The 55,955-nt window shown below is 66.9% G+C and carries 56 protein-coding genes (1 of these 56 running past the window's edge); 24 read left to right on the top strand and 32 right to left on the bottom strand.

All coding sequences use genetic code 11. From position 1 onward, the window contains the following. The 6 genes from AUL30_RS15155 to AUL30_RS15130 all read left to right on the top strand — a co-directional run. Positions 1-1,430: the 3' portion of a sugar ABC transporter ATP-binding protein gene (locus AUL30_RS15155; RefSeq protein ID WP_062228741.1), read on the top strand. It extends 79 nt beyond the left edge of the window; only the last 1,430 of its 1,509 coding nucleotides appear in the window; its start codon lies beyond the left edge, outside the window; the stop codon is at positions 1,428-1,430. Beyond that, positions 1,427-2,380, top strand: coding sequence for an ABC transporter permease (locus AUL30_RS15150; protein WP_062228740.1), 954 nt, complete (start codon positions 1,427-1,429; stop codon positions 2,378-2,380). Before AUL30_RS15155 ends, AUL30_RS15150 begins: the two co-directional genes overlap by 4 nt. A gap of 11 nt (positions 2,381-2,391) precedes the next feature. Next, on the top strand, positions 2,392-3,339 hold the full coding sequence (locus AUL30_RS15145; protein WP_062228739.1) for an ABC transporter permease: 948 nt from the start codon (positions 2,392-2,394) through the stop codon (positions 3,337-3,339). Between the two features lie 65 nt (positions 3,340-3,404). Continuing rightward, positions 3,405-4,508 carry an autoinducer 2 ABC transporter substrate-binding protein gene (locus tag AUL30_RS15140; protein ID WP_062228738.1) on the top strand — a complete coding sequence of 368 codons (1,104 nt, stop codon included), beginning with the start codon at positions 3,405-3,407 and terminating at the stop codon, positions 4,506-4,508. Positions 4,509-4,653: 145 nt separating this feature from the next. Further along, a complete protein-coding gene (locus AUL30_RS15135) occupies positions 4,654-4,932 on the top strand; it encodes a type II toxin-antitoxin system RelE/ParE family toxin (RefSeq protein WP_062228737.1) in 279 nt (92 codons plus the stop codon). A 49-nt stretch (positions 4,933-4,981) separates the two neighbouring features. Then, on the top strand, positions 4,982-5,314 hold the full coding sequence (locus AUL30_RS15130) for a HigA family addiction module antitoxin (RefSeq protein WP_407638287.1): 333 nt from the start codon (positions 4,982-4,984) through the stop codon (positions 5,312-5,314). Between the two features lie 140 nt (positions 5,315-5,454). On the opposite strand, the gene AUL30_RS15125 is transcribed toward AUL30_RS15130, so the two are convergent. Both AUL30_RS15125 and AUL30_RS15120 read right to left on the bottom strand, forming a co-directional pair. After that, the gene (locus tag AUL30_RS15125; RefSeq protein ID WP_062228735.1) at positions 5,455-6,348 is read right to left on the bottom strand and encodes a sugar phosphate isomerase/epimerase family protein; all 894 of its coding nucleotides are present in this window, start codon (positions 6,346-6,348) and stop codon (positions 5,455-5,457) included. A 147-nt stretch (positions 6,349-6,495) separates the two neighbouring features. After that, positions 6,496-7,134 (bottom strand): hypothetical protein, encoded by a 639-nt coding sequence (locus tag AUL30_RS15120; RefSeq protein WP_062228734.1) that lies wholly within the window; start codon positions 7,132-7,134, stop codon positions 6,496-6,498. 134 nt (positions 7,135-7,268) lie between these two features. Here AUL30_RS15120 and AUL30_RS15115 point away from each other — a divergent pair, with 134 nt between their 5' ends. Beyond that, positions 7,269-8,486, top strand: coding sequence for an aminotransferase class V-fold PLP-dependent enzyme (locus tag AUL30_RS15115; RefSeq protein WP_244490854.1), 1,218 nt, complete (start codon positions 7,269-7,271; stop codon positions 8,484-8,486). Positions 8,487-8,499: 13 nt separating this feature from the next. On the opposite strand, the gene rfbD is transcribed toward AUL30_RS15115, so the two are convergent. The 3 genes from rfbD to rfbC are packed head-to-tail and all read right to left on the bottom strand — an operon-like array spanning position 8,500 to position 11,024. Continuing rightward, entirely contained in the window at positions 8,500-9,387 is an 888-nt protein-coding gene (rfbD, locus tag AUL30_RS15110) for a dTDP-4-dehydrorhamnose reductase (protein WP_062228906.1), read from the bottom strand. Positions 9,388-9,389: 2 nt separating this feature from the next. Further along, a complete protein-coding gene (gene rfbB, locus AUL30_RS15105; protein WP_062228733.1) occupies positions 9,390-10,454 on the bottom strand; it encodes a dTDP-glucose 4,6-dehydratase in 1,065 nt (354 codons plus the stop codon). A 3-nt stretch (positions 10,455-10,457) separates the two neighbouring features. Further along, on the bottom strand, positions 10,458-11,024 hold the full coding sequence (rfbC, locus tag AUL30_RS15100) for a dTDP-4-dehydrorhamnose 3,5-epimerase (RefSeq protein WP_062228732.1): 567 nt from the start codon (positions 11,022-11,024) through the stop codon (positions 10,458-10,460). Between the two features lie 185 nt (positions 11,025-11,209). On the opposite strand from rfbC, the gene rfbA reads away from it, so the two are divergent. After that, on the top strand, positions 11,210-12,097 hold the full coding sequence (gene rfbA, locus AUL30_RS15095; protein ID WP_062228731.1) for a glucose-1-phosphate thymidylyltransferase RfbA: 888 nt from the start codon (positions 11,210-11,212) through the stop codon (positions 12,095-12,097). Positions 12,098-12,099: 2 nt separating this feature from the next. On the opposite strand, the gene AUL30_RS15090 is transcribed toward rfbA, so the two are convergent. Then, a complete protein-coding gene (locus AUL30_RS15090) occupies positions 12,100-12,792 on the bottom strand; it encodes an RES family NAD+ phosphorylase (protein WP_062228730.1) in 693 nt (230 codons plus the stop codon). Next, positions 12,789-13,187 carry an antitoxin Xre-like helix-turn-helix domain-containing protein gene (locus AUL30_RS20140; protein ID WP_157070206.1) on the bottom strand — a complete coding sequence of 133 codons (399 nt, stop codon included), beginning with the start codon at positions 13,185-13,187 and terminating at the stop codon, positions 12,789-12,791. Before AUL30_RS20140 ends, AUL30_RS15090 begins: the two co-directional genes overlap by 4 nt. A 189-nt stretch (positions 13,188-13,376) precedes the next feature. Here AUL30_RS20140 and AUL30_RS15080 point away from each other — a divergent pair, with 189 nt between their 5' ends. The 3 genes from AUL30_RS15080 to AUL30_RS15070 all read left to right on the top strand — a co-directional run bounded on the left by AUL30_RS15080 (position 13,377) and on the right by AUL30_RS15070 (position 16,076). After that, the gene (locus AUL30_RS15080; protein ID WP_062228905.1) at positions 13,377-14,219 is read left to right on the top strand and encodes a DUF2243 domain-containing protein; all 843 of its coding nucleotides are present in this window, start codon (positions 13,377-13,379) and stop codon (positions 14,217-14,219) included. After that, complete coding sequence (locus tag AUL30_RS15075) at positions 14,216-14,956, top strand: DUF4336 domain-containing protein (RefSeq protein WP_244490853.1); 741 nt, start codon at positions 14,216-14,218, stop codon at positions 14,954-14,956. The genes AUL30_RS15080 and AUL30_RS15075 overlap by 4 nt, the downstream gene beginning before the upstream one ends. A 109-nt stretch (positions 14,957-15,065) precedes the next feature. Beyond that, positions 15,066-16,076, top strand: coding sequence for an SDR family oxidoreductase (locus AUL30_RS15070; protein ID WP_062228727.1), 1,011 nt, complete (start codon positions 15,066-15,068; stop codon positions 16,074-16,076). Between the two features lie 36 nt (positions 16,077-16,112). Here the strand turns inward: AUL30_RS15070 and AUL30_RS15065 are convergent, their stop codons facing one another. The 5 genes from AUL30_RS15065 to AUL30_RS15045 form a co-directional block, all read right to left on the bottom strand. Then, positions 16,113-18,104, bottom strand: coding sequence for a CocE/NonD family hydrolase (locus tag AUL30_RS15065; protein ID WP_062228726.1), 1,992 nt, complete (start codon positions 18,102-18,104; stop codon positions 16,113-16,115). Between the two features lie 73 nt (positions 18,105-18,177). Further along, positions 18,178-19,785, bottom strand: coding sequence for an ABC transporter ATP-binding protein (locus AUL30_RS15060; RefSeq protein ID WP_062228725.1), 1,608 nt, complete (start codon positions 19,783-19,785; stop codon positions 18,178-18,180). Continuing rightward, positions 19,778-20,605: an ABC transporter permease gene (locus AUL30_RS15055; RefSeq protein ID WP_062228724.1), complete on the bottom strand. Its 828-nt coding sequence runs from the start codon at positions 20,603-20,605 to the stop codon at positions 19,778-19,780. Before AUL30_RS15055 ends, AUL30_RS15060 begins: the two co-directional genes overlap by 8 nt. After that, positions 20,602-21,549: an ABC transporter permease gene (locus AUL30_RS15050; RefSeq protein ID WP_062228723.1), complete on the bottom strand. Its 948-nt coding sequence runs from the start codon at positions 21,547-21,549 to the stop codon at positions 20,602-20,604. Before AUL30_RS15050 ends, AUL30_RS15055 begins: the two co-directional genes overlap by 4 nt. After that, positions 21,549-23,132, bottom strand: coding sequence for an ABC transporter substrate-binding protein (locus tag AUL30_RS15045; protein WP_062228722.1), 1,584 nt, complete (start codon positions 23,130-23,132; stop codon positions 21,549-21,551). The genes AUL30_RS15050 and AUL30_RS15045 overlap by 1 nt, the downstream gene beginning before the upstream one ends. Positions 23,133-23,242: 110 nt before the next feature. Between AUL30_RS15045 and AUL30_RS15040 the strand changes: the two genes are divergently transcribed. Next, positions 23,243-24,043 (top strand): helix-turn-helix domain-containing protein, encoded by an 801-nt coding sequence (locus AUL30_RS15040; RefSeq protein ID WP_062228721.1) that lies wholly within the window; start codon positions 23,243-23,245, stop codon positions 24,041-24,043. A gap of 108 nt (positions 24,044-24,151) precedes the next feature. Here AUL30_RS15040 and AUL30_RS15035 read toward each other — a convergent pair whose 3' ends face one another. The 12 genes from AUL30_RS15035 to AUL30_RS14980 all read right to left on the bottom strand — a co-directional run bounded on the left by AUL30_RS15035 (position 24,152) and on the right by AUL30_RS14980 (position 37,124). Then, the gene (locus tag AUL30_RS15035) at positions 24,152-25,690 is read right to left on the bottom strand and encodes an aldehyde dehydrogenase family protein (RefSeq protein ID WP_062228904.1); all 1,539 of its coding nucleotides are present in this window, start codon (positions 25,688-25,690) and stop codon (positions 24,152-24,154) included. A gap of 5 nt (positions 25,691-25,695) precedes the next feature. Next, positions 25,696-26,667 (bottom strand): NAD(P)-dependent oxidoreductase, encoded by a 972-nt coding sequence (locus AUL30_RS15030; protein WP_083507965.1) that lies wholly within the window; start codon positions 26,665-26,667, stop codon positions 25,696-25,698. A 59-nt stretch (positions 26,668-26,726) separates the two neighbouring features. Next, positions 26,727-27,632 (bottom strand): LysR family transcriptional regulator, encoded by a 906-nt coding sequence (locus tag AUL30_RS15025; protein ID WP_062228902.1) that lies wholly within the window; start codon positions 27,630-27,632, stop codon positions 26,727-26,729. A gap of 4 nt (positions 27,633-27,636) precedes the next feature. Continuing rightward, positions 27,637-28,797 carry a M20 aminoacylase family protein gene (locus AUL30_RS15020; RefSeq protein WP_062228720.1) on the bottom strand — a complete coding sequence of 387 codons (1,161 nt, stop codon included), beginning with the start codon at positions 28,795-28,797 and terminating at the stop codon, positions 27,637-27,639. A 37-nt stretch (positions 28,798-28,834) separates the two neighbouring features. Further along, positions 28,835-29,347: a hypothetical protein gene (locus tag AUL30_RS15015; protein WP_062228719.1), complete on the bottom strand. Its 513-nt coding sequence runs from the start codon at positions 29,345-29,347 to the stop codon at positions 28,835-28,837. 10 nt (positions 29,348-29,357) lie between these two features. After that, entirely contained in the window at positions 29,358-30,182 is an 825-nt protein-coding gene (locus AUL30_RS15010) for a DUF3100 domain-containing protein (RefSeq protein WP_202814518.1), read from the bottom strand. A gap of 128 nt (positions 30,183-30,310) precedes the next feature. Next, positions 30,311-31,387: an AI-2E family transporter gene (locus AUL30_RS15005; RefSeq protein ID WP_062228717.1), complete on the bottom strand. Its 1,077-nt coding sequence runs from the start codon at positions 31,385-31,387 to the stop codon at positions 30,311-30,313. A gap of 68 nt (positions 31,388-31,455) precedes the next feature. Beyond that, positions 31,456-32,286, bottom strand: coding sequence for an ATP-binding cassette domain-containing protein (locus tag AUL30_RS15000; protein ID WP_062228716.1), 831 nt, complete (start codon positions 32,284-32,286; stop codon positions 31,456-31,458). Further along, a complete protein-coding gene (locus AUL30_RS14995) occupies positions 32,283-34,049 on the bottom strand; it encodes a dipeptide/oligopeptide/nickel ABC transporter permease/ATP-binding protein (RefSeq protein WP_062228715.1) in 1,767 nt (588 codons plus the stop codon). The genes AUL30_RS15000 and AUL30_RS14995 overlap by 4 nt, the downstream gene beginning before the upstream one ends. Next, positions 34,046-34,993, bottom strand: coding sequence for an ABC transporter permease (locus tag AUL30_RS14990; protein WP_062228714.1), 948 nt, complete (start codon positions 34,991-34,993; stop codon positions 34,046-34,048). The genes AUL30_RS14995 and AUL30_RS14990 overlap by 4 nt, the downstream gene beginning before the upstream one ends. Positions 34,994-35,003: 10 nt before the next feature. Continuing rightward, entirely contained in the window at positions 35,004-36,566 is a 1,563-nt protein-coding gene (locus AUL30_RS14985; RefSeq protein WP_062228713.1) for an ABC transporter substrate-binding protein, read from the bottom strand. A gap of 96 nt (positions 36,567-36,662) precedes the next feature. Continuing rightward, positions 36,663-37,124 (bottom strand): hypothetical protein, encoded by a 462-nt coding sequence (locus tag AUL30_RS14980; protein ID WP_157070204.1) that lies wholly within the window; start codon positions 37,122-37,124, stop codon positions 36,663-36,665. A 190-nt stretch (positions 37,125-37,314) separates the two neighbouring features. Between AUL30_RS14980 and AUL30_RS14975 the strand changes: the two genes are divergently transcribed. From AUL30_RS14975 to AUL30_RS20305, 8 genes are all read left to right on the top strand, one after another. Further along, positions 37,315-38,493 (top strand): acyl-CoA dehydrogenase, encoded by a 1,179-nt coding sequence (locus tag AUL30_RS14975; protein WP_157070232.1) that lies wholly within the window; start codon positions 37,315-37,317, stop codon positions 38,491-38,493. 48 nt (positions 38,494-38,541) lie between these two features. Beyond that, positions 38,542-39,384 carry an aldo/keto reductase gene (locus tag AUL30_RS14970; RefSeq protein ID WP_202814517.1) on the top strand — a complete coding sequence of 281 codons (843 nt, stop codon included), beginning with the start codon at positions 38,542-38,544 and terminating at the stop codon, positions 39,382-39,384. Between the two features lie 50 nt (positions 39,385-39,434). After that, positions 39,435-39,857 (top strand): hypothetical protein, encoded by a 423-nt coding sequence (locus AUL30_RS14965; protein ID WP_157070203.1) that lies wholly within the window; start codon positions 39,435-39,437, stop codon positions 39,855-39,857. Positions 39,858-39,922: 65 nt separating this feature from the next. Continuing rightward, the gene (locus AUL30_RS14960; RefSeq protein WP_062228710.1) at positions 39,923-40,408 is read left to right on the top strand and encodes a copper chaperone PCu(A)C; all 486 of its coding nucleotides are present in this window, start codon (positions 39,923-39,925) and stop codon (positions 40,406-40,408) included. Beyond that, positions 40,408-41,016: an SCO family protein gene (locus AUL30_RS14955; protein ID WP_062228709.1), complete on the top strand. Its 609-nt coding sequence runs from the start codon at positions 40,408-40,410 to the stop codon at positions 41,014-41,016. The genes AUL30_RS14960 and AUL30_RS14955 overlap by 1 nt, the downstream gene beginning before the upstream one ends. A gap of 23 nt (positions 41,017-41,039) precedes the next feature. Next, a complete protein-coding gene (locus AUL30_RS14950; protein ID WP_062228708.1) occupies positions 41,040-42,425 on the top strand; it encodes a PepSY-associated TM helix domain-containing protein in 1,386 nt (461 codons plus the stop codon). A gap of 163 nt (positions 42,426-42,588) precedes the next feature. After that, the gene (locus AUL30_RS14945) at positions 42,589-42,825 is read left to right on the top strand and encodes an HNH endonuclease (protein WP_244490852.1); all 237 of its coding nucleotides are present in this window, start codon (positions 42,589-42,591) and stop codon (positions 42,823-42,825) included. Between the two features lie 137 nt (positions 42,826-42,962). Next, a complete protein-coding gene (locus tag AUL30_RS20305; protein ID WP_407638284.1) occupies positions 42,963-43,223 on the top strand; it encodes a helix-turn-helix domain-containing transcriptional regulator in 261 nt (86 codons plus the stop codon). A 35-nt stretch (positions 43,224-43,258) separates the two neighbouring features. On the opposite strand, the gene phoB is transcribed toward AUL30_RS20305, so the two are convergent. The 8 genes from phoB to AUL30_RS14905 form a co-directional block, all read right to left on the bottom strand. Then, the gene (gene phoB / locus AUL30_RS14940) at positions 43,259-43,972 is read right to left on the bottom strand and encodes a phosphate regulon transcriptional regulator PhoB (RefSeq protein WP_062228706.1); all 714 of its coding nucleotides are present in this window, start codon (positions 43,970-43,972) and stop codon (positions 43,259-43,261) included. Positions 43,973-43,986: 14 nt separating this feature from the next. Continuing rightward, positions 43,987-44,712, bottom strand: a complete 726-nt coding sequence (gene phoU / locus AUL30_RS14935; RefSeq protein ID WP_157070201.1) for a phosphate signaling complex protein PhoU — start codon at positions 44,710-44,712, stop codon at positions 43,987-43,989. 20 nt (positions 44,713-44,732) lie between these two features. Next, on the bottom strand, positions 44,733-45,542 hold the full coding sequence (gene pstB, locus AUL30_RS14930; protein ID WP_407638286.1) for a phosphate ABC transporter ATP-binding protein PstB: 810 nt from the start codon (positions 45,540-45,542) through the stop codon (positions 44,733-44,735). Positions 45,543-45,562: 20 nt separating this feature from the next. Beyond that, positions 45,563-46,882, bottom strand: coding sequence for a phosphate ABC transporter permease PstA (gene pstA, locus AUL30_RS14925; protein WP_062228705.1), 1,320 nt, complete (start codon positions 46,880-46,882; stop codon positions 45,563-45,565). Beyond that, the gene (gene pstC / locus AUL30_RS14920; protein WP_062228704.1) at positions 46,882-48,360 is read right to left on the bottom strand and encodes a phosphate ABC transporter permease subunit PstC; all 1,479 of its coding nucleotides are present in this window, start codon (positions 48,358-48,360) and stop codon (positions 46,882-46,884) included. Before pstC ends, pstA begins: the two co-directional genes overlap by 1 nt. 86 nt (positions 48,361-48,446) lie before the next feature. Further along, positions 48,447-49,445, bottom strand: coding sequence for a PstS family phosphate ABC transporter substrate-binding protein (locus AUL30_RS14915; protein WP_062228897.1), 999 nt, complete (start codon positions 49,443-49,445; stop codon positions 48,447-48,449). Between the two features lie 232 nt (positions 49,446-49,677). Further along, positions 49,678-50,820 (bottom strand): ATP-binding protein, encoded by a 1,143-nt coding sequence (locus AUL30_RS14910; protein ID WP_062228703.1) that lies wholly within the window; start codon positions 50,818-50,820, stop codon positions 49,678-49,680. 12 nt (positions 50,821-50,832) lie between these two features. Further along, positions 50,833-51,780 carry a hypothetical protein gene (locus tag AUL30_RS14905; RefSeq protein ID WP_157070199.1) on the bottom strand — a complete coding sequence of 316 codons (948 nt, stop codon included), beginning with the start codon at positions 51,778-51,780 and terminating at the stop codon, positions 50,833-50,835. A gap of 262 nt (positions 51,781-52,042) precedes the next feature. Between AUL30_RS14905 and AUL30_RS14900 the strand changes: the two genes are divergently transcribed. The 4 genes from AUL30_RS14900 (at position 52,043) to AUL30_RS14885 (ending at position 55,741) form a co-directional block, all read left to right on the top strand. Continuing rightward, positions 52,043-53,905 (top strand): glycoside hydrolase family 15 protein, encoded by a 1,863-nt coding sequence (locus AUL30_RS14900; protein ID WP_083507964.1) that lies wholly within the window; start codon positions 52,043-52,045, stop codon positions 53,903-53,905. Continuing rightward, positions 53,892-54,707 (top strand): SDR family oxidoreductase, encoded by an 816-nt coding sequence (locus tag AUL30_RS14895; protein WP_062228701.1) that lies wholly within the window; start codon positions 53,892-53,894, stop codon positions 54,705-54,707. Before AUL30_RS14900 ends, AUL30_RS14895 begins: the two co-directional genes overlap by 14 nt. A gap of 433 nt (positions 54,708-55,140) precedes the next feature. Next, on the top strand, positions 55,141-55,383 hold the full coding sequence (locus tag AUL30_RS14890; RefSeq protein ID WP_062228700.1) for a hypothetical protein: 243 nt from the start codon (positions 55,141-55,143) through the stop codon (positions 55,381-55,383). Positions 55,384-55,432: 49 nt separating this feature from the next. Beyond that, complete coding sequence (locus tag AUL30_RS14885) at positions 55,433-55,741, top strand: hypothetical protein (RefSeq protein WP_157070197.1); 309 nt, start codon at positions 55,433-55,435, stop codon at positions 55,739-55,741. The last annotated feature ends 214 nt before the right edge of the window (positions 55,742-55,955 follow it).

Below are 55,955 nucleotides of genomic sequence, written 5' to 3'. Positions count from 1 at the left end.
TCGAGTTCGACCTGCGCGCGGGCGAAGTCCACGCCCTGATGGGCGAGAACGGGGCCGGCAAATCGACCATGATCCGGCTGATGTCCGGCGCCCACCAGCCCAATGGCGGCACGATCGAAATCGACGGCGAGCCGACGCGTCTCAGCGGCCCTTCGGCGGCGACATCGGCGGGCATCGCCGTCGTCCATCAGGAGCTCCTGCTCTTTCCGGCGATGACGGTCGCCGAGAACATCTTCCTCGGCCATGCGCCGCGCAAGGCCGGCGGCCTGATCGACTGGAACGAGATGCGCGCCCGCGCCCGCGCCGTCCTGGACCGCCTCGACTGCCCCGAACTCGACGTGGACGAGAAGGTCTCGCGCCTATCCGTCGCCAACCGACAGCGCGTGGAGATCGCCCGCGCTTTGTCGCGCGATGCACGGGTGCTGATCCTCGACGAACCGACGGCAGCCCTGGGCGAGGCCGATGTGCAGCGCCTTCTGGATGTGCTGCGTTCGCTGCGCCGGGAAGGCGTCGGCATCGTCTATGTCAGCCACCGCATGAACGAGATCTTCCAGATCTCCGACCGGATCACCGTCTTGCGGGACGGGCGCACCATCGACACGCGCGCCGCCAACGATGTCACAAGCGACGCGCTCGTCTCCATGATGGTCGGCCGCGAGATCGGGCAGATGTTCCCCAAGGAAGTGATCCCGCTCGGCGATACGGTGTTGGAGGTCGAGAACCTGTCGCATGCCGGCAAGGTGCGCGATGTCAGCTTTTCCGTGCGGGCCGGCGAGATCCTCGGCATTGCGGGCCTGGTCGGTTCCGGCCGCACCGAGCTGGCCCAGACGATTTTCGGCGTGACGCCCGCCACCTCCGGCCAGATCCGCATCGACGGCCGTCCCGTCACCGTCGGCACGGTGCGCGAGGCCATTGGCCACGGCATCGCCTATGTCCCGGAAGACCGGGCGCAGCATGGGCTCGTGCGTCCGCAGACGATCCGCGAAAATGTCTCCATGGCGATCCTGAACCGGCTCACCCGCTGGGGTGTCGTCGACACCGCGCGGGAGACGGCCGCCGCCGCCAGGGCCATCGAGCGCTTCGCCATCCGCGCGCGGGGGCCGGGACAGGTCGTCGCCCAGCTTTCCGGCGGCAATCAGCAGAAGGTCGTCATCGCCAAATGGCTGGCGACCGATCCGCGCATCCTGATCCTCGATGAACCGACCCGTGGCGTCGATGTCGGCGCCAAGGCAGAAATCCACAGATTGATGAACCAGTTGGCGGCGCAGGGCCTGGCGATCGTGATGATCTCCTCCGAGCTCCCGGAAGTGCTCGGCATGAGCGACCGCGTCCTGGTCATGAACGGAGGCCGCATGTCTGCCATCCTCGATCGCAGCGCCGCGACGCCCGAAGCCGTCGGCGCCGCCATGATGTCGGAGCACGCGGCATGAAGGGTCCGACGCTCTCACGCCGCCTGTCGGGCTCGGGCCAGGAACTTCTGCTCCTGGCGGCCATCGTGCTTCTCTTCGCCGTCGTTGGGTGGATCAATCCGCGCTTCGTGTCGCCCAACAACCTGACGTCGATCTTCGTCGGCAACGCCTATATCGCCGTTGCGGCCATCGGCATGTCGATGGTGATCATTTCTGGCCATATCGACGTGTCGGTGGGCGCGCTCATCGGTGTCCTCGCCACCATATCCGGGCTTCTCGTGACCAATGGCTACCCGGTCTGGGTGGCCTGGCTCCTGCCCGTGCTCATCGGCGGGCTTTGGAATGCGGGGCTCGGCGCCATCGTCGCCTATCTGAAAGTGCCCTCCATCATCGCGACGCTGGCCATGCTCTCCATCCTGCGCGGCGGGCTCATCACGGCGACGGGCGGCCAATGGATTTCCGGCCTGCCGCCGGAATATCAGCTCGCCCAATTCCGCCTCTTCGGCGTTCCCTCGCCGGTCTGGTTCATGATCGGCATGACGATCCTCGCCGCCTTTCTCCTGCGCTACACGGCCTTCGGCCGGTCGATCTACGCGGTCGGCGGCAATGCCGAGGCTGCGGAGGCCGAAGGCATCCACTACAACCGGACCATCGTCGCCGTCTTCGCCATACATGGGCTGATCGCCGGCATCGCGGCCATTCTCTTCGCCACGCAGTTGCAGGTCATCCAGTCGACGGTCCCGGTCGGGCTCGAACTCGTCATCATCACCGCATCGGTCGTGGGCGGCGTGTCGATCCTCGGCGGCATTGGCACGGTGACGGGGTCGACCCTCGCGGCCATCCTCTTTGCCGCGATCGGTTCCTCGCTCATCTTTCTCAATGTATCGGCCTATTGGCTGCGTGCCGTTCAAGGCATCCTGATCCTCGGCACCGTGTTAATCGACATGGTGCGTCGCGGTCGAACGGGCTGAGGAGGCGCGTCATGATCACCCATCGCTCGCTTCTGCGCCACGAAGCCCTGCTCGCGCTCATCCTGGCCGTCGCCCTGGCCGTGCTGGCCTTCAACAACGACCGCTTCTTCACGGCCGCCAACCTGTTGAACCAGGGCCGGCTCATGACGGAGGTCGGGCTGATCGCCGTGCCCATGACCTTTGTCATCGTGACCGGCGGCATCGACCTGTCGGTCGGCTCCATCATGGGGCTCTGCGCCATCCTGGTTGGCGTCTTCTGGCAATGGGTCGGCATTCCGCTGCCGCTCGCCATGGCGCTGTGCCTCATCGTCGGAACGCTGGCGGGCCTCGTCAACGGCATCATCATCACGCGCTTCCGCGTGCCCCCGCTCATCGCCACGCTGGCGACGCTCGCCCTCTATCGCGGCCTTGCGGAAGGCATCAGCCAGGCCCAGTCGGTGCGCGGCTACCCGGACTGGTTCTTCGTCCTTGGCCAGGGCAACGTGCTCGGCATACCGACGCAGCTCTGGCTCTTCGTCGTGGTGGCTGCGATCGGCTTCTTCGTGCTGCAGTTCACCGCCTTCGGCCGGGCCGTCTACGCCATCGGCAACAACGAGGCGGGCGCCGAGTTCTCCGGCATCGACGTGGTGCGGACCAAGGTCCTGATCTATGCGGCGTCGGGCTTCGTCTCCGCGCTGGCGGCGCTGGTCTTCGTCTCCCGCGTGTCCACGACACGCTCGGACATGGGGTCCGGGATCGAGCTCGACGTCATCACCGCCGTCGTCCTGGGTGGCACCTCGATCTTCGGCGGCCGCGGGCTCATCGTCGGAACGCTGCTCGGCCTGTGCCTCGTCCAGGTATTGAAGAACGGCCTGGCCTTGTCCGGCGTGCGCGGCGATGGAACCATCGTCATCATCGGCTTCGTCCTGATCGCCGCCGTCCTGATCTCCAATCTCCTCCGTCGCTATTCCGAAGACTGAGGACCAATACCCGGTGGCCCCTGAAGGGGCGCCGGCTCATGCGAACGCTCTGGGAGGAAACGAGAATGCGCTCCATCATCAGCATGCTTCTGGCCGCAAGCGTCCTGTCGACGCCGGCCATGGCGCAAGGCGCCTGGACGGGCGGCGACGGTGCCCCGACCAATCCGCTCGCCTGCGACGGCGCAGCGGCGGCCGCCTCGCCGGGCGAATACAATGGCGGCACGCCGACCGGCGCGCCCGACCGGGCGAACAAGCCCATCACCGTGGTCGACATTCCGAAGCTCGTTGGCGCGGGCTACTTCGCATCCACGGCCCAGGGCATCGCCGAAGCGGCCAAGGAAACCGGCAACATGACCGTCACCACCGACGGTCCGACGCAGGCCAATATCGACCAGCAGATCACCTTCATCGACAATTACGTCACCTCCGGCGTGGACGGCATCCTCTTTGCCGCGAACGATCCGGTGGCCATCGCCCCGGTCCTCAAACGCGCCCTGGAGGCCGGCATCAACGTGGTCGGCTACGATGCCGATGCCGAGCCCGACGCACGCCAGTGGTTCGTCAACCAGGCGGAGCCGAACGGCGTCGCCAAGTCGATGCTCGACCAGCTCGCCTCCGAGATCGGAGAGGAAGGCTCGTTTGCCATCGTCACCTCCACCTTCACGACGCCCAACCAGGCGCGGTGGATTTCGGAGATGCAGGCCTATGCCGAAAAGTGCCATCCCAAGCTGAAGTTCCTGGAAACCGTCGAAGCGCAGGAAGACAACATCCTGTCCTTCAACCAGGCCCAGACCTTGATCAACAAGTATGGCGACGAGTTGAAGGGCATTCTCGGCATGACCTCGGTGGCGACGCCGGCGGCCTCCGAGGCCGTGCAGCAGAACAATCTCTGCGGCAAGGTCGCCGTGGTCGGCCTCGCCCTTCCCAATGCGATGAAGCCCTATGTGAACAACGACTGCATCAAGTCGACCATCCTCTGGTCGACGGTCGATCTCGGCTATGCCGCAGGCCTCGTCATGCGCGCCGTGGCCGACGGTACGCTGAAGCCCGGCGATACGACCTTCAAGGCAGGCCGCCTCGGCGAGCTGCAGGTCGTCAACCAGAGCCAGATCCTCCTGGGTGCGCCGAAGGTCTTCACCAAGGCCGACATCAACGACTTCGACTTCTGATAGCCTCCCGGCGCCCCTCAAAAGGGGGCGCCGGTCCCGTCTGGGCCGTCTTCGGACAGCGGCGCCTAGCCTGTTTCCGCGAACGATAAAATCTGTAAGCCGTCAGTTGCCAAATGTCAGCTATCCGCTTACATTCGAGCCAGCAATGATTACGACTTTCAGATCCAAGCCCCTTGCCGAACTCTGGGAGACTGGGAAGACGGCCAAGATCGATGCGAAAATGCAGAAACGCGTCCTACGCCGCCTCGATGCGTTGGATGTCGCCACCAAGCCCGAGGACATGAGAATCCCTGGGTTTGATTTCCACCCCCTCAAGGGCTTCGATCCCACCCGGTACTCTATTCACGTCAACGGGCCCTGGTGCATTACATTCGAGATGGACAACGGAGATGCCCACGCCGTCGATTTCGAGCAGTATCATTGATGCGGGCACATGGTGCCCCCATTCTTTCGAGATAGAGATAAGAATGAACATGCCTCTCATTCCCGCATGGCGGGCCGCAGACCGTCGTCCCACGCATCCTGGAGAGATCCTGCGTGAGGATAGCATCCCGGCGGTGTACAGGAGCAAGTCTGAGATTGCGCGTTTGCTCGGCATCTCGCGTCAGCAGCTATATGACATCATGGATGAGAAGAAGCCGGTATCGCCGATGATGGCCGTTCGTCTTGGCAAGCTTTTCGGGAACGGTCCAGCGGTCTGGATTCGTATGCAGGCTGCTTACGATACGTGGCAAGCTGAACGTGAAATCGATCTGTCGTCCATCCCCACGCTTGAACTGAAACCTGGACCTGTCAGCTCGCTCTGATGTCCTGGCCGTTGGCGACGGCCACCAATGTAGCCCCACTCGCACGTGCTATGGCGCCGAAAACCTGTCCGTCAGGCCGAGGGACTGGCGGCGCATCGCCGCCGCCATCCTGTTTCGGATAGAATCCACGGGTCCTGGCGTCAGACGCTTTCGGCAGAACGCAGCGTATTGCGGCGGATGACCGCCTGCTGCCAGTTCATTTCGATGAAGCGGCGTGCCTGTTCGGCCAGCGGGCCGTTATCGTCCCAGGTGTCGCGCCAGATGCCGCAGGCCAGGCACAGGGCTTCGTCGACGATGCGGCGCGAGAAGCTTTCGAAGACGATGTCGCCGGCATAGCCGGTTTCGACCAGGGCATCGAAGATCGCCGGAAAGCCGATCGTGCCCGTGCCCAAAGCGCCCCGGTAATTCTCGTTGAAATGAAAATAGCCGAGCTTGTCCCCGGCCAGCCGGATCGCGCCCGCCGGATCCGGTTCCTCGATGTTCATGTGGAACGTATCGAGGTGCAGGAGCACGTCGTCGCGCCCCGTCTCGCGGATGAAGGCCAATCCCTGCGCCGTCGTGTTGATGAGGTTGGATTCGAAGCGATTGACGACTTCCAGGACGATCTGGACATTGCCGGCGGCGGCCAGCTCCGCCGTCTTGGCGACGGCCTCGGCGGCGCGCATCCAGCCATCGCGCGTCGGCATGGTGTCGTATTTGCCGTGCTTGGAAAACAGGATGCCGCCAAGGCGCAGGGCGCCGAGGTCCTGCGTGATGCGCACGGCATCGTCCAGCACCGCGCGTCCGCGTGCCGCCACGGCAGGGTCCGCGCTGGATACGTCCGCATCCTGCGGCAGGCCCATCGTGACGGCGATGTCGAGCCCGAGCTGCGATGCCTTGCGGCCGAGTGCCTTCAGATCGAAGGTTTCGGGACGCAGATAGGACAGTTCGATCAGGCCATAGCCATGTTCGGCCGACCGTTCGATGGCACGTTCCAGATCCGCCTGGCTGGCCCCGTTCGTCCAGACGAAGGAATGGATACCGATCTTGCGCATGAAGTTCCTCCCAAAGACACGGCGGGGCTGGTCAGCGCCCGCGTGAGCGCCGGCGGCGATGGTGATCGGCCCCGTCCGTCCTTGTGCCAGATGTCGCACATGCCGAGAAGGCCGTCACCTTCATGGCGGCGACTGAGTGCCTGCGCATCAGCGCAGGAAGCCTTCGGCATCGAAATCGTCCCAGCCCGACATGTCCTGTGCGTCCGGACCCGCGGGGCCAGACCTGTCCGCCGCCCTAGCCACGGGACGGCGCCCGTCGCGCCGCCGCTGGGCGGCCTTGGCGGCGCCGCGTTTACGGTTCTCGGCCGCCGCGACCCTGTCCTCCTCGCGCCACAGCGTCGGAAGGTCCCGGTCCAGTATATCCTCGATGCTGCGTGCCTCGAAGACATGGAAGGTCACCGCCTTGGCGCGGCCCCGCAACCGTACGGTCCGCGTCCCGGCGCTCGGCAACCGGCCATCCTTCAACCAGCGCAGCCGCTCCGAGGGTTTGATGCCGAGAATGTCCTCCACCTCGCGCGGGATGATGGGCACGTCGTCGAGCTTCGCGATCACCCGTGCGACAGCGGGCTCGACGCGCGACAGGACCTGGCCGCCATCGCCATCGTCCGGTGCGTAAAGAAGCACCGCACCTGGCCCCGGCTCGACCAGCCGCCGAAGCGGCCCGGGGAGCTTTGAGCGGATCTGCAGCACGATCCCGCGGATACGCACGGCCGAGCCGAGCGTCGCGGCGGCCGGAAGCGGCCATTCATGAAGGATGTCGGTTCCGTGCGCGGGTCGCTTCGCCATGCGGCGGAGATAGTCGAACCCGGACGATCCGCAAGCAGCAGCGACGGCCCTTCCGGCCCATTTTCAGCTTGCGGGCCAATTGGACCCCGAGCACGATAGAGGCTCGGGGGCCGATGCAAAGGGCGGCTTGAGGCATGGGGCGTGACGGCATGGCGGACAGTGTGGATATACGTGAGGCTCTGGGTCTGCGGCCCGTCATCAACTGCGCCGGCACCATGACGTCGCTCGGCGCCAGCATTGCCGTTCCGGACGCGATCGACGCGGTCACTCGCATCCTGCCGCAATGGACGGAGATGGCCGATCTGCAGCGCTGCGCCAGCCGTGTCATTGCACAGGTGACCGGAGCGCAGGCGGGCTTCGTCACCGCCTCCACCTCGGCGGGGCTAACCCTGTCCGTCGCGGCGGCCATGACCGGGTGCGACCTTGCTGCCGTGGAGCGTCTGCCGGACACGACGGGCCTAGCCAACGAGGTGCTCCTCCTAGCCGGGCACAATGTCAGCTACGGCGCGCCGGTCACCCAGGCCATCGCGCTGGCCGGCGCGCGCCCCGTCCTTGTCGGGCAGGCCACGAGCGCAAGCGCCTATCAGCTCGAAGGCGCCATCACGGACAGGACGTCATCCGTCCTGTTCGTCGTGTCGCATCACGTGGTCCATTACGGGCAGATTCCCCTCCAGACGGTGTGCGAGATCGCCCATGCACGCGCCATCCCCGTCATCGTGGATGCCGCTTCGGAATATGATCTGACGGGGTTCATCAAGGGCGGAGCGGATCTCGTCCTCTATTCGGGGCACAAGTTCCTGGGTGGGCCCACCAGCGGCATCATTGCCGGCCGCAAGGATCTGATCGCCGCCTGCTACCAGCAGAACCGGGGGATCGGACGCGGCTTGAAGGTCGGCAAAGAGGGCATTGCCGGTGTCATTGCCGCGCTGCACGCCTGGCAGCGGCGCGACCATGCGGCGATCCGGGCGCGGGAATCGGCCATCCTTGCGGTGTGGCAGGATCGTCTGGCCGGCTTTGCCGGCGTGGAGGCGCGCAGATCGCCGGACCCGACCGGCAATCCGCTCGACCGTCTGACCGTCACCATCGATCCCAATGTCGCGCGCGTCACCGCCTGGGACCTCGCCGACCGCCTCGCCGCCGGGGCGCCGCCCGTCATGGTGCGCGACGACGAAATCGACCTCGGCTATTTCCAGCTCGATCCCTGCAACCTGCACCACGGCGAAGAGGTGATCGTCGCCGATCGGATCGCCGCGGAGCTGGAGGCTGCGCGCGGCGACAACGCGCCGAGCCCGATGTGCTTTGCTGAATGGTCCCTGCGGCGCGAACGCGCCGCACTGGCATGGCCGGATTGATGAAACGCCCGGCCTATCGCTCCGCCGGGGCTTCGTTCAGCGCGGCAAGGCAGCGCGTGACGCCGGTTTCCCAGGCTGGCAGGCGATGGTCGAACCGCGTTGCAAACCGCGTCGTATCCAGCCGCGAGTTGGCGGGACGGCGGGCGGGGGTCGGATAATCCACCGTGCCGATGGGCTCGACCGCGGCGGCCGGGCCCCCGGCCAGACGTGACTGGCGGAAGATTTCCTGCGCAAAGCCGGCCCAGTTCGTATGCCCTTCGGCGACCATGTGGAAGATGCCGGAATGCTCCGCCGGGGCGCGCACCAGGCGCTCCGCCACGGCCAGGATGCCGGCCGCGATATCGGGCGCGTAGGTTGGGGTTCCGACCTGGTCCGCCACCACGCGCAGCGTGTCGCGCGTTTGCGCCAGGCGCAGCATCGTCTTCAGGAAGTTGTTGCCATAGGGACCGAAGACCCAGGCCGTCCGCAGGATGGCATGGGCCGGATTTGCCGCCGCGACGGCGGCTTCCCCTGCAAGCTTGCTGCGGCCATAGGCGCCCTGCGGCCCGGTGGCATCGGTCTCACGGTAGGCTTCCACCTTGTCGCCGGCAAAGACATAGTCCGTGGACAGTTGGATGATGGGGATACCCGCCTGCGCCGCAGCCGCAGCGACATGCCCCGCCCCTTGCGCATTGACGGCGAAGGCCGCCGCCTCGTCCTCTTCCGCCTTGTCCACGGCGGTATAGGCGGCGGCATTCACGACGATGTCGGGCTTGTAGGTGTCGATGGCGTGACGGATGGTCTGCGGGTCCGTCAGGTCCAGCACCGGCCGCCCCAGGGCGGTTACCTGGACGTCGCCGCCCCCGAGCGACAGGAGCGCCTGCGCCACCTGCCCCTCGCGGCCCGTCACTAGGAGCCGCAGCGTCATGCGGGCACCGACTGACCGAGCCGCTGGCCGCCATACCGCTTCTCCCGCAAGGGGCGCCACCAGGCTTCGTTGTCGAGGTACCAGCGCACAGTCTTTTCCAGCCCGCTGTCGAAGTTTTCCCTGGCCTTCCAGCCGAGCTCCTCTTCGATGCGCGAAGCGTCGATCGCATAGCGCAGATCATGCCCCGGCCGATCGGTCACAAAGCGGATAAGCCCGCGGCGGCTCTCGCCGCTGGCGAGCGGACGCAGCCGGTCCAGCGTGTCGCAGATCGCCTCAACCACTGCCAGATTGGAGCGTTCGTTGCGCCCGCCAATATTGTAGGAGCGCCCGGGCACGCCCTTGGTGCAGACCATGACGAGCGCGCGCGCGTGATCTTCGACGAAGAGCCAGTCACGCACATTCTCGCCCTTGCCATAGACCGGCAATTCGCGCCCCTCCAACCCGTTCAGGATGACGAGCGGGATCAGCTTTTCCGGGAAGTGGAAGGGCCCGTAATTGTTGGAGCAGTTCGATAGGACGACCGGCATATGGTAGGTGTGATGCCAGGCCATGGCCAGATGGTCCGAGGCGGCCTTCGACGCCGAATAGGGCGATGACGGGGCGTAGGGCGTTTCCTCGGTGAACAGGCCGCCATCCAGCGCGAGCTGGCCGTAGACCTCGTCGGTGGAAATGTGGTGGAAGCGGAAAGCATCCCTGGCACCGGCCGGCAGCCGTGACCAGTAGCTGCGCGCCGCCTCCAGCAGCTGGTAGGTGCCGACGATGTTCGTCTCGATGAAATCGCCCGGCCCGTCGATGGACCGGTCGACATGGCTTTCCGCCGCCAGATGCATGATGGCGTCCGGCTGGGTTTCTTCCAGGATGCGGTCGATCCGGGCCCGGTCGCAAATGTCGGCCTGCACGAAGCTGTAACGGGAATCGCCCTCCAGCTCGGCAACGGAGCCGAGCGTCGCCGCATAGGTCAGCTTGTCGAGGTTGACGACCGCATGGTCGGTATCGTGAATCAAGTGGCGGCAGACGGCCGAGCCGATGAAGCCGGCCCCGCCGGTGACGAGGATCTTCATCGCTTATGCCTCCGAGCGGAAGGGTGTTTCGATGTCGCGCAGGAGCGGCGCTTCCGCATCCTTGGCGGACAAGACGGGGGTGCGCCCGTCGAGCGGCCAGGCCACGCCGATATCGGGGTCGTCATAGCGGATACTGCGGTCGTGCGCCGGGCTGTAATGGGCCGAAACCTTGTAGAAGACTTCGGTATCGGGCTCGAGGGTCAGGAACCCATGCGCAAAGCCCGCCGGAACGAGGATCTGGTTGAAGTCCCTCGCACTCAGTTCCAGCGCGACCCACCGGCCGAAGCTCGGTGAGCCGGCCCGGATATCGACGGCGACGTCCAAGATGCGGCCGCGCAGCACGCGCACGAGCTTGTCCTGGGCAAAGGGCGGTTCCTGGTAGTGCAGCCCGCGCAATGTATATGCCTCGGCCGAGAAGGACTGGTTGTCCTGCACCCACTGCGTGTCGATCCCGTGATCCGCCAGGCGCTGGCGATGGAAGGTTTCCGAAAAGAAGCCGCGATCGTCGCCGAACTTGCGGGGCTTGAGTTCCAGAACGTCCGGCAAAGCCAGCTTGCTGATCTCGAGCATTCTGTCTCCATACAATAGCCGCACGGGCGCAACGTGCGTGGATGCATAACCGTCTTCAAGGCTCCTAGACCATATGACACGAAAGGAAAACCTATTCCTTCCGCCGGCCCGACCCAGCCGCACCTTCCACTCTGGCCAAACATTCGGTACAAGCCAGTCAATCATTTTTGGAGTGGAATAGGCCTATGAAGGGGATAATCCTCGCCGGCGGGAGTGGAACACGGCTTCACCCTATGACGCTGGTTGCATCCAAACAGTTGCTGCCTGTCTACGACAAGCCGATGATCTACTATCCGCTCGCTGCGCTGATGCTCGCCGGCATCAACGAAATCCTGATTATCTCCACTCCGCACGATCTGCCCCGTTTCCAGGCGCTGCTCGGTTCCGGCGAACGCTTCGGGATTCATCTCTCCTATGCCGAGCAGCCGAGCCCGGACGGGCTCGCCCAGGCCTATCTGATCGGCGAGGAGTTCGTCGGGGGCGCGCCGTCGGCGCTGATTCTGGGCGACAACCTCTTCTACGGACACGGCCTGCCCGAACACCTGGCCAACGCATCGCGGATCGATCACGGCGCGACGGTCTTCGCCTATCATGTGAGCGATCCTGAGCGCTACGGCGTGGTCGAGTTCTCGAAGGACGGAAGGGCCGTCTCCATCGAGGAGAAACCCACCCAGCCCCGGTCCAACTGGGCGATCACCGGCCTCTACTTCTATGACGGCCGCGCCGCGCAATTTGCCCGCAGCCTCAAGCCCTCGCCGCGCGGCGAGCTCGAGATCACCGATCTCAACAAGCTCTATCTGGAAGAAGGCACCCTGTCGGTCGTACCGATGGGGCGCGGCTTCGCCTGGCTGGATACGGGCACGCCCGACTCCCTCCTGCAGGCTGCCGAGTTCGTCCGCACCCTGGAGCAGCGCCAGGGATTCAAGGTCTGCTGCCCGGAGGAAATCGCCTTCGTCCAGGGTTTCATCGACGCCGATCAGCTGCGCGCCCTCGGGCGGGACTTACGCAAGAGCGCCTACGGGCAGTATCTCCTGCGCCTGGCAGACGAAGGTCTGCCTCAGAGCTTCGGCTAAAGTCACGCGGCGGCCAGCACCCTCCGGCTGATGGCCTGCCCGTCCCATTCCATCAGGACCATATCGCCCTGGCGCACGTTCTGGATGACGGAGGGGCGCAGGACCGCCACGCACTCCCCGCCCGTCCGCCGGACGGAGGGGTAGAGAATGCCGTTGCCGCCCTGTGCCCGCACCTGGCGGGCCAACGCCTGGCCGACCGGGTAGCCGGATGCCGGCTCCGGGGCGAGCGCGGGATGGTCAGGCTCGCGCCGCAGATCGTGCATCGGGCAGGCGAAGGAGGACAGGATCTGCCGGTAGGCGACCAGTTCCTCCACCGCACCGGCGTCCTTCAGCGCGACTGCAATATGGTATGAGACCTCGGCCTCGGCAGTGTCCGCCGCGCCCTCTCCGAAGGCTGCATACCATGCGCCGCGATGCTCGTCGTTGAACCGGTTGCCGGGTGGCCGGGCATGGCAGAAGGCGGCGTTGACGAGGGTCCATCCATAGCCGTAGCTTTCGTGCAGCAGCTCTTCTGCCGTCACGCCATCGGGCAGGGCGAGCGAGCCGCGCCGGGCGGAGGTCAGCCCCTCCAGCTCGTTCAGGACGGCTTCCTCCTCCCACGTGTCGAAGAGCGGTGCCATGGCCGGCTCCTCGATATAGGCGGTGGAGATCAGCCGCACCGCGCAGCGTTCCTCGAACTGCGTCTGCGCGATCATAGGCCGCCCCGGACGCCGTCCAGGTAACGGCGCGTCCGCAGCATGGCCGGAATGCCGCCCTCGATCATGTAATCCACGGGCGTGCGGCCCTGGAAGACGGGCCCGGCATTCTGGGCCGTCGGCCAGGCCGTGACCATGGAGCGGTTGAACAGAAGCCGCAACGCCTTGAAAATGCCGACGATCAGGCTGGCCCGGGTGAGCTTGTCGACATCGAGCCGCCCGCTGAAGGCGCCCGCCTTCATCCGCCCCCAGGTTGCCGGTGGCACGTCGAAGAGCAGCGCGGACTGGCGGTTCGTCAAACCCCAGGATTCCGTCGCCCGCACCACCGCCTTGACGATGGTCGCCGTCTTTCCGGCAGGCGGCGCATGAACTGAAACGGCGACAGGCTCCCGCATAGTTATACCCTTTGATACAACAATGCGTATCATATGATACGAATGTCCGTCGTTGTCAATGCGTGCGGAGTTTGGCGTGCAGGCGAAAGGAGGTCCGGCCAACGAAATTGCATGGCGCCCGGCATGGCCACAGGGAGCGCAGCCCTTATCCTTCCGGGTGACAAACGGGACCGGATCGGAGCTGGCCGCATGAAGCAAAGCCTCGAAAAGACGGCGCCGGGTGGGCTGGCGGCACCGGCCGTCGCTCTCGGCATCGCGCTGGGCGGCTTCTTCGACGGCATTCTCCTCCACCAGATCCTGCAGTGGCATCATCTTCTGTCGGGGCTGGACAGTGGACGCCTGAGCGATGTGCGGATGCAGATCCTCGCGGATGGCCTGTTTCATGCGGTCCTGTATGTGATTGCCGCGGGAGGCCTGGTCCTGCTTCTGCGGCGCCGCTCGTCACTCGCCGCTCCGGGCACGGGGCGGCAGATTCTGGCCTCGGCGCTGATCGGTTTCGGCCTTTGGCATTGTCTCGACGCCGTCCTGTCGCACTGGATCCTCGGTATTCACCGGATCCGCATGGATTCCGAAACGCCGCTCGTCTGGGACCTGGTCTGGTTCGCCGTCTTCGGCGTCGGTGCCATGGCTGCGGGCTTGTGGCTCGGACGCCGGCCCGGCTCGCCCGGTGGCAGCGCGCGGGCCGGTGCGCCGACACTGGCGGCGCTGGTTCTCGTGGCCGGCACGCTGGCCTTGATGCCGCCCTTTGTCGGCGCCGACACGGCCACACTGGTGGTCTTTCGTCCGGGCACGACGCCGGCGCAGGCCATGAGCGCGGTGCTGGCGGCCGATGGTCGGCTCGTCTGGGCTGACAATACGGATTCGGTCTTTGCGATCGAACTGCCACCCGGCGCAAGCCGCATGGCCCTCTATCGCGGCGGGGCGCTTCTCGTCAGCGATACGATCGGTCTTGCCGGTTGCCTCGACTGGTTCGAACGCCCCGGCATATCGGCCCGCGCGCCAACCCTTCCTCTGCCACCGGAGACTGCATGATGGGCACCGACGTCACCTACCCGCCGCTCGACCTTCTGAAGCCGGTCGCCGACGGCATTTGGATCGTCGATAGCGGCCCCATGCGGGCATTCGGCATTCCGCTGCCGGTTCGCATGACGGTGCTGCGCCTGTCGGACGGATCGCTGATCCTGCATTCCCCGACACGCCTGACCGTTCCGCTGAAGGAAAGCCTGGCCGGGATCGGCACCGTCCGCCACCTCATCGCGCCCAATGTGGCCCATTGGACATTCCTGGCGCAATGGCAGGCGCAGTTCCCCGACGCCACGACATGGGCCGCGCCGGGACTGCGCCAACGCGGCCCGGTGCGCCGGAGCAATCTGCGGCTGGATCACGATCTGGGACGCCTCGCGCCGGATGCCTGGTCGCAGGAGATCGAGCATATTCTGGTGCGCGGCGCCGGCGGCTTTTGCGAAGTGGCGCTCTTTCATGTGGGAAGCCGGACCCTGGTGTTGACGGATCTTGTGCAGAACATCGAACCGGCGCGGCTTCCTGCGCTGCTTCGGCCGGCCGCGCATCTGGCGGGCGTCACCGCCCCGCGCGGCCGCGCCCCGGTCTATCTGCGCGCCATCGTCCGGCTGAAGGGCGGCAGTGCGCGGGAGGCGGCCCGTATCATGGTTGGCCTTGCGCCCGAACGCGTCATCTTTTCCCATGGCCGCTGGTTCGACCGCGACGGTACGGCGCAGCTCCGCCGGTCCCTGGCCTGGCTGCTCGACTGACCCATTCTCTGCGCGCACCGTCGCTTAGCCGCCTCCGCAAAGGCCGAAGGCGCTGCAGCAACTGCAGCTTCATGACGGGATTAGCCTGACGAACCATCGGAGGCTTTCCATGCATGTGCGACTGAAACCGCTGAACCGCCAGACCATCGTCATCACCGGGGCGACATCGGGGATCGGGCTCGCGACGGCCCGCGCCGCCGCAGCCGCCGGTGCGCGCCTGATCCTTGTTGCCCGCAATGCGGATGCGCTCCGGCAGGTCGAGGATGAGATCCGTGCCAAAGGCGGCAATGCCGTCCATGTCGTTGCGGATGTGGCCGATGCCGAGGCTTTTGCAAAGGTTTCGACCGTCGCGCAGGATGCCTTCGGCGGCTTCGATACCTTCGTCAACAATGCCGGCGTCGGGGTTTACTGCGAGTTGATGGACCTGCCGCTCGACGAGCACCGCCGGCTCTTCGAAACCAATTACTGGGGCGTCGTCCACGGGTCCCGGCTTGCCGTCGAGCATTTCCGCAAGCGGCCGGGCGGCGGGGCGCTGATCAATATCGGCTCGATCAATTCCGAGCTGCCGATCCCGCTCCTCAGCGCCTATTCCGCCACCAAACACGCGGTGAAAGGATTCACCGAAGCTCTGCGCATGGAGCTGTGGAAGGAAGGCGCGCCGGTGGCCGTGACGCTCGTCAAGCCGTCGGGCATCGGCACCCCCTTCCCCCAGCATGCCCGGAACCACCTCGACAGCGAACCGACGGTCGCGCCGCCAATCTATGCGCCCGAGATCGTCGCCCGGGCCATCCTCCACGCTGCCTGCCACCCGGTCAGGGACGTGACGGTGGGGGGAGCCGGCCGGCTGATGATCCAGGCCTACCGCGCCACGCCGTCCCTGATGGACCGTTTTCTTGGACTGACCATGCCGGTGGTCCAGCGCACCGGCAAGCCATCGACGCGCTCCGACAATCTGTTCGAGCCGGCAGAAGATGGTGCGGCCCACTCGCCCAATGGCGGGGGCCGCCCCTTCAGCAGCTACACCTTCGCCCAGCGGCACCCCGTTCAGGCTCTCGCCCTGGTGGCGCTCGGCGCAGCAGTGACCTGCGCCCTGTCCGCGCAGGCCGGCCGCCGGCGCTAGAGCCACGATGACCGACCGGCGCGCCGCGCCGGTCGATCACATGTGATCGCGGGGCAGCGTGCGGTCGAACCGCTTTTCGAACACGAGGACGCCGTTCTCGTAGGCCTGCATATCCGCATGGATGACATAGCTCTCTGCAGTACAGGCGAGCGTTGCCACACAGTTCGTGCGCGTTTCCCACCCGTCCCGTGCGATGACGCAGGTCCATTCGGAGCGTCCCGTGGCCGAAAGCGGGTCGCCCTCCCGGATGGACCAGACCTCGTCGCGCACATCGCGGGAGGCGAGCATGTTGCCGGGGTGCCGGCTGAGGCCGGTATCCTCGAAAATGCGGTAATGCACCGTCCCGGTCATGAGGTCGCGTTCGACGCTGCGGCGCGTGGCGCCGGGCTCCAGCTCTTCGTAATGGGGGAGCGGATCGGGATCGGCCGGCTCGGGAATGGCGATACGCTCATGCGCCCCGAGAAGTGGCAGCCGCAGTTCGAACCGCGCCAGATCGAAGGTCAGCGTGGCATCGAAGGGCGGCGGCAGGATCATCGGCCAGTAGGCCGTCGACAGGGACAGCCGAAGCCGGTGACCGGGGGCCAGGCGGTAGCCGCAGGCATCGAGCAGGAGGCGGATGGTGTCCGCGCGGCCAGGCACCATGGGTTGCGGCTCGGCATTCCCACCACGATGGGCCAGGTTCAGGACGCCGAAGCTGATGCGCGTTGCCGTGCCGTCCGGATGCACATCGACGAGCCGCGCGCACAGATTGGCGAGCGGCGCATCGCTCGCCACCGAAACGGTCAGTTCCGGCAGGCCCAGAAGCACCATCTCCGCATCGAGCGGCGCGGTTTCGAAGGTGAGCGATCCGGCATCGTCCACCCGCTGGTCGCCGGCCATCTCGGCATCCGGCTTGAGGGTGAACCATTCGCCGGCCGCCGTTCCCGTGGCGAGCGGCGAGCGCAGCGCCACCGTCCCCGCATCGGCCGGCGCCCGGGACGTCAAGCCGCCCGCGCCGTCGGGATAGAGGGCGAGCGTCTGCGGTGCGATCCAGTCCGGCTTGGACACCCAATAGCCCGGCTCGTGCTCGCGCCGGAGCGCCGGCCGCGGGCCATCCTGGATGAAAGCACGCAGACGCGGGGTCGTCTCGGCGCCGTTGGGCGCGTCGCGCAGCCAGTGGTTCCACCAGGCAATGGCCTCGGCATGGAAATCCGCCCGCGGGCGCGGCCAGGCGAAATGAGGGTATTTGTGGATCCAGGGGCCGATCAGCGCATGGATGCGGTCCGGCATGCCGGCCAGGGCCTTGAAGGGCGTGTTGCGGTAGCCATCGGCCCAGCCGGCAATGACCAGAGCGGGCACGTCGAAGCCGGCGAAATCCTCGCAGATCGAACCGTGTTCCCAGAAGGCGTCACGCCGCTGGTGTTCCAGCCAGCTTTCCATGAAGAAGGGTTCGCCTTCCAGCCGCTCCAGCCACAGGCGCCGCCAGTCGTCCCCGACGATTTCCCGGTCCGGGGAGCGCGACTGATAGGCCAGCATCGTCGCGGCCCAGGAGAGCTGCGCCGACAGGTGGGTTCCGTTCTTGTAATGGATATCGTCATTGTAGCGATCGACCGTGGAGGCGATGCTGATGACGGCCTTCAGGGCCGGCGGTTTGAGTGCCGCCACCTGCAGGCAGTTGAAGCCGCCCCAGGAAATGCCCATCATGCCGACCCGGCCATTGGACCAATCCTGTGCGGCGATCCAGGCGATGACCTCGCAGGCATCGCTCAGCTCCCGCTCGGTATATTCCCCGTCGATGACCCCGTCCGATTCTCCCGAGCCGCGAATATCGACCCGCACCCCGGCAATGCCGGCTGCGGCGAAGACGGGGTAGGTGGATTCGTCGCGCGGGGCCGTGCCGTTGCGCTTGCGATAGGGCAGGAATTCGAGAACCGCCGGCACGGGGGATGTCACGCTGTCGTCCGGCAGGAAGATGCGGGCCGCAAGGCGCGTTCCGTCCTTCAGGGTGATCCACTGGTTCTCGATCACCGTATGGGGTCTGGCATTCATGTCATGGTCTCTGTGGTTTGCTTGCCAAGGCCGGCCGCCCGTCCGGCAGCCGGTCCGGTGGACGCATCAAGCGTCAGGCGCGGCCTGCGGCGGCGATCGCCTCGTCGAGCCAGCCGACGCGCATGTCCGGCACGGAGTTCATCAGCCGGGCGGTATAGTCGTCGAAAGGCGGGTTCAGTGCCTGCGAGCGCGGACCGGACCGCACGATCCGGCCGCGATGCATGACCGCCACCGCGTCCGCTATGGCGCGCACGGTGGCGATGTCATGGGTGATGAACAGGTAGGACGTGCCCCGTTCGCGCTGGATGCGGCGCAGGAGCTTGAGGATCCCCTGCGCCACGAGCGGGTCGAGCGCCGATGTCGGCTCGTCGCAGATGACGAGGTCGGGTTGCGCCGCCAGCGCCCGCGCAATGGCGACACGCTGCTTCTGGCCGCCCGAAAGCTCCGCCGGGTAACGCCCGGCAAGCGCCTGCGGGATTTCGATTTCGTCGAGCAGCGCCGCCACCCGTGCCGCCCGCGCGCGTCCGCGCAGCCCTTCATAAAAGGTGAGCGGCCGGCCGACGATGTCGGCCACCGTCTGGCGCGGGTTCAGGGCGGTATCGGCCATCTGGTAGATCAGCTGGATGCGGCGCCGATCGGCCTTGGAGCGCCCGCCAAGGGCAGGTGAAAGATCGCGCCCCTCGAGCTGCACCCTGCCCTGCGCCGGCGGCAGGAGCCCGGTGATGACCCGCGCGAGGGTGGACTTGCCGGACCCGCTCTCTCCCACGACGGCCACGGTTCGGCCGCGCGGGACCGACAGGGACACGTCGTCGAGCACCGTGCCGCCCGAGCCGTAGCGCGCCGTGACATGATCGATAGTCAAGAGGCGCTCGCCCTCCCCTTCGGCCTCCACGCCCGTTTCGTGCCGGACGGAGACGAGCGCGCGCGTATAATCCTGCCGGGGCGCATCGACGATCTGGCGCGCGGTGCCGGTTTCGACCATGCGGCCGTGGCGCAGCACCATGATGTCGTCGGCGATCTGGGCCACCACGGCCAGATCGTGGGTGATGTAGATGGCGGCCGTGCCCGTCTCTCGAATGGCGCGGCGGATCGCGGCCAGGACGCCGATCTGCGTGGTCACGTCGAGCGCGGTGGTCGGTTCGTCGAAGACGATGAGCTCCGGCCCGGCGCACAGGGCCATGGCCGTCATGGCCCGCTGCAACTGGCCGCCGGACACCTGGTGGGGGAACCGGTTTCCGAACGTATCGGGGTCCGGAAGGCCGAGCGTGGCGAACAAGGCGCGTGCGCGGGCCATGGCCGCGTCGCGGCGCATCGTGCCGTGCCGCAGCGCGGCCTCGATCACCTGCGTGCCGATCCGATGCGCCGGGTTGAAGGCGGCGGCGGCCGACTGGGCCACATAGGCCACGCGCCTGCCGCGCAACTGGCGGATGCTTCGGGCGGACAGCGTGGTGAGATCCTGCCCGTCCAGCAGGATCTCGCCGCCCGAAATGCGGACCGCGCCGCGGCCATAAGCCATGGAAGCCAAGCCGATGGTCGACTTTCCGGCGCCGGATTCGCCGATCAGGCCGAGCACCTTGCCGCGCTCCAGCCGGAAGGAGACGTCATCGACGATGACCGCTTCGCCGCCGGCGCCGTCCGGCGCAACGATACGAAGGTTGCGGATGTCGAGAAGCTCAGCCATCGCCGCGCCCTCCCTTCAGCGATGTGGTGCGGCGCAGGAGCCAGTCCACCACAAGGTTGACGCAGATGGCGAAGACGGCCAGCGTCGCGCCCGGAACGAGCGCGGCCGACACGCCGAAGATGATGCCGTCCTTGTTGTCCTTGACCATGCCGCCCCAGTCGGCGGCCGGCGGCTGGATGCCGAGACCCAGGAACGACAGCGTCGACAGGAACAGCGTGGCGAAGGCAAAGCGCAGGCCGAATTCGGCCAGGAGCGGCGACAGCGTGTTGGGCAGGATCTCCCGCAGGATAATCCAGGATGTGCGCTCGCCGCGCAGGCGGGCGGCCTCCACGAACTCCATGACCGCCACGTCGAGCGCCACGGCGCGGCCGAGCCGGTACACGCGTGTCGAATCCAGAACCGCCATGACCAGGATCAGGATCCAGATATCCTGCGGCAGCACCGCCAGGACGACCAGGGCGAAGATCAGCGTGGGTATGGCCATCAAAAGATCGTTCAGCCGCGACAGGCCCTGATCGACCGCCCCGCCGGTGACGGCCGCCACGAAGCTCAGGAAAACGCCGATGGAAAAGGACAGGATCGTGGCGGCCAGCGCGACGCCGAGCGTCGTGCGGGTGCCATAAATCAGCCGCGACAGGATATCGCGCCCCAGATTGTCGGTTCCGAGCGGAAAGGCGGTGCTGATCGGCTCCCAGACGCTGCCGACGATTTCCGTTTCGCCATAGGGGGCGAGGAGCGGCGCAAACAGTGCGCAGGCCAGCGCAATTGCAATGCCGAAAAGGCCGATCCAGGCGCTTGCGGGAATGTCGCGCGCCTTCATCGTGGGTGCCTCAGCCGCGGATTGGCGATGATGGCCAGAATATCCGCGATCATGTTGATGGTGATGTAGAAGGCGGCGAAGACGAGGCCGCAGGCCTGCACGACCGGAAGGTCCCGCACCGTCACGGCATCCACCATATATTGCCCCATTCCCGGATAGACGAAGACCACTTCGACCACGACGACGCCGACCACCAGATAGGCCAGGTTCAGCGCCACCACGTTGATGATCGGCGCCAGGGCGTTGGGTGCGGCATGGCGCAGGATGACCCGGAACCTGGAGAGCCCCTTCAGCTCCGCCGTTTCCACGTAGGGCGCCGCCATCACGTTCAGGATCGCGGCCCGCGTCATGCGCATCATATGGGCCAGCACCACGATGACCAGCGTCGCCGCCGGCAGGACGATCGCCGACAGGCGCTCGAAAAAGCCCATCCCGGCAAAGACCGTGGCGGGAAAGGTGGCCACGCCGAAATTGACGGCAAAGACGAGGATCAGGAGGTAGCCGACGAAGAACTCCGGAAGCGATACGGCCGCCAGCGATACGATGTTGATCGTACGGTCCTGCCAGCGGTCGCGGAACATCACCGCCACGAGCCCTAGCCCAACGGCCAGCGGCACTGCCACCACGGCCGCCGCGCCGGCCAGGAAGAGCGAATTGCCGAGCCGTTCGGCGATCTGCCCGCCGACCGGCATTCCGCTGGCCCAGCTGTTGCCGAAATCGCCCGTGGCGATGCCGCCCAGCCAGGCGAGGTAGCGGGTCGAGGCTGGCGCGTCGAGGCCGAGCTGCGCGCGAATGTTGGCGATGGCTTGGGGCGTGGCCGACTGCCCCAGATAGGTGGTGGCGAAATCTCCCGGCAGCGCCTCGATGCCCCAGAAGATCAGGACGGACACGGCAACCAACAGTACGAGGCCGATGCCGAGCCGTCGCAGGATCAGTCCGGCCATCACGCCTCCAGCCAGATCCGGCTGGCCAGGCGCCCATTGGAAAGATCGTTGCCGATATCGTCCACCCAGCCGCGCATCGTCTTGGAGGCGGCGTTCAGGTAATCGTTGAAGACCGGCAGGATCAGCCCGCCCTCGTCCCGCACCATGATGGCCATGTCGCGGTACATCGTCCGGCGCTTGGCCTCGTCCAGTTCGCCGCGGGCCTTGACCAGGAGCGCGTCGAAATCCTCACGCTTGAAGCGCGTATCGTTCCATTCGGCGCTGGACAGGTAGGAGGTCGTGTAGCGCAGGTCCTGCGTCGGCCGGCCGCCCCAGTAGGAGGCGGAGAATGGCTGCACGTTCCATACATTGGTCCAGTAGCCGTCGGCCGGCTCCCGCCGCACGTCGAGCGTGATGCCGGCCGCGCGGGCGCTTTGCTGGAACAGGACGGCAGCGTCCACCGCTCCGGGGAAGGCGGCATCCGACGTGCGCAGGAGGATCGGCCCCTCATGGCCCGCCTGCTTGTAGTGGAAGGCCGCCTTGTCGGGATCGTAGGCCCGCTGCTCGATCCCCTCCGGCGCGAGCAGGTAGTTTTCATTCACGGGGTAGTCGTTGCCGAGCGTGCCGAAGCCGCCGATGGCCCGCTGCAGGATCGCCTCGCGGTCGATGGCGTATTTCAGCGCCAGGCGCAGGTCGTTATTGTCGAAGGGCGCCGTGTCGCAGTGCATCAGGAAGCTGTAAAAGCCCTTGCCGGAGGTCTGGATCACCTCGACATTGGGCGCGCGGCCCAGAAGGTTGACCGTCTTCGGATCCACCGTGTTGATGAACTGGACCTGCCCGGACGACAGGGCCGCCATGCGCGCGGTGGAATCGTTCATCACGATCAGCTCGACGCTGTCGACGAAGCCGCGGTCGTCGCGCCAGTCGTCCGCGTTGCGCTCGAAGGTGGTACGCACGCCGGCCTGGTGGCTCGCCAGCTTGTAGGGGCCGGTGCCGATCGCCGCGGTCGGATTGTCGACGCCGCCCTTCGGCTGGATCTGCAGGTGGTAGTCCGTCATGGTCAGCGGCAGGTCCGCATCGCCCTCGCGCAGCGTGACGACGAGGTCCCCGCCCGTGTTCTCGATGGCCGTCACGCCGCCCAGAAGACCCAGCGCACCGGATTTGGAATTCTCGTCCGTATGTCGCTTGAGCGTGGCGACGACATCGTCCACCGTCATGGCGGAGCCGTCATGGAAACGCACCCCGTCCCGGATCTTGAACGTCCAGACCTTCGCATCGGGCGATGGCGACCACGAGGTGGCGAGCGAGGGCAAGGGCTCACCCGTCTTCGGATCGGACTCCACCAGCGTATCGCCCCAGCAATGGCAGGCGACGAAGGCCACCGTGCCGCTGGCAAGCGCAGGATCCAGGCTGTCTGTCGTAGCGCCGCCGCTCAGGCCCATGCGGAAATTGCCGCCCCGCTGCGGCGTCTGCGCCATGGCCGATCCGGTGCCGATCAAAGGAACCGCCGCTGCCGCCGCACCTGCGAGGGCCGTCGTCTGGAGGAATCGGCGACGGCTGAACTGTGCGTTCAGGAGGGACATGCGGTTCCGAAAATCGGACATGGGCGTTCCTTCGACAAATGTGCACGGAAATTCGCCCGGATCATCGGCCTGTTCAAAATGGATGCAATTTCGCGACTTGACGCAGGCTTACGCTGCTTTACGCTACCATCATGACGGATTGGACGAATTACGCGCGCAACCTGCAGTCCGCTTGCGCGACCCGGCGGTCGATCTCGGAAATCTGCCGCGAGGTCGGGATCAATCGACAGCAGTTCAATCGCTACATCCACGGGCAGACCCTGCCCTCGGCCCACAATCGGCAGCGCATCGCCCAGCGCTTCGGCCTGACCGCACAGGATTTTGCCCTGCCGCAGCAAGCCTTTGCGCAGGCGCTCAACGCACCGCGCACCGAGCGGCATGTGGGCGCGGTGCTCAAGGACGGCTTCCCGGGCGATCTTGCGGCATTGCAGCCCTATCTCGGCTTCTACCAGACCTACCACCTGTCCATGTCCTGGCCGGGCAAGGTGGTCTGCTCCTGCGCCGTCATGCGGGCGGAGGATGACGGCACCGTCTCGCTCAAGACGCTGGAGCGCATCGCCGATGCGGACAATGCCATCCGCCAATTGTCGAAATATGTGGGAACCGTCGCCTGGTCGCGGAACCGGATCTTCATCGTCGAGCGCAGCCTGGGGCGTGACGTGATGATCTCGCAGACGACGCTCGTCCCCTTCGAAACCCACCAGCGGACCTATCTGCGCGGCATCACCATGGGTGTGGCCTGGCGGTGCGAGAACACGCCCTATGCCTCCCGCATGATGTTCCGGCACATGGGAGCGACCACCGACCTGCGCGCCCTGGTATCGCGATGCGGGGTACACAATCCGTCCGACCGCTGGCTCCCCGAACCCGTTCGACGATTCCTGGACCCGGCCGATCCGAAGATCGTCAGCATTCCGGGTCTTTCGGGTTAATGTGGCCAGTCTTGAGTACGATCCACGACCTTGGTGTCGGCGGCACAACCGATATGCGCGCCGCCACCACCTCCCGCCCCAGGCGTCGCCGATGTGTGAAGGGCTGCCTCAGCCCGAATAACCGAAGGCGACGGGTGGGTTTTCGGCCGTCTCGACCCAGACGCTCTTTGGCTGGGTATAGGCGTGCATCGCCTCGAGCCCGCTGGAGCGCCCGTAGCCGCTCTTGCCGAAACCGCCGAAGGGCGACATGACGTTGATCGTCTTGTAGCCGTTGATCCAGAAGGTTCCGGCCCGAACCCCGGCAGCCACGCGGTGGGCGCGGGCGACGTTCTGGGTCCAGACGGCGCCGGCCAGCCCATAGGGCGTGGCATTGGCCAGGGCCACGGCCTCCTCCTCCGTCTCGAAGGTCATGACCGCGACAACGGGGCCGAACACCTCCTCGCGGGCGATCTCCATCTGCGGCAAGACCCCGTCGAGGATCGTCGGTGCGTAGAAGAAGCCGCCGCTCTGGCCGAGCGCGCCGCCGGCACGCCCGCCACCGGCCAGCCTTGCGCCCTCGCTCACGCCGCGCGCCACCATGGCATCGATCTTTTCGAACTGGCGGCGGTTGTTGATCGGCCCGATCTGCGTCATCGGCTCGGCCGGGTGGCCGAAGGGAATGCGCCCGGCCGCCTGCGCATAGCGCTCGACGAACTGCGCATGCACCGAACGATGCACCAGCAGGCGGGACCCCGCGACGCAGCTTTGCCCGGCGCCCCCGAAGATGGCCGATTGCGCGCCCAGCACCGCGCGGTCCAGATCGGCATCCGGAAAGACGATGTTGGCCGACTTGCCGCCGAGCTCCAGGATACAGGGGATGAGATTGCGTGCGGCCGCCTCGGCAACGGCCATGCCGCCGCCGGACGAACCGACAAAGACCACCAGCGCTGTCGCCGCATGGCCGACGGCCGCGGCCCCGGTCGTCGAACCCTGCCCTGCCAGCACGTTGACCAGCCCGCGCGGCGCGCCGGCCTTTTCGCACAAAATGCCCAGGATAATGGTCGACAAGGGCGTGAGTTCGGACGGCTTGATCACGACGCCGTTGCCGGCCGCGATGGCCGGCGCGATCTGCCAGCCGCCCGTAAAGAGCGGCGCGTTCCACGGCGTGATCTGCGTGACGACGCCCAGCGGCTCGCGGCGCGTATAGTTCAGATGGCTCGACGGCACGGGGATGACCTCGCCATGCAGCTTGTCGCACCAGCCGGCGTAGTACTCGAACATCTCTGCCACGCGCTGGGCCTCACCCCGCATGTCGCGGATGGGACGGCCGGCCGCACGGCACTCCAGCTCGGCGATCGCCTCGGCATTCTGCCGGACGAGCCGTCCGATCTCATAGAGGACGCGGCCGCGCGCCGATGCCGTCATGGCGGCCCAGGCGCGCTGGGCCAGGGTCGCGCTCGCCATGGCCGCGTCCACGACCGCATCGCCCGCATCGTTGAAGTTCGCGAAGGCGGTGCCGTTGGTCGGGTCGATCAGCTCCAGCGCCGCGCCGGTCCCCTCCAGTATGGCGCCATCGACCAGGCTGCCGATGCGCTTGCCCGGCACGAAGCCGGCCCACAGTTCCAGGATGCGTGCGCTCTGGTCCGGCGCCGTCTCGAGATGATCCATCATCGTCATGCCTTCTCTTTGCGCGCGGTTGGAAACGCTGCCTGGTAATCGCCCATGCGGGTGAAGTCGTCGCGGTCGGACAGGCGCTCCGCGCTCTCGGCCCACAGCGTGCGGACCTGGTTGCACAAAGGCAGGTCCACATCGAAAGCATCGGCCATCTCGCCGGCCAGCCGCACATCCTTGCGCATCAGCCCCATGGAGAAGCCGCTGTCGAAGCGTCCGGACATGACCCAGTTGGGAAAATGCACCTCGCTCAAGGCGCTGCGGCCCGTCGCCGCGTTAAGGACGCGCAGCACGGATTGCGGGTCCACGCCCGCGCCGGCGGCCAGGCTCAGGGCTTCGCGCGTGGTGAGCATATGCGCCGCGACGAGAAGGTTGTTGACCAGCTTGGCGACATTGCCGGCCCCGCTCGGCCCCACATGCAGGATCTTGGCGGCCATGGCTTCCACGACCGGCCGTGCCAGCGCCAGATCGCCTTCGTCGCCGCCGATCATCATGGTGAGCTGGCCGTTCGCCGCACCGGCCGGCCCGCCGCTGACGGGCGCGTCGAGAAAGCCGTGGCCGAGCGTGTCGAGGCGGGCCGCCAGCGCCCGGCTGACATCCGGCTCCGAGGTCGAGGTGTCGATGACGACGACCCGCCCTGCGGCATGCCGGCCGATGGCGTTCGCATGCGCCTCCACGATGCCGGCGACATCCTGCGCCGTCGGCAGGGAAAAGACGATATGCGTGGCCGTCGCAAGCGCCGCCTCCGGCTCTTTGGCAAAGGCGAAGCCTGCCTCCTGCGCCGCGCTCGCCTTGGCGGGGTCGAGATCGTAGCCCGTCACGGCAAAGCCCGCTTGTGCCAGGGTCGCGGCCATGCCGAAGCCCATGGCGCCAAGGCCGATCACGCCCACGCTCGCCTGCTTCACATCATCCTGCGTCATGCGCCGCGGCTCCTTTTCTTTGTTGTCGGACGCATCCTGTGCCGCCGGGCGCATGAGAGGTAGCCGCCTTGCGCGGAACGAAGCGTTGCTTGCCGCGCAACCGTGATGGCGGACTACAGGCGAAACGCCGCCATATGCTGCGCCAGATGGCTCGCCAGCTGCTCGACCGAGGCCGGCAGCCGCCGATGCGCCCGCACGATCAGATGGGCGCTGGCCTGGCGCGCCAGCGGATGATCGATCTCCTGCGCGGTGAGCGCATGGCCGGCCGCCACGTCGTCCGCCACGGCGAAATGCGGCAGGAAGCTCGCGCCGGCTCCGCAGATGGCGAACCGGCGCAGCGCTTCGATCGACGGGGTTTCCAGCACCGGCTGCAGGGCCAGCCCGGCATCGGCCGCCATCCGGGCCACGAGCTGGCGGATGCCGTGCCCCTTGGTCAAAAGCGCCACGGGCTGGCGCAGGCAGGCTGCCAGATCGGCCGGCCCCGGCGCGAACAGGCCCGCACAGGCCACGATGCAGAGCGGCTGGCGCTTGATGGCGATGGAGCGCATGCGCGTGTCCACGGGCGGGTTGTAGACGATGCCGATATCGGCCTCGCCATTGGCGATGGCTTCCAGGATCGCATCCGTGCCCAGCAGCGTCAGCCCGTGGCGCAGCTGCGGGTGGATCGCCATGAAGGGCTTGATGCCGTTCTGGACGAGATCCCCGACAAAGCCTTCGCCGCAGGCGATGGCGATGCGCCGTTGCTCGCCGCCCTTCAGCCGGTCGAGCTCGGCATTCAGGACGCCATGGGCATCGCCCATGCGCCGGCCATGCTCCAGAAGGAGCGTGCCGGCGGGGGTCAGCGTCACGCCCCGCGCTGTCCGCTCGAACAGGGGCAGGCCGAGTTCCTGCTCCAGCTCCGCCATCTGGCGGCTGACCGCCGACGGCGCCACGTTCAGATGCTCCGCCGCGCCCCGGAAGGAGCCATGCCGCACCACGGCCAGGAAATGCCGCAGGGCCTTGGCGTCGAGAAACTCCACCGGATCAGGCGGCTGCCAGCCGGGCGGCGGCAAGGTCGCGCCAGAAGGCGACGCCATCGGCCAGGATGGCGTCGTTGAAGTCGAAGCGCGGGGAATGAAGGCCGGGGTTTTCGCCCGTTCGACCCGCCCCGAGCCAGATATAGGCGCCCGGTACCTGTTGCAGCATGAAGGCGAAGTCCTCCGCGGCCATGCTGGGCGGCGCCGTCTCGACGGTCAGCCCCGTGATGCGGGCCGCCACGTCGCGCACATGGGCCGCCGGCTCCGGCGCATTGATCGTTGCGGGGTATAGCCGGTCGTAGCGCAGATCGGCCCGGCAGCCGAAGGCGGCAGCGATCCCCTCGGCCGTCTGGCGCATCCGTGTTTCCAGAAGATCGCCCACGGCAGGCTCGAACCAGCGCGTCGTCCCCTTCAGGTTCACCGTCTCGGGGATGACATTATAGGCATCGCCCCCGTGGATCTGCGTCACCGACACGACGGCGCTCTCCAGAGGAGAAACGTTGCGCGCCACGACACCCTGGAGCGCTGCGACGAGCTGGCCGGCGGCCAGCACCGGATCGGCCCCCTGATGCGGCATGGCGCCGTGCGCGCCGCGCCCGGTGACGACGATATCGAAGGTTGCGAAGGCGGCCATCATCGCATCATCGCGCGCCACCAGATGCCCGGGCGGCAGGGCCGGCCAGTTGTGGATGGCGTAGATTTCGTCGAGGGGAAAGTCGCTGAACAGCCCGTCCCGCGCCATGGCGTGGGCACCGCCCTCCACCTCTTCCGCCGGCTGAAAGATGAAGTGGATGGTGCCGTCGAGGCCGGGCCGCGACGACAGTTCCCGGGCTGCGGCCACGAGCATGGCCACATGGCCGTCATGCCCGCAGGCATGCATGACGCCGGGCCGGGTCGAGGCATGCTCGGCCCCCGTGGCTTCGGCAATCGGCAGGGCATCCATGTCGGCGCGCAGGCCGATGACCCGCCGCGAAGTGCCGCGCGTCAGGCTGGCGACGAGTCCTGTCCCGCCATAGCCACGGCGCACGCTCAGGCCGAAAGCGGTGAGCTGGCGTGCCACGAAGTCGGCGGTGCGCTCTTCCTGGTAGGCCAGTTCGGGGTGCCGGTGCAGATCGCGCCGCCAGCCTATGGCTTCCTCGACATGCTTCGTCGGAACCGGCTCTGCCATGGGGTGCCTCCTGGGTGGCCTTCGGGTGGGCGGTCGTTCAGCCGAAGAACCGCAGGGTCAGGTCGGCGATGATGACGGAGCCGATATAGGTGCCGAACATCACGCAGATCGCCACGATGACGATCTTCCAGCCGGACTGACGCGCAATCTGGAACTCGCGATGCGTGAGCGCGAGTCCGCCATAGGCGAGCGCGGGCGTGGCGAGCGCCAGGAAGTTGAGCTTGGTCACGGCCTCCAGCACGGCCGCCGCACCCGGCATTCCGGGGATGGTCAGCGCAATGGCGATGAGCGAGACCCAGGCCACCGCGGGAATGCTCAAGGGAACGATCCGCGCGACGACGAGGCCGAGCGCCGATGCCCCGAACAGCACCGCCATGCCGGGCAGCGCCTCCACCGGAGAGGTTCCCGTGGCGGCCCAGTTGGCGACGAGCCCGATGGCGCAGGCCACCACCAGCATGAGCATCTTTTCGGCCAGCGGGATGGCGCCCATGTCGTCCTGCGCCACGATCCCGGCGAGTTCCGCTTCCGCGTTGCGATTGAGGTTGGTCATGATGAAATCCTCAGGCCTTGGCGGTGAATTCGTGCGGGCGGGACTGGCGGTAGAGCCATTCGGTCAGCGGCAGGGCCACGAACATGCCGACATAGAGCCCCGTGGCGTAGGTCAGGATGTTGCTGGCGGCAGCCAGTGCGACGATGAGCTGCTCCTGATCGGGCATGATGGCGACGAGGCTGCCAGTGCAGGCGGCGAGCATGGAGCCGGACCCGACCCCGCAGGACATGGCCAGAGCCCGGATGTCGAAGATGCCGAGCGCGGCGATGAGCGGCGGCATGATGGCGAAGACGAAGGTGCCGATCAGCGTCCCCGTGGCGTAGACGCCCATCGCGCCGGCGCCCTCCGGGCTGTTCAGCCCGTATTTCTCGGCGATCAGCGCCAGGTTCGGCTCCCGGTCGATCGAGTAGCTCGCGCCGATGGCCTCGCGCCCCATGCGCAGGAGGAACACGGCCACGGGAAAGGCGATGGCGATGGTGCCGAGATTGCCGATCTCCTGCAGGATCAGCGCCGGACCCGCTTCGATGATCGCCTCGATCTCCGGCCCGACCGTCGTTCCGAACCGGGCGATGAAGGGCATGATGGCGATGGTGATCATCGTCCCCGCGATCTGGGTGGAGCGGGGCGTCAGGATGCGGCGCGTCGCGCTCAAAAGGGCCGGGTTCAGCGCCACGCCGATGGCGAAGGCGTACAGGATCGGCAGAAGGATCACCGTGGCGATGCCGATGGGAATGCGGATGACGCCGATCAGATCGGCAACGACCACGATGGCGAGCACCACGAGGTGCAACGCGATCGCATCCCTGGACAGGACACGGTTCATACTCTTCTCCATGCTGCATTGCACATTTCGTGGACACCGGCCATTGGCGGCGTGATTTTACGCAGCCTAATCAGGCTCGATGCCTCCGGTAGCGGCGGATTGCGCAACAAAGCGTTGCGCCCGCCGCAACTGTCGCCCGGTCAACGGCGCAGCGGGCGCCCGCCGGCATCGGTGATGGTCTGCTGGCGGCGCTCCTCGGAAAAGAGCGACCACATAGTCACGAAGAGCGCGGCGATGAGCGGGCCGATGATGAAGCCGTTGATCCCCAGAATCGCCAGTCCGCCGACCGTGGAGAAGAGCACCATGTAATCGGGCAGCCGCGTCTCCTTGCCGACCAGGGGCGGCCGCAGGATGTTGTCGACCAGGCCGATCACCGCCACCCCGACAAAGACCAGGATCGCGCCCTGCACATATTGCCCGGTCAGGAAGAAATGCACCGCGACCGGCACCCATACGATGGCGGCGCCGACGGCCGGCAGCAGCGACAGGAAGGCCATGATGGTCCCCCACAGGATCGCGCCGTTGACGCCGAGCGCCCAGAAGGCCAGGCCGCCGATCAGGCCCTGGATGGCGGCGATGATGAAATTGCCCTTCACCGTCGCCCGCACGACGGAGATGAAGCGGTTCAGGACGGCATCCGTGTGATCCGGCTTGAGCGGCATGGCATGGCGGATCGCCTGGGTAATTCTGTCGCCATCGCGGAACAGGAAGAACAGAAGGTAGATCATCAGGCCGGCGGCGACAAAGAAGCCGAGCGTTCCCTGCCCGAAGCTCCAGGCGCGCCCGGCGATCATCTGCCCCGCCTGGGCGAAGGCGGAGGTGATCTGCTCCGAAATGTTGCTGGCCCCCAGCCCGTCCAGCCAGCCCTGGACCTCGGTCGGCAGGCGGGAATAGAGGGCCTGGGCGTAGGTCGCCGGCTCGAACCCCTCGCTGGAGATGCGGCTATAGACCGCCCGCCCCTCCTGCACGATCGATCCCGCCAGCAGCACCATGGGAATGATCGCGACCAGAATGCAGGTGAGAACGCTGACGAGGGCGGCGATGCTGCGCCGGCCGTTCAACCGCGCCAGCAACCAACCGTGCATCGGATGGAACAGGACGGCCAGCACGACCGCCCACAGGATGGCGCCGTAGAAGGGCCAGATCAGCCATAGAAAGGCGATGGATACGATCCCCAGAAGGATCACGAAAGCCCGATACTGCACCGTGTCGCTCATGCACCGCGTCCTTTGATCGGGTGGCGGGCGGATCGCACCGCATTGCCATGGAGTTCGTCGTGCTCCAGTTACGCGTGTCGCGCCGGAGGAGCAAGCCAGCCTCCACCGGGCTCCATCCTGGGTGCGCTGTCGAGAAGCTGGCGCGTGTAACCCGTCTTCGGCCTTGCGAAGAGCGCCGCAGCGGGGCCCTCCTCCACCACCCTCCCGGCCTGCATCACGAGGACGGTATCCGCCACGGCCTCGATCACCGCCAGGTCGTGGCTGATGAAGACGTAGGTGAGGCCCAGCTGCGTGCGCAGACGGTCGAGGAGCAGGAGGACCTGCGCCTGCACCGAAACGTCCAGCGCGCTGACCGGCTCGTCCAGCACCAGGATGCGTGCCTGCGCGGCCAGCGCCCGGGCGATGGCGATGCGTTGCGCCTGCCCGCCGGAAAACTCGTGCGGATAGCGCTCCAGTGAATCCCCCGGCAGACCGACCAGCGCCAGAAGCGCCTCCATGGCGTCGCGCCGGGCCGCGGCCGGTGCCACGCCGGCCAGGCGTCGCAGGGTCCCGTCGAGAATCCGTGCCACCGAATGGCGCGGGTTCAAGGATGCGATCGGATCCTGGAACACATACTGGATCGTCCGGCCGAGCTGGCGGCGCGCATGGTAGCCGAGCGCGGCCATGTCCCGGCCGTCGATCGTCACCGATCCCAGGTCCGGCCGCTCCAACCCGACCAGCATGCGCGCCACCGTGCTCTTGCCCGAACCCGACTCTCCCACGATGGCGAGCGTCTGCCCGGCGCGGACCGCAAGGCTGACACCATCCACGGCCGTCACGGCCGGTGCGCGGGACAGGATGCCACCGCCATAGCGGCGCGTCAGGTTCTGCGCTGCCAGGATGGGTTGTTCCGCACTCATGCCTGGCGCTCCAGTGCGACCGCGTCGGCCAGGGCACGCATGCGGGCCAGGAAGCGCCGCCCCTCGCCCGGCTGGGGTACGCTGGCGATCAACCGCTGCGTATAGACGTCTGCGGGCGCGGACAGGATGTCCCGCGTCGGGCCCGTTTCGACGATCCGGCCGTGGCGCATCACGGCCACGCGGTCGCACATGCCCGCGACGATGCCGAAATCATGGGTGATCAGGATGAGCGCCAAGCCGCGCTCCCGCTGCAGGCTTTGCAGGAGCTGCAGGATCCGGGCCTGCACGGTGACGTCGAGCGCCGTCGTCGGCTCGTCGGCGATGAGAATGTCCGGATCGTTCGCCAGCGCCATGGCAATGCCGATCCGTTGCCGCTGCCCGCCGGACAATTCGTGCGGAAAGGCGCCGAAGCGCTCCTGCGGCGCCGGAATGCCCACCTGTCGCATCAACTCCAGGGCCTTGGCGCGCGCCGCCCTGCGCCCCATCGGCCTGTGCGCCGTCACCGCCTCCTGGACCTGGCGGCCGACGGGCATCATGGGGTGCAGCGTCGTCAACGGGTCCTGAAAGACATAGGCGACGCGCCGCCCCCGAAGGGCCGCCATCCGCTCCGGCCGCTCCAGCACGTCTTGCCCGTCCAGCCGGACGGCCCCGCCGGTGACGATGCCGGGCGGCGAGGCGACCAGCCCCGTGAGCGCCAGCGCGGTCACGCTCTTGCCCGATCCGGACTCGCCGATCAGGCCGAGGCATTCCCCGGGCGACAGCGTGAAGCATACCTCCGACACGGCCGGCACGATCGACCGGCCGGACCGGAAGCCGACCGAAAGGGTCTGAACGTCGAGCCCCTGGCGCGGCACAGGCGGGGCGGCCGGCACGCCGCGTCGGTCCAGCTCCGTGACGGCCTGCGGCCGGGACAGGGCGCCGGAGCGCAGCCGCGGGTCCAGGAGATCGCGGATTCCGTCGCCCGCCAGGTTGATGCTCATGACCAGGAGGAAGATCATCAAGCCCGGCACCAGCGCCACATGCGGCGCGGTGAAGAGCTGCGCCCGCCCTTCCCCGAGCATGGAGCCGAGATCGGCCTGCGGCGGCTGCGCGCCGAGGCCAAGGAAGGACAGGCCCGCCGTTTCCAGAATCATCCAGCCGATGGTCGACGTCATGGCGATCACCACGATCGGCATGACATTGGGCAGGATTTCCGTAACGACGATCGCCACCGGCCCCTTGCCGGACAGCCGTGCCGCATCGACGAAGGGCTGGTGGGACAGGCCCATGACGCGGCCGCGTATGTTGCGGGCGAAGAAGGGCACGTTCACGACGGCGATGGCATAGAGCGCGTTGATCAGGCCCGGCCCCAGCACCGCCACGATGGCCAGCGCCAGAAGGATGTAGGGAAAGGCCATCAGCATATCGACGAGGCGCATCAGCACCGTATCGGTACGGCGACCGGCATAGCCGGCGACGAGGCCGAGCACGGTGCCGATAAGGGCGGCGACGAGCGTCGCCCCGATGCCGACCGCAAGCGAAACCCGCGTCCCCCAGACGAGGCGCGACAGGACGTCCCGTCCGAGCGGATCGGTGCCGAGCAGATGGCCGGGGCTGAAGAGCGGCCGCAGCCGCGCAGCCGTATCGGTGGCATTGGGATCGGCCAGCGGCAGGATGGGCGCCAGCAGCGCAGCCAGGGCGATGAGCGTGAACAGGACCAGCCCGATCGCGCCGAGCCGGTTGGCGGCCAGGAGCCGCAGGGTGGATGGCCGTGCGGCGCTCATGCGCGCAGCCTCGGATCGAGCATGGCCTGGCACAAATCGGCGATCAGGTTGACCAGGACATAAGCTGCGGCGGCCACGAGAACGCCGCCCTGCACCAGGAGAAGATCGCGCGTGGCGACGGCCTGGACCAGCATGGCGCCGAGGCCCGGCCACTGGAAGACCGTTTCGACATAGACCGCGCCCCCCAGGACGAAGCCGGCCTGCAGGCCGAGCACGGGGATGATCTGCACCATGGCGGCGCGCAGCGCATGGCGCCGGGTGACGCGCGCCTCCGACAGCCCCTTGGCGCGGGCGGTGCGGATGAAGTCCTGGCGCAGCACGTCCAGCATCGCCGCGCGCGACAGGCGCGCGATGACCCCGGCAGCCACCACCGACAGGGTGATGGCTGGAAGGATGAGATGGCGCAGAAGGTCCGGCAGGTCGCCGCCGCCATAGACGGCATACATGCCGGACGCCGGCAGCCAGCGCAGCCGCACGGCAAAGATCAGGATGAGCAGCAGCCCCAGCAGAAAAGCCGGCATGGATATGCCGATCAGCACGACGAAGGTCACCGTCCTGTCGACCCAGCCGAACTGCCGCACGGCCGAGATGATGCCGGCGCCCACCCCGATCAGCGAGGCGAGCACCAGCGCCGTTCCGGCCAGGATCAGCGTGGCGGTGAAGCGCTCCCCCACCTCCGTCAGGACCGGGCGGTTCAGGATGTAGGATTGGCCGAGATCGCCTTGAAGGACGTTGCCGGCCCAGGCGAGGTACTGCTCGGGCAGGCTGCGGTCGAGCCCGAGCTGCGCGTTCAACCGCGCCACGTTGTCGGGCGTGGCATAGGAGCCGAGGATCGCCTGAGCCGTATCGCCGGGGATCAGCGCCATCATCGCAAAGACGATGATCGACAGGCCGATCAGCACGGGAATGGCGGCCAGGAGCCGACGGGCGATGGCCAGGACCACGACAGCCGGCTCAGTTCTTTACGACGTCGCGCAGGATCAGGGTGAAATCCGGTTGCAGGGTAAAGCCGCTGACCCGGGACGTCGTCACCGCGTTCTGCTTCCAGTTCGCCACGAACAGCCAGGGCGCCTCTTCATGCACCAGGCCCTGGACTTCACGGTACAGATCGGCGCGCTCCTCCTCGTCGATGGCGGTGCGCGCCTGGTCCAGGAGCGCGTCGAGCTGCGGGTTGGCGTAATAGCCGGAATTGAACCCGCCTTTCTGCGGAACGGCGTTGGAATGCAGGGTCAGGAACGGCAGGGTGTCGGGATCGTTCGTCATCCAGGCCATCTCGGCCATGTCGCCCTTGCCCTCCAGCCCTTCGTTGACGCGCGCCAGATAGCTGTTCCACTCATAGGTCTCGATCCGCGCGGCAAGGCCGACGGCGGCCAGATCCGCCTGGATGGCCGTTGCCATCTGGACCGGATCCAGCATGCCCGAGCCGCCTTCCGTCACGAGGAAGGTCAGATCGGCCTGCGTCACCCCCGCTTCCGCCAGGAGCGCCCGGGCGCGGTCGGGATCGTAGGGATAGGGCGCGACGCCGGGGTCCGTCGCCCAGTCGAAGGCCGGCGGGATCGGCCCGGCCGCAACCTCTGCCGTCCCCTGGAGGATATTGTCGACGATACCCTGCTTGTTGACGGCGTAGTTCACCGCCTGCCGGACACGCTTGTCGGCGAAGGGGCCGCTGCGTGTGTTCAGGATCAGATACCAGACATGCGGGCCGACCGTCTCATGGACCGTGAAATTGGGATCCTCCCGGAACACGGCCACGTTGTCCGGCGGCGTTTCCAGGAGCACGTCGATACCCCCGGCCATCATTTCCGCGATCCGCGTGTTCGCATCGCTGATCGGCCGGAAGACGATGGCCTCCAGCGCCGGGGCTCCGTCGCGGTAATCGGGATTGGCCGCCACGACCACGCGCTGGTTGGCGATCCATTCCACGAAGCGGAAGGGCCCCGTGCCGGACGGCTGGCGCCCGAACTCGGCCCCGGCGGCTTCCACTGCGGCCGGCGAGACGAGAAGCCCGATGGGCGCGGCCAGCGTCGCCAGGAAGGGCGCGAAAGGCTCCTTCAGATGGAAGGCCACGGTCGCCGCATCGACGGCCTCGACCCGGTCCACGGCATCGAACTGGAATGCCAGCGGGAATGGCCCGGTCGCATGCTGCGGATGGTTCTCGTCCAGCATGCGGTCGAAGTTGAACTTCACCGCCTGCGCGTCGAAGGGCGTGCCGTCGTGGAAGGTCACACCCTCCCGCAGGCGGAAGGTATAGACGAGCCCGTCATCGGAAATCTCCCAGTCCGTCGCAAGCGCCGGCTCGAGGTCGAGCGAGCCGGCGGCGTAGCGCACGAGCCCCTCATAGACATTCATCAGGATGCGGAAGTCGTTGGCGGCCGTCACGCGGTGCGGATCGAGTGATTGCGGCTCGCCGATCTGGCCGACGATGAGCACGTTGGGCGGCGTCTGCGCCCGCGCGCCGCCGGCCGCAAGGCCGAGCATCACCACCATTGCGGCAAGGATTGCGCTGATCTTCGACATGGCTACGGCCCCCCGGAACGGTCGCTTTCGTCACGGGGGCAACTAGGGCAAGGGCGTCGCGGGTACAGGCTCCGGGCCGCCCGGCCGCGCATTGGACTAATTGTTGATGGCGGTGATCCGCACCTCTTGGCTGTCGCCCACGCCCGAGAACCAGAGCGTCCCGTCGCCGATCGAGACACCCTGCCAGTTGGCGAAAAGATCGTCATATTCCTGTTCGGCGACGGCGCGGCGCAGCGCGGGCGTGACGATTTGCGCGTAATGCCGCTCGAAGGCTGCCGCATTCGCGATGGTCGTCTTCTTGCCGCCGATCCGCACCGAGAGCGGATAGGAGACGAGGGCGGCCACCCCCTTGGCATCGCCCTTCGCAATGGCGGTGCGCAAGGTCTGGAAGAAGGCGCGGTAAGGCTCGTGCGCCCCGAACAGGCTGTCGAAACGCTGGTCGGTCGTCTCCTGCGCATGGGACGGCGCCGGGGCGGCGGCCAGGGCCAATGCAAGACAGCCGAACAGAAGCGCCGCGTGGCGACGCCGGTTGGTTCTTAAGGGTGGATGACTGTTCATCGGTGTGGAATGCTCCATGTCGGTACGAGCCTTGCCGCGACATCACAACCTATCATAGGTGCGCCGAAGGCGGCTGTATCATGAAGGTGTATCGGGTGGAGCCGATACGCGTTTCGTGGCATAGGCCAGAATGCGCATTTGGGAGTTCGCGATCATGACCCACAGCTTCCCCGCAGGTCAGCCGACCCGCATGGCCCCCTTCGACTGGGCCGACCCGTTCCTCATCGATGCGCAGCTCACCGAGGACGAGCGGATGATCCGCGATGCGGCCCGCGATTTTGCGCAGGGCGAGTTGCAACCCCGCATCCTCGACGCCTATGAGCACGAAACGGTCGATCCTTCGATCTTCGCCGCAATGGGCGCGCTCGGCCTTCTGGGCGTGACCCTGCCGGAGGAGTACGGCTGCGCCGGCGCATCCTATGTGGCCTACGGGCTCGTCGCGCGGGAGGTCGAGCGCGTGGATTCCGGCTACCGCTCCATGATGAGCGTCCAATCCTCGCTCGTCATGTACCCGATCTATGCCTATGGGTCGGAGGAGCAGCGCCGCCGCTACCTGCCCGGCCTCGCATCCGGCGCGTTGATCGGCTGCTTCGGCCTGACCGAGCCCGATGCCGGCTCCGATCCGGGCGGCATGAAGACGCGCGCCCAGAAGGTGGATGGCGGCTACCGGCTCAGCGGCACCAAGATGTGGATTTCCAACGCGCCCATTGCGGATGTCTTCGTCGTCTGGGCCAAATCCGACGCGCATGACGGGGAGATCCGCGGCTTCATCCTGGACAAGGGGCTGCCGGGCCTCAGCGCACCCAAGGTCGGCGGCAAGCTTTCGCTGCGCGCCTCCATCACCGGCGAGATCGTGATGGACGGCGTCGAGGTGCCGGAGGATGCGCTCCTGCCCCATGTGTCGGGCCTGCGTGGCCCCTTCGGCTGCCTCAACCGGGCGCGCTACGGCATTTCCTGGGGCGTCATGGGCGCGGCGGAGGATTGCTGGCATCGTGCGCGGGACTACACGCTGGAACGCGTGCAGTTCGGCCGGCCCCTCGCCGCGACCCAGCTTGTGCAGAAGAAGCTCGCCGACATGCAGACGGAAATCGCACTCGGCCTCCAGGCCTCGTTGCGCGTCGGGCGCCTGTTCGACGAAGGCGCCTTGGCGCCCGAAGCCATCAGCCTCGTCAAGCGCAACAATTGCGGCAAGGCGCTCGACATTGCCCGCATGGCGCGGGACATGCATGGCGGCAACGGCATCATGGGCGAGTATCACGTCATCCGCCATTCGCAGAACCTCGAGACGGTGAACACCTATGAGGGCACGCACGATGTGCATGCCCTCATCCTCGGCCGTGCCCAGACGGGCCTCCAGGCCTTCTTCTAGACGCTCCACGAACGGCCGGCGGCATCCACCGCCAGAAAGGACACGCGCGTGCCCGATGCGATCCCGACCATCCCGCTGAACGATGGCACCCATATGCCGGCCGTCGGCTTTGGCACCTACAAGCTGAACGGCGCCGATGGTGTTGCGACCATGGTTCGCGCGCTCCACAACGGCTACCGGCTTCTCGACTCCGCCTTCAATTACGAGAATGAGGGCGCGGTAGGCGCGGCACTGCGCAAGAGCGGCGTGCCGCGTGACGAAATCCGCGTGACCTCCAAGCTGCCGGGCCGGCGCCACGCCTATGACCGCGCGCTCGCCACGATCGAGGAATCGCTCTACCGCACCGGCCTCGACCATCTGGACATCTACCTCATCCATTGGCCCAATCCGCAGACCGGCCTCTATGTGGAGGCCTGGCAGGCACTGGTGGAGGCACGGCGGCGCGGGCTCGTGCGCACCATCGGGGTGTGCAACTTTCTGCCCGAACATCTCGACCGCATCATTCTGGAGACGGGCGTCGCCCCCGCGATCAACCAGATCGAGCTCCACCCCTATTTCCCGCAAGCCCCGCAGCGGGACTACGATTCCAGCCACGCCATCGTGACACAGGCCTGGAGCCCGCTTGGCCGCGCCAACGACCTTCTCGGCCATGCCACCATCGCCGATATCGCCCGGCAGCACGGCCGCAGCATCGCGCAGGTCATCCTGCGCTGGCAGGTGCAACTCGGCACCGTGCCGCTTCCGAAAGCGACATCGGACGCACGGCAGGTCGAGAACCGGTCGATCTTCGACTTCGCGCTCACCGCCGCGGATATGGATACGATCACGGCGCTCGGCCGCAAGGACGGCCGCCTCGCCGACCAGGACCCGTCCCGCTACGAGGAATTCTGAGGCGCATTTGGGACGGTGACAGCGCTGGCGATATTTGGCATAGCTCGGCCATGAGCCTTGTGCGCCGATGGATGGGGGACCGGTTGTCCGGTGGCGTTCTTGCCGCCATGGCCGGCTATTTCCTGATCCTCCAGGTGTTGATGACGGGCTTTGCCTGCGGCGCGTCCGTCCTGGCCGCTACGCCCGACGCCTTCGTCATCTGCCATCCGGGCACGACTGCGGCGGCATCGCCGGCCGATGCCGATGCCGATGGCCATGCGGCGCTGGCCGGGCACGACTGCCCCTGCGTCGTGTGCCATGCGGCCGATCCGCGCCTCTTTGCGGCGCTTCCCACCGGCCAGGATATCGGCCCCGCCTTCTCCCTGCAGGAACCGGCCCGGCCTTGGTTTGCCCTGCGTGACGATCCAGCCCCCTCGCCGGCCCCGCTCGGTCTGGCGCCGGACCCGCGCGGTCCACCCACACTCTCCGCCTGACACGTCGATCGTCTGCGGCGGGGGCCTTTGCGCCCCGTGCCGTCCGTCATCTGTTGGAGAGTTTCATGAAGATCACACACATCGCGGCCTTTGCCGCCCTTGTCCTGACCCTTGCCCCCGGCGCCGCCCCCGCCCATGAGTATACGCAAGGCTCGCTGCATGTCGGCCACCCCTGGTCCCGGGCGACGCCGCCCAACAGCAATATCGGCGCGGGATACATGACCCTGCGCAATGACAGCTCAGAGCCCGACCGCCTCATCGAAGCCCATTCGCCCGCCGCCGACCGCGTGGAGCTTCATTCGGTCGAGATGGTGGACGGTGTCATGAAGATGCGCCCCGTCGAAGATGGGCTGCCGCTGCCGCCGGGCGAAGATGTCGCGCTGGAGCCGGGCGACATGCATTTCATGCTGATCGGCCTGAAGGCCCCGCTGAAGGAAGGCGCGAAGGTTCCGCTTGAGCTGACCTTCGCGCAAGCCGGCACGGTCACGGTGGAACTTGCCGTCGGCCCCATGGGCTCGCCGTCGGCCGGCCAGGGCCACGGAGCGCACTGATGCGGCGCGCACGGCTGTTTCTCCTGACCCTGTGCGGGGTCACCATCGGCGCGTCGCTCTATGCCGTCGCCACGATCATGTCGCCGACGCCGCCTGTGGCAAGCGGCGGCGGCGCCGCGAGCCGGCCGGCCATCGGCGGCCCGTTCCAGCTTGTCGACACGCGCGGCGCGCCCGTCACGCAGGCCGATTTCGCCGGCAAGCCGAGCGCGATCTTCTTCGGCTTCACCCATTGCCCGGATGTCTGCCCGACCACGCTGATGGAGCTTGCCGGGCTGATGCGGGACCTTGGGGCCGATGCCGACCGGCTGAATGCGATCTTCGTATCGGTCGATCCGGAGCGTGATACGCCCTCCGACCTTCAGGCCTATGTGGAGGCCTTCGATCCGCGCATCCGCGCGCTCACCGGCAGCCCGGAGCAGATCCGCGCCATGACGGACGCGTTCCGGGTGCATGTCGAGCGGGTCCCGCTGGGCGATGGCTACACGATCGATCACACCGCCTCCGTCTATCTGATGGACGGCTCCAACTCATTCTTCGGCACGATCAGCTACGAGGAAGATGCGCAGATGGCCCTGGCCAAGCTGCGCCGCCTCGTCTCTGCCGGCTGACGCTGCAGACGGGATCTTCAATCATGACCGACCACCCGATCCGCACGGCGGATGCGGCGGACCGGCGCCGTGCGCGCACGAGCCTCTACCGCGCCGTCTGGCGCTGGCACTTCTTTGCCGGCCTGTTCGTCCTCCCCTTCCTCATCACCCTGTCCGTCACGGGCGCGCTCTATCTGTTCCGCGACGAAATCGACGCCATCGTGCACGCCGACCTGAAGCGCGTGGCCGTGCAGGAGGCCGCTGCGCCCATGCCACCATCGGCACTGATGGCGGCGGCGCTGACCGCCCATCCCGGCACGGCGGCCAAGATCACCCTGCCGGCCACGCCGGACAGCTCCGCTGAAGTCACGGTGGACACGCTCTCGGGCGAGCGCCTCGCCGTCTATGTGAACCCCTATGACGCGGCCGTCCTCGGCAGCCTGCCGGATCGCGGCACCATCATGTGGACCGTGCGCACGCTCCACAGCCTGAAATATTTCGGGCCGGTGGCGCGCGGGCTCATCGAGATCGCCGCCGGCTGGTCGATACTGCTTGTCCTCACGGGCGCCTATCTCTGGTGGCCGCGCGGACAGTCCGGCGGCGTGGTGACGCTCCGGGGCAAGCCGGCGCAACGCGTCTTCTGGCGGGATCTGCACGCCGTGCTGGGGCTCGTCCTCGGCGGCTTCATCGCTTTCCTCGCCATCACCGGCATGCCGTGGTCGGGCGTCTGGGGGGCGAAGGTCAACGAATGGGCCAATGGCAGCAATTTCGGCTACCCATCCGGCGTCCGGGTGAATGTGCCGATGTCCGATGCCCGTATGGCGCAGGACGGCCCCACCACATGGTCCCTGGAACAGGCGCGCGTGCCGCTGGCCGAAGGGGGCGCGAGCATGGAGCCGATCGGCATCGACGACGCCGTATCCGTCTTCGACGGGCTCGGCCTCCACAGGGGCTATACGGTCGTCTTTCCCAAGGGCCCGACCGGCGTCTTCTCGGCCTCCGTCTATCCGGACGATCTGGCGCAGCAGCGCGTCGTGCATCTCAACGCCTATTCCGGAAAACCGCTGATCGACATGTCCTATGGCGATTACGGCCCGCTCGGCCGCTGGCTCGAATTCGGCATCAACGTCCATCTCGGGCAGGAGTTCGGGCTTGCCAACAAACTCGTTCTCCTGGCCGTCTGCATCGGCAATGTGGTGCTGGCCGTCGCGGCCGGCGCCATGTGGTGGAAGCGCCGCCCGAAGGGAGCGATGGGCGTCCCGCCCCTGCCGGCCGAGCGCGGTCGGCTGGCCGGGGTGGCGGCGCTGATGGCGGTCGGCGGCCTCGCATTTCCGCTGGTCGGCCTGTCCTTCCTGGTCATGCTCGCGCTCGATCTTCTGATCAGCCGGGGCTGGCGCCACCGTCACGCAGGCATGGCCGCACGAGCCTGACGGCAAGCCGCCTGCGGGGCACGGGCGGGAACGCCCTTGCCCCACAGGCCATTGTGCCAGCGCAGCGCATAGAGAAGAAGCCATGCACCGACGCCGCCCGGGACCGCACGACGATCCGCCCGCCCCGACTGCACCACCGCCATGCTGGCTCTGCGGCCGCCCCATGGGCGCACGCATCGAGTATCATCATCCGCGGCCGAAAAGCCGCGGCGGCCGGCTCACCGTTCCGGTTCACCCGATCTGCCACCGGGCGATCCACGCGACCTTCGGCAATGCAGACCTGGCACGTATCGAGGCGGAGGGGCGCATACTGGCCACCGAGCCGAGCCTCGAACCCTTCCTGCGCTGGATCGCGGACAAGCCGCCGGATTTTCATGCGCCCACGCACCGCCGGCGTTGACGCCGTGGGTCAGCCTGCCGTAGGGCGGCCGGCGGCGAAGGTTTCATCGCCCGCGTATTCGGCGCCGCGCACGCTGCGGATCGATCACGGGCTCGGCTACCGGGTCTATTTTCTCAGACCAGGGCGCTGTCGTCGTCGTGCTCCTGTGCGGCGGCGACAAGAGTAGCAAGAGCCTGGACATCGGCTGCGCAAGGCCATCGCGGCGCTATGGAAGGAATTGCCATGACGGACGTAAGATTCAGTCGCTAGAGACCGCAGATTATCTTCAGACCGAAGAAGACATCGTGGCCTACCTCAAGGCCGCGATGGTGGAAGGCGACCCTGCCTTGCTCGCGGCCGCATGGGGAGACGTCGCCCGCACCCGCACTTCAGCCAACTCGCCCGCACCGCGGGATTGAGCCGGCCGACGCGCCGCCGGCGCTGACGCTTAGCTTCAGCGCGCTGCGGGTCGTCCGGCGGCGAAGGTCTCGTCGAGTGCGTATCCGGCGCCGCGTACGGTGCGGATCGGATCGCGCTGGCGGCCGCGATTGATGGCTTTGCGCAGACGGCCGACATGGACGTCCACCGTGCGCTCGTCCACATAGATGTCGCGTCCCCAGACGCCATCGAGCAACTGCTCGCGCGAAAAGACCCGGCCGGGAGATTGCAGCAGGAACTCCAGGAGCTTGAACTCCGTGGGCCCGAGCTTCACCTCGCGCCCGGCCCGGCGCACGCGGTGCGTTTCCCGGTCGAGGTCGATGTCGCCCGCCGACAGCTGCGAGGAAATGCGTTCGGGCTTGACCCGCCGCAGCAGGCCCTTGACGCGGGCCATAAGCTCCGGCGTCGAGAAGGGTTTGACGACATAATCGTCGGCCCCGACGCTCAGACCGCGCACCCGCTCGCTTTCCTCGCCGCGCGCCGTCAGGAGGATGATGGGCATGCGCTCCGTCTCCGGCCGCAGCCGAAGGCGGCGGCACAGTTCCACCCCGGAAATGCCCGGAAGCATCCAGTCGAGGATCAGGAGATCGGGCACCTCCTCCTTCAGGCGCAGGTCCGCCTCGTCCCCGCGCATGATCGTATCGACGGCGAAGCCTTCCGATTCCAGATTGTAGCGCAGAAGGACGCTGAGGGCCTCCTCGTCCTCCACCACGGTGATACGGGCGTTCATCGCGCGTCCTCGCCTCAGCCCTGCGCCGCGCCGGCGGCGCTGAGGGACAGGGACGGGGTTTCGTCGCCCTTCGGACGATCGTCGTCGAGCTGCTGGCCCGTCTTGATGTAGTAGATCGTCTCGGCAATGTTGGTGGCGTGGTCGCCGATCCGCTCGATGTTCTTGGCACTGAACAGAAGGTGCGTGCAGGCCGAGATGTTGCGCGGATCTTCCATCATGTAGGTCAGGAGCTCGCGGAAGAGCGAGGTGTACATCGCGTCGATGTCCTCGTCACGCGCGCGCACGGCTTCCGCCCGGGCCGGATCGCGCGTGGCATAGCTGTCCAGGACGTCCTTGAGCTGGTCCATCGCCAGCTCCGCCATGTGCTCGATGCCGCGCGTCAGCTGGATCGGCAGGCCGAACTCCCGCACGCCGATCACCCGCTTGGCGATGTTCTTGCCGAGGTCCCCGATGCGCTCCAGGTCCGAGGCGATGCGCATGGAGCCGACGATCTCTCGCAGGTCGTGGGCCATGGGCTGGCGCTTGGCGATGGTCAGGATCGCCCGCTCCTCGACCTCCCGCTGCGCGGCATCGAGGAGTACGTCGTCGGCAATGACCGATTGCGCCAGCGAGAAATCGCTGCGCGTCAGCGCCTGGACCGACTGCTCGACCATCCGCTCGGCCTGGCCGCCCATCTCGGAGATGCGGCGCATGATGTACTTCAGTTCCTCGTCGTAGGACGAGACGATATGTTCTTCCATGATGTGTCTCCTCGCCGCCGTCAGCCGAAGCGGCCGGTGATGTAATCCTGGGTGCGCTTGTCGTCCGGGTTGGAGAACATCTTCTCCGTGGGCCCGACCTCGACGATGCGGCCAAGATGGAACATGGCCGTCGTCTGCGACACGCGGGCGGCCTGCTGCATCGAATGCGTTACGATGACGATGGTGAAGTTCTGCTTCAACTCGTCGATCAGTTCCTCGACCGTCGCCGTGGCGATGGGGTCGAGCGCCGAACAGGGCTCGTCCATCAGGATCACCTCGGGCGAGACGGCGATGGCGCGGGCGATGCACAGCCGCTGCTGCTGGCCGCCGGACAGGCCGGTGCCGGGCTCGTGCAGCCGGTCCTTCACCTCGTTGAACAGGCCGGCCCGCTTCAGGCTGGTGGCGACGATTTCCTCAAGGTCGGTCTTGTTGCGCGCCAGGCCATGGATCTTCGGACCATAGGCGATGTTCTCGAAGATCGATTTCGGGAAGGGGTTCGGCTTCTGGAACACCATGCCGACCCTGGCCCGCAATTCCACGACATCGAGGTCGCGGTCGTAGATATCCTCGCCATCCAGGGTGATCTTGCCGGCCACGCGGCAATTGTCGATCGTGTCGTTCATGCGGTTCAGCGTCCGCAGGAAGGTGGACTTGCCGCAGCCCGAAGGGCCGATCAGCGCCGTCACCTGGCGCTCCGCCACGTCGAGATCCACCTCGTACAGCGCCTGCTTGGCTCCGTAGAAGACGGATACGTTCTCACCGCGCATCTTGATCGGCATAGTCACCTGTTCCGCGGCCCTGGGGCCGGCCTTGATCCGAATATGTTCCATCATGGTCTGGCTCCGTTTGTCTACCACCGCCGCTCGAAGCGGCGTCGCAGCAGCACGGCCGCGATGTTCATGAGCGCCAGGAAGGCGAGAAGGATGATGATCGCGCCGGAAGTCCGCTCCACGAAGGCGCGGTCCGCCTCGTTCGCCCACATGTAGATCTGCACCGGCAGCGCCGTGGCCGGGCTCATCAGGTTGGACGGATAGTCCGCCACGAAGGCCACCATGCCGATCAGGAGCAGCGGGGCCGTCTCGCCCAGGGCCTGGGCGAGGCCGATGATGGTGCCCGTCATGATGCCGGGGGCCGCCAGCGGCAGCACATGCTGGAACACCATCTGGTTGCGCGATGCGCCGAGCCCCAGAGCCGCCGCACGGATGGAGGGCGGCACCGCCTTCAGCGCCGCGCGCGTGGCGATGATGATGGTCGGCAGGGTCATCAGCGTCAGGACGAGGCCGCCGACGAGGGAGGCCGAGCGCGGCAGCCCGAACCAGTTGATGAAGACGGCCAGGCCCAGAAGACCGAAGACGATGGAGGGCACCGCCGCCAGATTGTTGATGTTCACCTCGATCAGGTCGGTCAGCTTGTTCTTCGGCGCGAACTCTTCCAGGTAGATCGCCGCCGCCACGCCGATCGGCAAAGCGAGGACCAGGACGATCACCATCAGGAAGAAGCTGCCGATGATGGCGACGCCCACGCCCGCCGTCTCTGCGCGGCTCGATGCGCCGTTGACGAAAAGGCCCGTATTGAAGCGCTGCTGCAGATCGCCCGCCTCTTCCAGCTGCGACATCCAGCCGAGCTGCAGGTCGTTCAGGGGCCGGCGGCTTTCCTCGACCGACAGGTCGAACTGGCCCTTGAGGGCCGAATCCACCGTGGAACTGGCAATGATCCAGACATCCTGCGTCGTGCCGATGATCGAGGGATCGCTCAGCACCATGTCGCGCAGCTGCAGGCGCACGCCCTGGGATACGAGCGCTGCGGCGCGCTGCGCTTCCTGCCGGTTGGACGCATCCACGCCGAGCCGCTGATAGATCGCGTCCTGCGCCAGGCGCGGATAGTTGGCGCGCATCAGCGCGCCGGCATCCTGCCCACCCGTATTGCCGGGATCGATGATCGACTGGCTGAAGTCGATCGGCAGGCGGATCTCCGTCTGCCAGAAGGCCGTGTAGCCCTGGGAAATCACGGTCCACAGGAGCGTGCACAGGAACAGAAGGCCGATGGCGATGGCGGTGATGCCGTAGGCTTTGAACCGGCGTTCGGCGGCATAGCGGCGCTTGATGCCGATATCGCGTCGCGCGGGCGCCTTGCTAACGGCGGACGACGTGTCGATGGAAAAGTCGGACATCAGTCGTACTGCTCCCGATACTTGCGGACGATGTAGAGGGCGACGATGTTGAGCACGAGCGTCATGGCGAAGAGCGTGATGCCGAGTGCGAAGGCCACGAGGCTCTGCGGCGATGTGAAGTCCAGATCGCCCGTCAACTGGCTGACGATCTTGATGGTCACTGTCGTCATCGCCTCGAACGGGTTGATGGTGATGTTGGCGGCGATGCCGGCGGCGAGCACCACGATCATGGTTTCACCGATGGCGCGCGATGCCGTCAGCAGCAGCGCCGATACGATGCCCGGAAGCGCCGCGGGCAGGATGACCCGCTTGACCGTTTCCGAGCGGGTCGCCCCCAGCCCGAGCGAGCCGTCGCGCAGGGAACGCGGCACTGCCGTGATGATGTCGTCCGACAGGGACGACACGAAGGGGATCAGCATGATGCCCATCACCAGCCCCGCCGTCAGCACGCTCTGCGCCTGGATGAAGGAGGTGTAGCTCCCCGTGACGAGGCCGTTCAGCTCGGCCGACAGGTCCCGGAGGAAGGGGCCGACCGTGATGAGCGCGAAGAAGCCGTAGACGATGGTCGGGATGCCGGCCAGCACTTCCAGGAGCGGTTTCACGGTGGAGCGGACCGGATTGCTCGCATATTCGGCCATGTAGATGGCGGCGAACAGACCGACCGGCACCGCGAAGAGCATGGCCACGAAGGCGATGTAGAGCGTTCCGTACAGAAGCGGGATCAGGCCGAACTGGCCCTGGACGCTCGAGCCGGCCGCCGCGAAACGCGGCTCCCACACCGTTCCGAAGAAGAAATCGGCCGGCGATATGCGCGAGAAGAAATCGAAGGATTCGAACAGCATCGACAGGACGATGCCGACCGTCGTCAGGATGGCGATGGAGGAGCAGATGATGAGGAAGCCCCGCACCACGCCCTCGACCGCATTGCGGGCGCGCAACCGGCGCTGGATGCGCGACAGGGCGAAGACCAGCCCCGCCAGCGCGACCAGGATGGTCGCCACCGTCATGCCGAGACGGCTCGTATCCTCCAGCGCGATCTGGCGCTGGGCGAGCGGCAGCATGTAGTCCTGCGTCTCGGCCGCCAGCGGGATGCCGCGGCGCTCCAGGAGCGGACGCACGGAGGCGATGCTAGCGCCCTCCAGCCCATCACGCTCGTCGGCGGGCAGGACGCGGATGCCGTTCGCCAGGGAGTTGACCATGTTGATCGCCAGATGCGGCGGCAACTGCCCTTCGCCCTGCGCCGGCATGCGGCCGGCAATGTCGCTGCCGACGAAGACCGGCGCGGCGATCACCCAGACGGCCAGCAGCGCCAGGGCCGGCACCGTCACGAAGCTGAGGACGTAGGAGCCGTGATAGATCGGGCGGGAATGCAGCTTTTCCTTCGGGCCCGACGGCAGGCGTGCCGCCCGCGCTCTGCCGAGGGCAAAGCCGATGGCCCCGATCAAAAGAACAAGGATGACGATCGATAAGGTGGACATTGCTCCATCCCGGCAGGGCCCGCGGCTGCGGGCGTGAAAACCGGGCCCGCATCATGCGGGCCCGGCCATGTCGACTGGATGTGGGGTCAGCCCTGGACGGTGGTGCCGGCCGCGAAGGCTTCGCGGGCCGCATCACGCTCGGCATCCGGCGCCGGGACGAGGCCATAGGCGGCCAGCGGGCTGTCGGGGCCGACCATCTGGTCGTCGAGGAAGAATTCGACGAACTCCTTCAGGCCGGGAACGACGCCGACATGCGCCTTCTTGACGTAGAAGAAGAGCGGCCGCGACACCGGATACTCACCGGCGGAGATGGTCTCGACCGACGGGGTCACGCCGTCGATGGTGGCGACCTTCAGGCGGTCCTGGTTCTGCTCGTAGAAGGCCAGGCCGAACACGCCGATGCCCTGCGGATTGGCGTCGATGCGCGACAGGGTCTCGGTGTAGTCGCCCGAAATGTCGGTCGTGATGTTGCCGCCGCGCACCGTGATGCACTGGTCATGGGCGGCCTTGTCGTCCATGCCGGACGCCTTGAAGGCCGCGAGCGCGCCGGATGCATCGCAGCCGGCGGCCAGGAGCTTCTCGTCGAAGACTTCGCGCGTGCCGTGATTTTCGGCCGGGATGAAGGCGGTGATCGTCTGGTTGGGGAGCGAGGCATCGACGTCCGACCAATTGGTCACGGCGTTGTCGACGACCTTGCCGTCCTTGACCACCTTGGCGGCCAGGGCGTTGAAGACCATGGCCGGCGTCAGCACGAAATCGGCGCCGGAAGCGGCGGACGCGAAGACGATGCCGTCATAGCCGAACTTGACTTCCTGGATGTCGGTCACGCCGGCATCCGTGCACGCCTTCAGCTCCGACTCCTTGATCGGGCGGGATGCGTTGGCGATGTCGATCGTCTGCGAGCCGACGCCCTGGCAGAACTGGCGGAAGCCACCGGACGTGCCGCCGGATTCGACGATCGGGGTCGGGAAGTCGGGATAGACCTCGCCGAAATTCTCGGCCACGATCTGCGCATAGGGCAGCACGGTCGACGAACCGGCCATCTGGATGCGCTCCACCGACTGCGCCTGGGCGCCGGCGGACATGAAGAAGGCTGCGCCGAGCGCGAGGCCGGCATAAATCTTGGTCGTCACGAAATCTGCTCCTTCAGGGAGTTGTCTGGATAGGCTGCCAACCCACAGGGCCGTCTCGTACGGCCCGTGCTCCGGGTCTCAGCAACCGTCTAAACCGTCGCCTTGAACCGTATATGACGGATGGATTGCCGATTTGTGACAGTGCAAGATGCTGTTATCGTTGGTGAAACGGAAACGACGCCGCTTATGCCTTCATCAATGTGAAACGGACCGAGAAGGTCGAGCCCGATTCCGGGCGGCTCTGCACCTGGAGTCGCGTCTGATGGCGCTGCAATATGTTGCGCACGATGGACAGGCCGAGGCCCGTTCCGACGATGGCTTTGGTCTTGCCGTCCTCGACCCGGTAGAAGCGTTCGGTCAGGCGCGGCACGTGTTCGGCCGCGATGCCCTTCCCGAAATCCTGCACATAGGCTTCGACGATATTGGCGTCCTGAACCACGCTGCGCAGGCCGAGGATCACCCGCTCCCCGCCCCCGGCATATTTGACGGCATTTTCCACCAGATTGGAAAAGACCTGCGAGAGTTCGTCCGCATTGCCGTTCACGATGACGGGTGTCTTCGGGAGCACGAGTTCGAGGGACAGGCCCGCCGCCAGCGCCCGGGCCTCCATCGCGTCGCGGACGGAGGTGAGGATTTCACACAGATTGGCCCGCTCGCCCGGCGCCAGCGCCGGACGCATCTCGATCCGTGACAGGGACAGAAGATCGTCCAGGAGGCGCGACATGCGCCCGGCCTGTTCGCGCATGATGTCCAGGAAACGCTCCCGCGCCTTCACGTCGTTGCGGGCCGGCCCCTGCAGGGTTTCGATAAAGCCGATCAGCGAGGCGAGCGGCGTGCGCAGCTCATGGCTGGCATTGGCCACGAAGTCGGTCCGCATCCGCTCGATTTTCCGCTCACCGGTCCTGTCCCGCATGATGAACAGAAGGAGCACCGGGGCATCCGCCCCTTCGGGCCGGATGCCGGCGATTTCGATCTCGAAGAAGCGGGCCAGGGGCGAGCGCTCCATCAGGGCCACGCGGCGCGGCTGGGCATCGGTGAGCACGGCCTGCGCCGCCGCGACGAGCTCGGGCGTGCGGAAGCGCAAGGAGACGGGATCGCCCAGCGCCATGGCGCCAAAGGTCGTCTGGCTGGCGGCGTTGCAGAAGCGCAGGGTCAGCGCACGGTCGGCCAGGAGCGCCGGCTCCTGCATCGCCTCCAGGACCGCTTTCATGCCGGCATCCGGCCAGGCCACGCCGGGCGCCCGCCGCGTCTTGCGCTCCCCCGCCTGGCCCTGGCCCGACAGAAGCTTTCGAAGGAACTGGAACGGGGACGCCGCAGGGGCAGGCATGGCGGGACAGACCTATCCGAGAACGCGCACGCGCACCGCGAAGAGATCGATGTCCCCGCCCGCGCCGCCCACGCCCGGCGCGATCGCCAGGCTGGCCGGCGTTGCCGCATCGCGCGGGACGGCGACGTCGAAGACGAAGGCTTCCTCCTGCATGCTGGTCACGAAACGCTGCCTGTCGCAGACGCTGGCCTCTCCGAACAGGCAGCGGACGCTGAACTCGCGCGCGTTGGAATCGGGCGAGCCGGCGGTCAGTTCCACACGCACGGTCGAGCCCGCAAGCTCGCCGACGAGGCCGGGACCGACATTCAGGAGCACTTCGCCCGACTGGCCTTCCGGCGCCTGCATGCGCACGGCATCGCGCCCGTCGAGCGAAATGGCCTCGACCCGGCCGCCCTGCGGCGTGGCGAGGACGTCGATATTGCCGCCGGAAAAGACGTTGATCCAGGACAGATTGCCTGCCGTCGCCGCCGTATCGGAGGAGGTGGTGCCGGACTGTTCCTGCGCGCCATCGCCGCCCTGGAAGACGGTGCTGACGATATAGAGAAGGATCACCAGGAACAGCGCGGCGACGACGCCCAGAAAGGCCGGCGACAGGAAGGGGCTGCGCCCCCGCACGGGCGCCGCCCGGCGCGCCGCCGGCGCATCCTCATACGCCGGGGTATCCTGCGGGGCGCCGGTGTGCGTGGCATCGTCGAACGTGTCGGCATAGCCAACGTCGCCCTGGCTGTCCCCATGGCCGGCCTCCAGGCCATCGCCCGGCCCGTAATCGGCTTCGATCTGCGCTATGGCACTGGCCAGCGCATGACGACGCTGCGTTGCCTCGGCCGCCGGCACGCCCTTGTCCGACAGCATCTTTTCCATCGCCCGTTCGGAGGCCTGGTAGATGGAAAGCCTGAATTCCGGATCGGCGGCGTTACCGTTCTGCAGCGCGCGCCGCAGGCTCGTCTCCATTGCACTCATTACACCCCCGCTCGGCCTTGGCGGCACCTCCCCCCATGTAGAACATCTTGCCGCAAGGGGGAATCACCCGCTGTGGTCAATGCCGCATACGAGGCCGAAAAACGCCCGCTCGTTGCATCCGCCCGGGCCTGACCAGGATCGCACGTTTTTGTGTCGGAGCGCTGACGGTCCAGCCGCGTCGGAACCGCGCGGCGCTCGCATTCTTTATGGCAAGGCGCCGACGCGTGGGTCCGCGCAACGACAGTAAGGATGAAGCCGCCCAATGACCGAGCCCAAAGCGCGCCAGGCCCGCAACCGCATTTCCGAGCACGGAATCATCGGCGACATGCGAACGACGGCCCTCGTCGCCATGGACGGCACGATCGACTTCTTCTGCTACCCGCACTTCGATTCGCCCACGCTCTTCGGGCATCTCCTGGGCGAGGACATGGGCGAGTTCCGGCTGCATGTGCCGGGCTGCGGCGGCGCGACCCGGCAGATCTATTTGCCGGACACCAACATCCTCCTGACGCGATTCCTGGGCGACGGGTCCATCGGCGAAGTGTCGGACTTCATGCCAGTGGACGAATCGGGCCGCATCGTCCGCCGGGCTAAGGCGGTGCTCGGCACCGTCACCTTCCAGCTCCTCATCACGCCACGGCCCGACTACGGGCGCGCCGCGATTTCGATGGAGCCGGTCGAGGGCGGCGTTCACCTGACATGGACACAGGCCGGGAAGGACCATTCGGCCTTCTTCTACAGCGACCGCCCTTTGGCGCTGGAAGCCGACGGCATTCACGGCCAATGGACGCTGGAGGAAGGGCAGACGCTCCACGTCGTCTTCTGCCCCGGCCGGATCGGGCATCCCCGGATCGACAAGGAATATGTCCGCCGCTCCTTTGCCGATACGAGCCACTTCTGGCATGGCTGGGTCGGCGAAGGGACCTATCCCAACAATTGGAAGGAGCTGGTCACCCGTTCGGCCCTGACCCTGAAGCTCCTCACCTCGCGCGATCATGGCTCCATCGCCGCCGCCGCGACCTTCGGCCTGCCGGAAGTCCTGGGCGGAGAGCGCAACTGGGACTACCGGTTCTGCTGGGTGCGGGACTCCGCCTTCACGCTCTACGCCTTCTCGCGCCTGAATTATTATGACGAGGCGGAAGCCTTCATCCACTTCCTGATGGAACGCGTCATGGAGGAACCGGAGGACGGGCCGGGCCTGCAGATCATGTATGCCATGAACGGAGAGGACGACCTGACCGAGAGGGAACTCGACCATGTTCCAGGCTATGAAGGGTCGCGGCCCGTTCGGATCGGCAACGAGGCCTATACCCAGCGCCAGATGGACATTTTCGGCGAGTTCATGGACGCCGTCTACATCTCGACCAAGGCGCGCGGCAAACCCACCACCTCCGCCTGGCGCAAGATGGCGAGCATGCTCGACTGGGTGGCCGCCAACTGGCGCCTGAAGGACAAGGGGATCTGGGAAAGCCGCGGCGAGGATGAAGAATACTTGTCCTCGCGCCTCATGTGCTGGGTGGCGCTGGACCGGGGCCTGCGCATCGCCATGCGCCAGTCCCTGCCCTGCGACATGGATCTGTGGCGCGTCGAACGCGACCGCATCCAGGAGACCATCCTGACGGAATTCTGGAACCCGGATGTCGGCGCCTTCACCCAGACCAAGGGCGGGACGGCCGTCGATGCGGTGGTGCTGCTCATGCCGCTCGTGCGCTTCATCAACCCGCGCGATCCACTCTGGACCTCGACCCTGCGCGTCGTCCAGGAAAAGCTTGTCCACGACTGTCTGGTCAAGCGCTACGACAATGCAGAAGCCAGCTTCGATGGGCTGGAGGGCGAGGAAGGGACCTTCACCATCTGCTCCTTCTGGTATGTGGAGGCCCTCGCCCGGACCGGGCAGGTGGCCGAAGCGCGCCTCATGTTCGAGAAGCTCCACTCCTATGCCAACCATCTCGGCCTCTATGCGGAAGAGCTGTCCTCGGCCGGGGATCATTTGGGCAACTTTCCGCAAGGGCTGACCCATCTTTCGCTGATCTCCGCGGCCATCTGGCTGGACCGGGCCCTGTCGCAATCGCGGACGGGCGGAACCCACAATCACATTCTGGAGGATCCCGATGGCATTGCCTGACACGCTGCGGCTCGACGGGCAGACCGCCCTCGTGACCGGCGCTTCGAGCGGCATCGGCCAGGCGGCGGCCATCGCCCTGGCAGAGGCCGGCGCCGATGTGGCGATCAACTATCGCTCATCCCTCGACGGCGCGCGGGAAACCCTTTCCCGGGTGACGGCGCTGGGCGTGCGCGGCACCCTGATCCAGGGGGATGTCGCCTCGCAGGACGATGTCATCGCCATGTTCGACGCCGCGCAGGCGCAGTTCGGCCCGCTCGACATCGTCTTCTCCAATGCCGGACGCCAGAAGGACGGGCCCATCGCCGACATGTCCCTCGACGATTGGAACGCCGTCATCTCCGTCAACCTGACCGGCGCCTTCCTGACCGCGCGCGAGGCCATCCGCCGCTTCCGGGCCAAGGGCCTGCGGCCCGAGGTCAGCCGCGCAGCCGGCAAGCTGATCTTCAATTCCTCCGTGCACCAACGCATACCCTGGGCCTTCCGCGCCAATTACGCGGCGTCCAAGGGCGGCTTGAAACTCCTGATGGAATCCCTCTCCCAGGAGGTCGCGCAGGAGCGCATCCGCATCAATGCGGTGGCGCCCGGTGCCATTGCGACCGCCATCAACGAGGCGGAACGCGACAGCGACGGTGGGGAAGCCGAGATGCTGAAGCTCATCCCCTATGGGCGGATCGGCACGCCGGAGGATGTCGGCCGTGCCGTCGCATGGCTGGCAAGCGACGCGTCCGACTATGTCGTCGGAACGACGCTCTTCGTCGATGGCGGCATGAGCCTCTATCCGGAATTTCGCGGCAACGGCTAGCGCCCGAGCCTCGCCATCAGCACTTCAAAGCCGAACGTGACGGGCGCGGTGACGTGCAGGAGATCACGGGGCTCCTGCCGCAAACATTCCGCCTGACGAGCGGCAAGCGCGACGCGCCATAGGGATGGAAGGCGGACGCTGGGCTTCGGATATGCGGAGCGGCCGGCGTCCAATCGTTCTTGCCGGTAGATCGGAGGCTACGCGGCCCGGTGTCCCCTCCCCGCCCCGCCAGCGCCTCGTCCGCGCAAGCTCTGTCAGGAGATGACAAGCAAACAGCAGCGGTCCTATCGCCATGAGAACGAGCCAGGAATCCTCCAAGCCTCGAACCTCGTGAACCATGCCGGGTGGAACGATGCCGCCGCCATCCTTCCGGCCGGTCCGCCCCATTCGCACGCCACGACCTTGGCAGCCGTTCCAAACCATGGGAAAGCGAATGGCCATGCGCTTCGAAGACCTGACACCCATACAATGCCGGGCCGTGATCCGCCTGACCGGATGGGCGTCGGACTTCGAGTCGATCGGCTGCCTGGAATCCGAGCTGCCGACGGCGATTCTGGAAGCCGTGGCGCAACTCGAGCAGATGGGTCTTGCCCGGTTCGACGTCGGCTGGCGCGGCGCGCGATGGTGGCGCCTGACGGCGCGGGGCCGGCTGGTCCGGGATCGGGGGGAAGCATGACGACGACCGCACAACGGTTTATCCAGGTGGCGGTAATGGCGAGGTACGCATGAAAGCCGAAAAGAGGCTAAGGCTGCGCAAGGGTTCCCGCATGATGGGTGGGCCGATGGATTTTCTCGTCTCGGTCGACACGCGGATCGACGGGACCATCGTCCTTCCGCCGGACCGATATCGCGGGACGGTCGCCTGGAAGGAGACGGCGACACGGTCGGGCGTCGAACGATCCAGGAAGCGCTACAAGATCGAGCTTTCCACCGCGGATGTCGTGCGATGGGGCGGCGCCCCGGTGAGGGGAGGCGCGACGTGCCTGATCGACATCAGCGCTGAAGTGGCTGCCGGCGAAATTCAGACACTCTGAACACGAGCCGGGATCGCCCGCCCGCCCCAGGCGAATCTCGATCAGCACAGTGCGCTTAGCGCCAGTCCACCGACACCGGACAGTGTGGACTCTTGCTCTTCCGCTGGGCGTGGGGAGGATCTCCAAGACCGCTTTTCAGAAGGGTGGCTTGGGTTGTCATCTCCTGGAAGCCCTGCCCACGCACCAACGAAAAACCCCGCCGGTATCGGCGGGG

It is taken from the genome of Aureimonas frigidaquae (assembly GCF_001463905.1).
In the GTDB taxonomy this organism is placed as follows: Bacteria; Pseudomonadota; Alphaproteobacteria; order Rhizobiales; family Rhizobiaceae; genus Aureimonas; species Aureimonas frigidaquae.
This window is presented reverse-complemented; position numbering and strand designations above follow the sequence as displayed.

Bases quoted from the DNA above. Each gene is read 5' to 3' on its own strand.
- AUL30_RS15080 (WP_062228905.1), top strand. From the start codon at position 13,377: ATGAAGCAAAGCCTCGAAAAGACGGCGCCGGGTGGGCTGGCGGCACCG.
- AUL30_RS15135 (WP_062228737.1), top strand. From the start codon at position 4,654: ATGATTACGACTTTCAGATCCAAGCCCCTTGCCGAACTCTGGGAGACT.
- AUL30_RS15010 (WP_202814518.1), bottom strand. From the start codon at position 30,182: ATGGAGAAGAGTATGAACCGTGTCCTGTCCAGGGATGCGATCGCGTTG.
- AUL30_RS14985 (WP_062228713.1), bottom strand. From the start codon at position 36,566: ATGTCGAAGATCAGCGCAATCCTTGCCGCAATGGTGGTGATGCTCGGC.
- AUL30_RS14995 (WP_062228715.1), bottom strand. From the start codon at position 34,049: ATGAGCGCCGCACGGCCATCCACCCTGCGGCTCCTGGCCGCCAACCGG.
- AUL30_RS15015 (WP_062228719.1), bottom strand. From the start codon at position 29,347: ATGACCAACCTCAATCGCAACGCGGAAGCGGAACTCGCCGGGATCGTG.
- AUL30_RS14945 (WP_244490852.1), top strand. From the start codon at position 42,589: ATGGGCGCACGCATCGAGTATCATCATCCGCGGCCGAAAAGCCGCGGC.
- rfbC (WP_062228732.1), bottom strand. From the start codon at position 11,024: ATGCTCGAGATCAGCAAGCTGGCTTTGCCGGACGTTCTGGAACTCAAG.
- AUL30_RS15005 (WP_062228717.1), bottom strand. From the start codon at position 31,387: ATGAGCGACACGGTGCAGTATCGGGCTTTCGTGATCCTTCTGGGGATC.
- AUL30_RS15140 (WP_062228738.1), top strand. From the start codon at position 3,405: ATGCGCTCCATCATCAGCATGCTTCTGGCCGCAAGCGTCCTGTCGACG.
- pstB (WP_407638286.1), bottom strand. From the start codon at position 45,542: ATGGAACATATTCGGATCAAGGCCGGCCCCAGGGCCGCGGAACAGGTG.
- AUL30_RS14980 (WP_157070204.1), bottom strand. From the start codon at position 37,124: ATGAACAGTCATCCACCCTTAAGAACCAACCGGCGTCGCCACGCGGCG.
- AUL30_RS14910 (WP_062228703.1), bottom strand. From the start codon at position 50,820: ATGCCTGCCCCTGCGGCGTCCCCGTTCCAGTTCCTTCGAAAGCTTCTG.
- AUL30_RS15050 (WP_062228723.1), bottom strand. From the start codon at position 21,549: ATGGCCGGACTGATCCTGCGACGGCTCGGCATCGGCCTCGTACTGTTG.
- AUL30_RS14890 (WP_062228700.1), top strand. From the start codon at position 55,141: ATGGCCATGCGCTTCGAAGACCTGACACCCATACAATGCCGGGCCGTG.
- phoU (WP_157070201.1), bottom strand. From the start codon at position 44,712: ATGGAAGAACATATCGTCTCGTCCTACGACGAGGAACTGAAGTACATC.
- AUL30_RS15055 (WP_062228724.1), bottom strand. From the start codon at position 20,605: ATGAAGGCGCGCGACATTCCCGCAAGCGCCTGGATCGGCCTTTTCGGC.
- AUL30_RS15070 (WP_062228727.1), top strand. From the start codon at position 15,066: ATGCATGTGCGACTGAAACCGCTGAACCGCCAGACCATCGTCATCACC.
- AUL30_RS15045 (WP_062228722.1), bottom strand. From the start codon at position 23,132: ATGTCCGATTTTCGGAACCGCATGTCCCTCCTGAACGCACAGTTCAGC.
- AUL30_RS15090 (WP_062228730.1), bottom strand. From the start codon at position 12,792: ATGATCGCGCAGACGCAGTTCGAGGAACGCTGCGCGGTGCGGCTGATC.
- AUL30_RS14900 (WP_083507964.1), top strand. From the start codon at position 52,043: ATGACCGAGCCCAAAGCGCGCCAGGCCCGCAACCGCATTTCCGAGCAC.
- pstC (WP_062228704.1), bottom strand. From the start codon at position 48,360: ATGTCCACCTTATCGATCGTCATCCTTGTTCTTTTGATCGGGGCCATC.
- AUL30_RS14915 (WP_062228897.1), bottom strand. From the start codon at position 49,445: ATGTCCGCCGGCGCCCAGGCGCAGTCGGTGGAGCGCATCCAGATGGCC.
- AUL30_RS14895 (WP_062228701.1), top strand. From the start codon at position 53,892: ATGGCATTGCCTGACACGCTGCGGCTCGACGGGCAGACCGCCCTCGTG.
- AUL30_RS15000 (WP_062228716.1), bottom strand. From the start codon at position 32,286: ATGAGTGCGGAACAACCCATCCTGGCAGCGCAGAACCTGACGCGCCGC.
- AUL30_RS15120 (WP_062228734.1), bottom strand. From the start codon at position 7,134: ATGGCGAAGCGACCCGCGCACGGAACCGACATCCTTCATGAATGGCCG.
- AUL30_RS14885 (WP_157070197.1), top strand. From the start codon at position 55,433: ATGAAAGCCGAAAAGAGGCTAAGGCTGCGCAAGGGTTCCCGCATGATG.
- AUL30_RS14960 (WP_062228710.1), top strand. From the start codon at position 39,923: ATGAAGATCACACACATCGCGGCCTTTGCCGCCCTTGTCCTGACCCTT.
- AUL30_RS15150 (WP_062228740.1), top strand. From the start codon at position 1,427: ATGAAGGGTCCGACGCTCTCACGCCGCCTGTCGGGCTCGGGCCAGGAA.
- AUL30_RS20140 (WP_157070206.1), bottom strand. From the start codon at position 13,187: ATGCGGGAGCCTGTCGCCGTTTCAGTTCATGCGCCGCCTGCCGGAAAG.
- rfbB (WP_062228733.1), bottom strand. From the start codon at position 10,454: ATGAAGATCCTCGTCACCGGCGGGGCCGGCTTCATCGGCTCGGCCGTC.
- AUL30_RS15040 (WP_062228721.1), top strand. From the start codon at position 23,243: ATGACGGATTGGACGAATTACGCGCGCAACCTGCAGTCCGCTTGCGCG.
- AUL30_RS15145 (WP_062228739.1), top strand. From the start codon at position 2,392: ATGATCACCCATCGCTCGCTTCTGCGCCACGAAGCCCTGCTCGCGCTC.
- AUL30_RS14905 (WP_157070199.1), bottom strand. From the start codon at position 51,780: ATGAGTGCAATGGAGACGAGCCTGCGGCGCGCGCTGCAGAACGGTAAC.
- AUL30_RS15065 (WP_062228726.1), bottom strand. From the start codon at position 18,104: ATGAATGCCAGACCCCATACGGTGATCGAGAACCAGTGGATCACCCTG.
- AUL30_RS15130 (WP_407638287.1), top strand. From the start codon at position 4,982: ATGCCTCTCATTCCCGCATGGCGGGCCGCAGACCGTCGTCCCACGCAT.
- AUL30_RS15125 (WP_062228735.1), bottom strand. From the start codon at position 6,348: ATGCGCAAGATCGGTATCCATTCCTTCGTCTGGACGAACGGGGCCAGC.
- AUL30_RS14975 (WP_157070232.1), top strand. From the start codon at position 37,315: ATGGCCCCCTTCGACTGGGCCGACCCGTTCCTCATCGATGCGCAGCTC.
- AUL30_RS14965 (WP_157070203.1), top strand. From the start codon at position 39,435: ATGAGCCTTGTGCGCCGATGGATGGGGGACCGGTTGTCCGGTGGCGTT.
- AUL30_RS15060 (WP_062228725.1), bottom strand. From the start codon at position 19,785: ATGGCTGAGCTTCTCGACATCCGCAACCTTCGTATCGTTGCGCCGGAC.
- pstA (WP_062228705.1), bottom strand. From the start codon at position 46,882: ATGTCCGACTTTTCCATCGACACGTCGTCCGCCGTTAGCAAGGCGCCC.
- AUL30_RS15020 (WP_062228720.1), bottom strand. From the start codon at position 28,797: ATGGCAGAGCCGGTTCCGACGAAGCATGTCGAGGAAGCCATAGGCTGG.
- AUL30_RS15115 (WP_244490854.1), top strand. From the start codon at position 7,269: ATGGGGCGTGACGGCATGGCGGACAGTGTGGATATACGTGAGGCTCTG.
- AUL30_RS14955 (WP_062228709.1), top strand. From the start codon at position 40,408: ATGCGGCGCGCACGGCTGTTTCTCCTGACCCTGTGCGGGGTCACCATC.
- AUL30_RS15075 (WP_244490853.1), top strand. From the start codon at position 14,216: ATGATGGGCACCGACGTCACCTACCCGCCGCTCGACCTTCTGAAGCCG.
- AUL30_RS15030 (WP_083507965.1), bottom strand. From the start codon at position 26,667: ATGCGCCCGGCGGCACAGGATGCGTCCGACAACAAAGAAAAGGAGCCG.
- AUL30_RS14950 (WP_062228708.1), top strand. From the start codon at position 41,040: ATGACCGACCACCCGATCCGCACGGCGGATGCGGCGGACCGGCGCCGT.
- rfbA (WP_062228731.1), top strand. From the start codon at position 11,210: ATGAAGGGGATAATCCTCGCCGGCGGGAGTGGAACACGGCTTCACCCT.
- AUL30_RS15035 (WP_062228904.1), bottom strand. From the start codon at position 25,690: ATGGATCATCTCGAGACGGCGCCGGACCAGAGCGCACGCATCCTGGAA.
- phoB (WP_062228706.1), bottom strand. From the start codon at position 43,972: ATGAACGCCCGTATCACCGTGGTGGAGGACGAGGAGGCCCTCAGCGTC.